Origin of the sequence: Streptomyces sp. NPDC006435 (assembly GCF_040612315.1) — a bacterium.
Classification (GTDB): domain Bacteria; phylum Actinomycetota; class Actinomycetes; order Streptomycetales; family Streptomycetaceae; genus Streptomyces.
In genome coordinates this window covers 57,672-114,104 of record NZ_JBEXPY010000010.1, presented here as the reverse complement: position 1 = coordinate 114,104, position 56,433 = coordinate 57,672, and the positions used below count along the sequence as shown (strand labels likewise).

The 56,433-nt window shown below is 72.5% G+C and carries 49 protein-coding genes (1 of these 49 cut by a window edge); 21 read left to right on the top strand and 28 right to left on the bottom strand.

Annotated features, from left to right (window positions below; all coding sequences use genetic code 11):
• Positions 1-5: 5 nt before the first annotated feature.
• Positions 6-686 (bottom strand): hypothetical protein, encoded by a 681-nt coding sequence (locus ABZZ04_RS13600; protein ID WP_356932365.1) that lies wholly within the window; start codon positions 684-686, stop codon positions 6-8.
• A 344-nt stretch (positions 687-1,030) separates the two neighbouring features.
• Here ABZZ04_RS13600 and ABZZ04_RS13595 point away from each other — a divergent pair, with 344 nt between their 5' ends.
• On the top strand, positions 1,031-4,009 hold the full coding sequence (locus ABZZ04_RS13595) for a BTAD domain-containing putative transcriptional regulator (RefSeq protein ID WP_356932364.1): 2,979 nt from the start codon (positions 1,031-1,033) through the stop codon (positions 4,007-4,009).
• 77 nt (positions 4,010-4,086) lie between these two features.
• Here the strand turns inward: ABZZ04_RS13595 and ABZZ04_RS13590 are convergent, their stop codons facing one another.
• The 4 genes from ABZZ04_RS13590 to ABZZ04_RS13575 form a co-directional block, all read right to left on the bottom strand.
• Positions 4,087-5,142 carry a hypothetical protein gene (locus ABZZ04_RS13590; protein ID WP_356932363.1) on the bottom strand — a complete coding sequence of 352 codons (1,056 nt, stop codon included), beginning with the start codon at positions 5,140-5,142 and terminating at the stop codon, positions 4,087-4,089.
• 11 nt (positions 5,143-5,153) lie between these two features.
• The gene (locus tag ABZZ04_RS13585; RefSeq protein WP_356932362.1) at positions 5,154-6,086 is read right to left on the bottom strand and encodes an N-acetylneuraminate synthase family protein; all 933 of its coding nucleotides are present in this window, start codon (positions 6,084-6,086) and stop codon (positions 5,154-5,156) included.
• A gap of 59 nt (positions 6,087-6,145) precedes the next feature.
• Positions 6,146-7,372, bottom strand: a complete 1,227-nt coding sequence (locus ABZZ04_RS13580; RefSeq protein WP_356932361.1) for an acylneuraminate cytidylyltransferase — start codon at positions 7,370-7,372, stop codon at positions 6,146-6,148.
• Positions 7,373-7,455: 83 nt separating this feature from the next.
• Positions 7,456-8,805 (bottom strand): DUF6716 putative glycosyltransferase, encoded by a 1,350-nt coding sequence (locus tag ABZZ04_RS13575; RefSeq protein WP_356932360.1) that lies wholly within the window; start codon positions 8,803-8,805, stop codon positions 7,456-7,458.
• Between the two features lie 208 nt (positions 8,806-9,013).
• On the opposite strand from ABZZ04_RS13575, the gene ABZZ04_RS13570 reads away from it, so the two are divergent.
• Both ABZZ04_RS13570 and ABZZ04_RS13565 read left to right on the top strand, forming a co-directional pair.
• Positions 9,014-9,994: a glycosyltransferase family 2 protein gene (locus ABZZ04_RS13570; protein ID WP_356932359.1), complete on the top strand. Its 981-nt coding sequence runs from the start codon at positions 9,014-9,016 to the stop codon at positions 9,992-9,994.
• Complete coding sequence (locus ABZZ04_RS13565) at positions 9,991-11,307, top strand: polysialyltransferase family glycosyltransferase (protein WP_356932358.1); 1,317 nt, start codon at positions 9,991-9,993, stop codon at positions 11,305-11,307. Before ABZZ04_RS13570 ends, ABZZ04_RS13565 begins: the two co-directional genes overlap by 4 nt.
• Before the next feature lie 67 nt (positions 11,308-11,374).
• Here ABZZ04_RS13565 and ABZZ04_RS13560 read toward each other — a convergent pair whose 3' ends face one another.
• The 4 genes from ABZZ04_RS13560 to ABZZ04_RS13545 all read right to left on the bottom strand — a co-directional run bounded on the left by ABZZ04_RS13560 (position 11,375) and on the right by ABZZ04_RS13545 (position 15,614).
• On the bottom strand, positions 11,375-12,424 hold the full coding sequence (locus ABZZ04_RS13560; protein ID WP_356932417.1) for an acyltransferase: 1,050 nt from the start codon (positions 12,422-12,424) through the stop codon (positions 11,375-11,377).
• 77 nt (positions 12,425-12,501) lie between these two features.
• Positions 12,502-13,845 carry a polysialyltransferase family glycosyltransferase gene (locus tag ABZZ04_RS13555; protein WP_356932357.1) on the bottom strand — a complete coding sequence of 448 codons (1,344 nt, stop codon included), beginning with the start codon at positions 13,843-13,845 and terminating at the stop codon, positions 12,502-12,504.
• A 2-nt stretch (positions 13,846-13,847) separates the two neighbouring features.
• Complete coding sequence (locus ABZZ04_RS13550; RefSeq protein ID WP_356932356.1) at positions 13,848-14,813, bottom strand: glycosyltransferase family 2 protein; 966 nt, start codon at positions 14,811-14,813, stop codon at positions 13,848-13,850.
• A gap of 156 nt (positions 14,814-14,969) precedes the next feature.
• The gene (locus tag ABZZ04_RS13545) at positions 14,970-15,614 is read right to left on the bottom strand and encodes a TetR/AcrR family transcriptional regulator C-terminal domain-containing protein (RefSeq protein WP_356932355.1); all 645 of its coding nucleotides are present in this window, start codon (positions 15,612-15,614) and stop codon (positions 14,970-14,972) included.
• A gap of 62 nt (positions 15,615-15,676) precedes the next feature.
• Here ABZZ04_RS13545 and ABZZ04_RS13540 point away from each other — a divergent pair, with 62 nt between their 5' ends.
• On the top strand, positions 15,677-17,140 hold the full coding sequence (locus ABZZ04_RS13540; protein WP_356932416.1) for an FAD-dependent monooxygenase: 1,464 nt from the start codon (positions 15,677-15,679) through the stop codon (positions 17,138-17,140).
• 9 nt (positions 17,141-17,149) lie between these two features.
• Here the strand turns inward: ABZZ04_RS13540 and leuE are convergent, their stop codons facing one another.
• Both leuE and ABZZ04_RS13530 read right to left on the bottom strand, forming a co-directional pair.
• The gene (gene leuE, locus ABZZ04_RS13535) at positions 17,150-17,815 is read right to left on the bottom strand and encodes a leucine efflux protein LeuE (RefSeq protein ID WP_356932354.1); all 666 of its coding nucleotides are present in this window, start codon (positions 17,813-17,815) and stop codon (positions 17,150-17,152) included.
• Positions 17,816-18,051: 236 nt separating this feature from the next.
• A complete protein-coding gene (locus ABZZ04_RS13530) occupies positions 18,052-19,632 on the bottom strand; it encodes a methylmalonyl-CoA mutase family protein (protein ID WP_356932353.1) in 1,581 nt (526 codons plus the stop codon).
• A 153-nt stretch (positions 19,633-19,785) separates the two neighbouring features.
• Here ABZZ04_RS13530 and ABZZ04_RS13525 point away from each other — a divergent pair, with 153 nt between their 5' ends.
• Positions 19,786-20,739 (top strand): L,D-transpeptidase family protein, encoded by a 954-nt coding sequence (locus tag ABZZ04_RS13525; protein ID WP_356932352.1) that lies wholly within the window; start codon positions 19,786-19,788, stop codon positions 20,737-20,739.
• Between the two features lie 532 nt (positions 20,740-21,271).
• Here ABZZ04_RS13525 and ABZZ04_RS13520 read toward each other — a convergent pair.
• From ABZZ04_RS13520 to ABZZ04_RS13505, 4 genes are all read right to left on the bottom strand, one after another.
• Complete coding sequence (locus ABZZ04_RS13520; protein ID WP_356932351.1) at positions 21,272-22,432, bottom strand: hypothetical protein; 1,161 nt, start codon at positions 22,430-22,432, stop codon at positions 21,272-21,274.
• The gene (locus tag ABZZ04_RS13515) at positions 22,432-23,211 is read right to left on the bottom strand and encodes an RNA polymerase sigma factor (protein WP_356932350.1); all 780 of its coding nucleotides are present in this window, start codon (positions 23,209-23,211) and stop codon (positions 22,432-22,434) included. Before ABZZ04_RS13515 ends, ABZZ04_RS13520 begins: the two co-directional genes overlap by 1 nt.
• Positions 23,212-23,557: 346 nt before the next feature.
• Positions 23,558-24,382 (bottom strand): hypothetical protein, encoded by an 825-nt coding sequence (locus ABZZ04_RS13510; RefSeq protein ID WP_356932349.1) that lies wholly within the window; start codon positions 24,380-24,382, stop codon positions 23,558-23,560.
• On the bottom strand, positions 24,379-25,032 hold the full coding sequence (locus ABZZ04_RS13505) for an RNA polymerase sigma factor (protein ID WP_356932415.1): 654 nt from the start codon (positions 25,030-25,032) through the stop codon (positions 24,379-24,381). The genes ABZZ04_RS13510 and ABZZ04_RS13505 overlap by 4 nt, the downstream gene beginning before the upstream one ends.
• 309 nt (positions 25,033-25,341) lie before the next feature.
• Between ABZZ04_RS13505 and ABZZ04_RS13500 the strand changes: the two genes are divergently transcribed.
• Complete coding sequence (locus ABZZ04_RS13500; RefSeq protein ID WP_356932348.1) at positions 25,342-28,032, top strand: FG-GAP-like repeat-containing protein; 2,691 nt, start codon at positions 25,342-25,344, stop codon at positions 28,030-28,032.
• Between the two features lie 185 nt (positions 28,033-28,217).
• Here ABZZ04_RS13500 and ABZZ04_RS13495 read toward each other — a convergent pair whose 3' ends face one another.
• From ABZZ04_RS13495 to ABZZ04_RS13485, 3 genes are all read right to left on the bottom strand, one after another.
• Complete coding sequence (locus ABZZ04_RS13495; RefSeq protein WP_356932347.1) at positions 28,218-28,799, bottom strand: hypothetical protein; 582 nt, start codon at positions 28,797-28,799, stop codon at positions 28,218-28,220.
• A gap of 190 nt (positions 28,800-28,989) precedes the next feature.
• Positions 28,990-29,787 carry a DUF4328 domain-containing protein gene (locus tag ABZZ04_RS13490; RefSeq protein ID WP_356932346.1) on the bottom strand — a complete coding sequence of 266 codons (798 nt, stop codon included), beginning with the start codon at positions 29,785-29,787 and terminating at the stop codon, positions 28,990-28,992.
• 216 nt (positions 29,788-30,003) lie between these two features.
• Positions 30,004-31,611 (bottom strand): glycoside hydrolase family 20 protein, encoded by a 1,608-nt coding sequence (locus tag ABZZ04_RS13485; RefSeq protein ID WP_356932345.1) that lies wholly within the window; start codon positions 31,609-31,611, stop codon positions 30,004-30,006.
• Positions 31,612-32,125: 514 nt separating this feature from the next.
• Here ABZZ04_RS13485 and ABZZ04_RS13480 point away from each other — a divergent pair.
• The 8 genes from ABZZ04_RS13480 to ABZZ04_RS13445 all read left to right on the top strand — a co-directional run bounded on the left by ABZZ04_RS13480 (position 32,126) and on the right by ABZZ04_RS13445 (position 38,454).
• Positions 32,126-32,611 carry a 2-oxo-4-hydroxy-4-carboxy-5-ureidoimidazoline decarboxylase gene (locus ABZZ04_RS13480; protein ID WP_356932344.1) on the top strand — a complete coding sequence of 162 codons (486 nt, stop codon included), beginning with the start codon at positions 32,126-32,128 and terminating at the stop codon, positions 32,609-32,611.
• 206 nt (positions 32,612-32,817) lie between these two features.
• The gene (gene sdhC / locus ABZZ04_RS13475) at positions 32,818-33,198 is read left to right on the top strand and encodes a succinate dehydrogenase, cytochrome b556 subunit (RefSeq protein ID WP_356932343.1); all 381 of its coding nucleotides are present in this window, start codon (positions 32,818-32,820) and stop codon (positions 33,196-33,198) included.
• Between the two features lie 5 nt (positions 33,199-33,203).
• Complete coding sequence (locus ABZZ04_RS13470; RefSeq protein WP_356932342.1) at positions 33,204-33,680, top strand: succinate dehydrogenase hydrophobic membrane anchor subunit; 477 nt, start codon at positions 33,204-33,206, stop codon at positions 33,678-33,680.
• A gap of 29 nt (positions 33,681-33,709) precedes the next feature.
• Entirely contained in the window at positions 33,710-35,464 is a 1,755-nt protein-coding gene (sdhA, locus tag ABZZ04_RS13465; protein ID WP_356932341.1) for a succinate dehydrogenase flavoprotein subunit, read from the top strand.
• On the top strand, positions 35,464-36,222 hold the full coding sequence (locus ABZZ04_RS13460) for a succinate dehydrogenase iron-sulfur subunit (protein WP_356932340.1): 759 nt from the start codon (positions 35,464-35,466) through the stop codon (positions 36,220-36,222). Before sdhA ends, ABZZ04_RS13460 begins: the two co-directional genes overlap by 1 nt.
• A 180-nt stretch (positions 36,223-36,402) precedes the next feature.
• Positions 36,403-36,990 (top strand): hypothetical protein, encoded by a 588-nt coding sequence (locus ABZZ04_RS13455; protein WP_356932339.1) that lies wholly within the window; start codon positions 36,403-36,405, stop codon positions 36,988-36,990.
• A gap of 227 nt (positions 36,991-37,217) precedes the next feature.
• The gene (locus tag ABZZ04_RS13450; protein ID WP_356932338.1) at positions 37,218-37,655 is read left to right on the top strand and encodes a hypothetical protein; all 438 of its coding nucleotides are present in this window, start codon (positions 37,218-37,220) and stop codon (positions 37,653-37,655) included.
• Between the two features lie 55 nt (positions 37,656-37,710).
• A complete protein-coding gene (locus tag ABZZ04_RS13445) occupies positions 37,711-38,454 on the top strand; it encodes a TetR family transcriptional regulator (RefSeq protein WP_356932337.1) in 744 nt (247 codons plus the stop codon).
• A 112-nt stretch (positions 38,455-38,566) separates the two neighbouring features.
• Here ABZZ04_RS13445 and ABZZ04_RS13440 read toward each other — a convergent pair whose 3' ends face one another.
• From ABZZ04_RS13440 to ABZZ04_RS13430, 3 genes are all read right to left on the bottom strand, one after another.
• The gene (locus ABZZ04_RS13440) at positions 38,567-40,123 is read right to left on the bottom strand and encodes an ABC transporter substrate-binding protein (protein WP_356932336.1); all 1,557 of its coding nucleotides are present in this window, start codon (positions 40,121-40,123) and stop codon (positions 38,567-38,569) included.
• Positions 40,124-40,331: 208 nt separating this feature from the next.
• Complete coding sequence (locus tag ABZZ04_RS13435) at positions 40,332-41,756, bottom strand: metallophosphoesterase (RefSeq protein WP_356932414.1); 1,425 nt, start codon at positions 41,754-41,756, stop codon at positions 40,332-40,334.
• Between the two features lie 54 nt (positions 41,757-41,810).
• Positions 41,811-42,056: a hypothetical protein gene (locus ABZZ04_RS13430; RefSeq protein WP_356932335.1), complete on the bottom strand. Its 246-nt coding sequence runs from the start codon at positions 42,054-42,056 to the stop codon at positions 41,811-41,813.
• Positions 42,057-42,177: 121 nt separating this feature from the next.
• Here ABZZ04_RS13430 and ABZZ04_RS13425 point away from each other — a divergent pair, with 121 nt between their 5' ends.
• A complete protein-coding gene (locus ABZZ04_RS13425) occupies positions 42,178-43,431 on the top strand; it encodes a D-alanyl-D-alanine carboxypeptidase (RefSeq protein ID WP_356932334.1) in 1,254 nt (417 codons plus the stop codon).
• Here ABZZ04_RS13425 and ABZZ04_RS13420 read toward each other — a convergent pair.
• Positions 43,379-44,320, bottom strand: coding sequence for a YihY/virulence factor BrkB family protein (locus ABZZ04_RS13420; RefSeq protein WP_356932333.1), 942 nt, complete (start codon positions 44,318-44,320; stop codon positions 43,379-43,381). The genes ABZZ04_RS13425 and ABZZ04_RS13420 overlap by 53 nt on opposite strands.
• A 143-nt stretch (positions 44,321-44,463) precedes the next feature.
• Between ABZZ04_RS13420 and ABZZ04_RS13415 the strand changes: the two genes are divergently transcribed.
• A complete protein-coding gene (locus tag ABZZ04_RS13415) occupies positions 44,464-45,828 on the top strand; it encodes an FAD-binding oxidoreductase (RefSeq protein WP_356932332.1) in 1,365 nt (454 codons plus the stop codon).
• Between the two features lie 66 nt (positions 45,829-45,894).
• Positions 45,895-46,920 carry an SDR family NAD(P)-dependent oxidoreductase gene (locus tag ABZZ04_RS13410; protein ID WP_356932331.1) on the top strand — a complete coding sequence of 342 codons (1,026 nt, stop codon included), beginning with the start codon at positions 45,895-45,897 and terminating at the stop codon, positions 46,918-46,920.
• 87 nt (positions 46,921-47,007) lie between these two features.
• Here the strand turns inward: ABZZ04_RS13410 and ABZZ04_RS13405 are convergent, their stop codons facing one another.
• Positions 47,008-47,598: a 2'-5' RNA ligase family protein gene (locus tag ABZZ04_RS13405; RefSeq protein ID WP_356932330.1), complete on the bottom strand. Its 591-nt coding sequence runs from the start codon at positions 47,596-47,598 to the stop codon at positions 47,008-47,010.
• Positions 47,599-47,709: 111 nt separating this feature from the next.
• On the bottom strand, positions 47,710-48,723 hold the full coding sequence (gene trpS / locus ABZZ04_RS13400) for a tryptophan--tRNA ligase (protein WP_356932329.1): 1,014 nt from the start codon (positions 48,721-48,723) through the stop codon (positions 47,710-47,712).
• Positions 48,724-48,970: 247 nt separating this feature from the next.
• Here trpS and rocD point away from each other — a divergent pair, with 247 nt between their 5' ends.
• Positions 48,971-50,176 carry an ornithine--oxo-acid transaminase gene (gene rocD, locus ABZZ04_RS13395; RefSeq protein ID WP_356932328.1) on the top strand — a complete coding sequence of 402 codons (1,206 nt, stop codon included), beginning with the start codon at positions 48,971-48,973 and terminating at the stop codon, positions 50,174-50,176.
• Positions 50,177-50,345: 169 nt separating this feature from the next.
• Positions 50,346-51,110, top strand: a complete 765-nt coding sequence (locus ABZZ04_RS13390) for an SMI1/KNR4 family protein (protein WP_356932327.1) — start codon at positions 50,346-50,348, stop codon at positions 51,108-51,110.
• An 87-nt stretch (positions 51,111-51,197) separates the two neighbouring features.
• Here the strand turns inward: ABZZ04_RS13390 and ABZZ04_RS13385 are convergent, their stop codons facing one another.
• The 3 genes from ABZZ04_RS13385 to ABZZ04_RS13375 form a co-directional block, all read right to left on the bottom strand.
• On the bottom strand, positions 51,198-52,391 hold the full coding sequence (locus ABZZ04_RS13385) for a glutathionylspermidine synthase family protein (RefSeq protein WP_356932326.1): 1,194 nt from the start codon (positions 52,389-52,391) through the stop codon (positions 51,198-51,200).
• Positions 52,392-52,397: 6 nt separating this feature from the next.
• Positions 52,398-52,670 (bottom strand): hypothetical protein, encoded by a 273-nt coding sequence (locus ABZZ04_RS13380; RefSeq protein WP_148838801.1) that lies wholly within the window; start codon positions 52,668-52,670, stop codon positions 52,398-52,400.
• Between the two features lie 129 nt (positions 52,671-52,799).
• On the bottom strand, positions 52,800-54,209 hold the full coding sequence (locus ABZZ04_RS13375) for a PLP-dependent aminotransferase family protein (RefSeq protein WP_356932325.1): 1,410 nt from the start codon (positions 54,207-54,209) through the stop codon (positions 52,800-52,802).
• 47 nt (positions 54,210-54,256) lie between these two features.
• Between ABZZ04_RS13375 and ABZZ04_RS13370 the strand changes: the two genes are divergently transcribed.
• Entirely contained in the window at positions 54,257-54,775 is a 519-nt protein-coding gene (locus ABZZ04_RS13370) for a carboxymuconolactone decarboxylase family protein (protein WP_356932324.1), read from the top strand.
• A gap of 156 nt (positions 54,776-54,931) precedes the next feature.
• Positions 54,932-55,666 (top strand): isocitrate lyase/phosphoenolpyruvate mutase family protein, encoded by a 735-nt coding sequence (locus tag ABZZ04_RS13365; protein ID WP_356932323.1) that lies wholly within the window; start codon positions 54,932-54,934, stop codon positions 55,664-55,666.
• Between the two features lie 44 nt (positions 55,667-55,710).
• On the opposite strand, the gene ABZZ04_RS13360 is transcribed toward ABZZ04_RS13365, so the two are convergent.
• Positions 55,711-56,433, bottom strand: partial view of a radical SAM protein gene (locus tag ABZZ04_RS13360; protein ID WP_356932322.1) — the 3' portion only. The gene runs 654 nt beyond the window's last position; the window shows 723 of its 1,377 coding nt (coding positions 655-1,377); its start codon lies beyond the right edge, outside the window — the gene reads right to left on this strand; the stop codon is at positions 55,711-55,713.

Here is a 56,433-nt window from a genome sequence, read left to right as displayed (position 1 = left end):
ATCCATCATCCGACCTCGTCGATCGCCATGCTGAACTGGTCGGGGCGGTTCACCACGAGTTCCGGAACGCCCGAACCCAGCGCGTGGCCGGAGGCGACAAGGCTCGCGGTGAGCGCGTGGAAGAACTCGGCGACCGCCCGACCGATGTCGGTTCCGGGCTTGGCCACGAACGCGAACTCCGGCCGGGTGGCCACTTCCACCATCGTGGAGGCCCGGGCATCACCGATCCCGCAAGCCACGATGTTGGGGGCGGTCGGCGTTTTCGCCCGGTCGGTGAGCCGGCCGTGCGGCTGCCGCCAGGCCCCCTTGTCCGTCGGCTGCCCGTCGCTGAGGAAGAACACCACCGGCCGGTGCACCTTGTAGCCCTCGCTGCGCAGCCACCGGACGTCTGCCGGGATCCGGGTCAGCAGGTCCTCGAAGGCCGCCTCGTAGCTGGTCAGGCCCCGGATCTCGATCTTGGGCAGGCTGGTCTCGTGGCGCATGTCGGCCACCGCCAGGCGTACCTGCACGTCGTCGGAGAAGCCCAGTACCGCCAGGCGTAGTTTGGCCGCGACCATGGGCTCGGCCCGAAGCCCCTCGCACAGCGAGTTCAGGCCGTCGGAGAGATCGCCCTCGTACGGGGCCATCGAGCCGGATTCGTCGGCCAGCACGTAGGCCGGCAGCAGTACACCCCTGGTTTCCGCCATGTGGACCTGTTCCTCGCTTCCATTCCGCACGCCGCACCGCGATGGCCTGCTTCCGGCCAACCGGCTTCTGACGGCTGGGACTTGACTCGTTTGTGCGCCGACCGCAGGTGCCGCAGCGCTACCCTTCCCATCCCGGGGAAGGGCGATCTTGCGGACACCCGGGGACCGGCCGGGCAGAACGGGGAAGGAAGATCCGCCGGCGGCCTTCCGTCCCCCACCCGTACCGCCGGGAGATGCCATGCCTGACTCCGTTGCACGCAGGTGACTTGGCCCCGGCCCCGCGCGGTCTCGCCAACCATGACCGCAGGCGTTTCAGCACGGATGAAATTTTGATGATGTGCGAGGTGGCAGTGCAGGGAAGCCAGAGGAGCGCGACGGGCGGCGGGGCATCTGAGCGGCTCCGGATCGAGATGCTGGGCCCGGTCCGCGTACGCCGCGGTACGACGCCGGTGGACATCGGCCCCGCACGTCGGCAGGCGGTGCTGGTGGCACTGGTCCTACGCCGGAACGGACCGGTCGGCTACGCGCGGCTGCTCGACGACGTGTGGGGAACGCACCCACCGGAATCCGGCCACCGCGTACTTCCCAGCTACGTCTTCGCGTTGCGCAAAGCACTCGACCCGCAAGGAACCAAGCCGGGAAGTTCGGTGATCCGTGGCGGTGGCGGCGGATACCGCTTCGTCCTCGACGACCTCGACCTGGACACCGTCGAACTCGAGGCGCACGCCCGGGCGGCGCGGCGGGCCAAGGACTCGGGCGACCTGGCCACCGCCACCGACAGGTTCACGGCCGCGCTCGCCCTGTTCCGGGGAGAGCCGCTGGCCGGGCTGCCCGGCCCGCACGCCCGGGTCGAGCGGCAGCGGCTGACGGAACGCCGTGTCGCGCTCCAGGCGGGAAGACTGGAGTGTCTGGTCGGGCTGGGACGCGCCGGTGAAACCCTCGACGAGCTGGCCGTGCTCACGGCGGCCGCCCCCCTCGACGAACCGCTGTTGGGCCTGCGGATGCGAGCCCTGTACGCGGCCGATCGGCAAGGCGATGCGCTGAGGGCCTTCGCCGACATGCGCGTCCGCCTCGCCGACGAACTGGGTGTCGACCCCGGCCCGCAACTCCAGCGCATCCACGAGGCGGTCCTGCGGCGCGACGACACGCTCCTCCTCAACGGTGCGCCGGCCCGCCCGGTCCGTTCCCGACGTCCGGTGAACAACCTGCCCGGCGCCCTCGGGCACATCGACGGACGCGCACGCGAACTGGAACTGCTGACCGCACCGTCACCGAGCGGCACGGTGTCCCTCACGACCGTCGACGGCACCGCGGGCGTCGGCAAGACCACGCTCGCCCTCCACGCCGCCCACCGACTGCGCGATGACTTCCCGGATGGATGCCTCTACGCGGGCCTGCGCGCACACAACGAGGAACAGCGGCCCCTCACACCGCAACGGATCCTGCGCAGACTCCTGCGCTCCCTGGGCGAGCCCAGCCACGAGTCACTGAACGATCTCGACGAACTCACCGCCGCGTGGTGCACCACCACGAGTTCGCTGCGGCTCCTGCTGGTACTGGACGATGCCGCGAACGCACGGCAGGTCGCACCGCTGCTTCCGGCCGGGCCGGGCAGCCGCGTACTGGTCACCAGCCGCCGCCGTCTGGCCGAACTCGACGCCGATCTCAGGATCACCCTGGAACCCCTGGAGGCCGACGGCGCGGCATCACTGCTGAGGCGCCTGGTCGGGGACGCGCGTGCCGACGAAGAGCCGGAGGCCATGGGCGAGCTGGCCCGGCTCTGCGACGGCCTGCCCCTGGCACTGCGGATCGTCGGGGCACGGCTGCAGACCCGGCCCACATGGACACCCGCGTTCCTGGTGGACCGGATGACCGGTGACGAGGACCGGCTCGTCGAACTCAGTGCCGGGGACCGCAGCGTCGAAGCGGCCTTCCACCTCTCCTACGACCAGCTCCCCCCACAGCTGCAGCGCGCCTTCCGGGTCCTGGGACTCGTGCCGACGACCGAGGTCGACAAACTGGCGACGGCCGCGATGCTGGGCTGCCCGCCCTCCGAGGCGGAGAACGTACTGGAGGGGCTCGTCGACGTCAGCCTCCTCCAGCAGCCCGGACCGGGCCGTTACCGTTTCCACGACCTGGTCCGGGCGCACGCCCGCCGCTGCGCCCGAGCCGTGCCCGAGGAGCATGCCCCGGCGCGCGCCGCCCTGTTCCGCCTCTATCTGGAAGCGGGCCGCCTTGCCAGCGACTGGGGTCCCGGCGGATTCCCCACCGGGCCACGAGCCACCGGCACGATGTTCTCGGACTGGCAACATGCGGAGCGGTGGCTGGACGCGGCGGGCACCGAGCTGCCGGATGTCGTCGCGCACGCCGCCGAACTGGGCGAGGCCGATCACGCCTGCTGGATCGCCGAGGCGCTGGTCGACTTCTTCCTGCGCCGAGGCCACTATCACGAGTGCCGGGCCACCCTTGAGACGGCGTTCGGCTGCGCGGACGAAGCGACCGACCGGCGGATGGCTCCCGCCCTGCGAAGCGGGATGGGGATGATCGACCTCTACCAGAACCGGTTCGAGGAGGCGCCCGCATGGTTCGCCACGGCCCTGGAGCTCAGCCGCCGGAACGGTGAAACACGTGAAGAGGCCCGCGCTCTGGCCGGGCTGGGGGCCTCGGCATTCAACCTGGGCAGGGGAGAGGAAGCCATCCCCCAACTGACCGACGCCCTCGCCCTTTCCGAGAGGGTGAACGACCGATGGCTCACCGGCATGGCGCTCAGCCTGCTCGGCTCGATCCACCACCTCCACGGACGCATCGAAGCCGCACTGGACTGCTTCGGACTCGCCTACTCCCACGCCGAGACCAGCGGCAGACCCAATCTGCTGAGCCAGACGCTCTACTGCATCGCGGAGGTCCACCTCGGCCAGGGCCGCAACCGCGAGGCGTACGGACTGTTCCGCCGCGCCCTCGACCAGGTCGCGCAGAGCACGCCCACGTTCCAGCAGGCGCTTCTGCTGACCCGGCTCGGCACCGCCCGGGAAACCACCGACCCGGACGAGGCCCTGACCCTCCACCACGAAGCACTCGCCCTGCACGAACGGCTGGACCCCCTGAAGGAACCGCAGTACGACCGGCTGGAGATGGACATCCGTTGCCGGCTCGGCCAGACGTACGTCACCGCGGGCCGCCTTCACGAGGGACGGGAACAGTTCCTGGCCGCGCTCGCCGTCCCCGGAGCCCCGACGCACCTCTTCGAGTACGCACGGGCGGAAGAGGGCCTGAGCCGTTGTCATGCCGAACCCGAGGACGGCTGTTTTGGCGATCAGGCATAGGCGTGTGGTCCTGGGGCGCTTCACCCGGGCCGTACCACCTGCGCCGCACCCGTGACGGGTGCGGGGCAGGGCGGTTCCTACGCCTCCGTCACCGCCGTGGCGCGCCACGGGGCCAGACGCTGTACGTCGCGGGCCGTTGCCGTGACGCCGCTCAGGAAGCCCTGGGCGCGGGGGGAGGCCGTGTCGCGGAGCCATTCCGGGGCGATGTCGCAGACCGCGACCTTCGCCTCGGTGCCGGCCAGGGCCAGGGGCAGGGTGTGGACGACGGTGGAGGGGAAGCTGAGGACCGTGCGGCCGATCGGGCCGCGGCGGGCGATGAGTTCCAGGGGGAGGTCGGGGCGGACGATCTCCAGGCCGGTGAGGGCCTCCAGGGCGTGGAGTTTGTCGGTGGACTCGCGGCGGTGGGCGAAGTAGCGGGTCGCCCCGTGGGTGCGGGACAGGGCCGCGACGGCCTCCAGGTACTGGTCCCGGTCGACCACGCCCGTCTCGACGAGGGAGGTGCCGACCAGGTCGGCTCCCTTGGTGAGGTTCGGCGGGCCGAAGCGGGCGCGGGTCCAGGCGAAGGTGTTGGGGGTGATGGTGACGCCGGGCGGAGCCTCGACCGGCATCGCCGTGAAGACCTCGACCGTGCGGGTGTCGGACGGGACGAAGCGGCTGCGGGCGCGGGCCGTGACCGGTGCCAGGACCAGTTCGCGCGGGCCCGAGCCGCCCTTGCGGTGCCAGCGCACCAGGCGTTCGCCGCGTGCCAGCTGGGCGACGAACTCCATGGTGGCGGTGCCGTCGTCGACCACCGTGAGGCTGCGGGCCCGGACCATGGTGAGCAGGAGCTGCACGTACCGGGAGAACGGGTCGCCGATGACGATGTGGCGGGCGCCGCGGACGAGTCCGGCCAGGTCGCGGAGGCTCTTGAGGGGAGCGCTCGCGCCGCCGCGCGCCTCCTGCCAGCGGACATGGATGCCCTCGTCGCGGGCCAGCTCCGCCATCCGGCGCAGCTGGCCGCGCGACATCGGGTCGACCGGGGGGAGGACGACGACCGTGATGTCCGTCAGGACCCGGTCGTCGCCTCCCTCTGCGTAGGCCCACTCCAGGACGTTCAGGAGCTGGACCGGGCTCTCGACGAAGGCGAGGTTCACCGGTCGGCCCGTCAGACCGCGACCGGCTCGGCGGCCGTGGCCGCCTCGCTCTCGGCGACGACGCCCGTGACCCGACGGAGCTTCTTCATCGGGCCGAGCTCGGACTCGTACACCTTCTTGACGCCGTCGCCGAGCGAGGCCTCGATGGTGCGGATGTCGCGGACCAGGCGGCTGAGGCCCTGCGGCTCGACGGAGGCGGCCTGGTCGGAGCCCCACATGGCGCGGTCCAGGGTGATGTGGCGCTCGACGAACGTGGCGCCGAGGGCGACGGCGGCCAGGGTGGTCTGGAGGCCGGTCTCGTGGCCGCTGTAGCCGATCGGGACGTTGGGGTACTCCTGCTGGAGGGTGTTGATGACCCGCAGGTTCAGCTCCTCGGCCTTGGCCGGGTACGTCGAGGTGGCGTGGCAGAGCAGGATGTTGTCCGAGCCGAGGACCTCCACCGCGTGGCGGATCTGCTTCGGGGTGGACATGCCGGTGGAGAGGATGATCGTGCGGCCGGTGGCGCGCAGCGCGCGCAGCAGCTCGTCGTCGGTGAGCGAGGCCGAGGCGACCTTGTGGGCGGGGACGTCGAACTTCTCCAGGAAGGCGACGGCCTCGGTGTCCCACGGGGAGGCGAACCAGTCGATGCCGCGCCGGGCGCAGTGCTCGGAGATGGCCCGGTACTCGTCCTCGCCGAACTCGACGCGGTGGCGGTAGTCGATGTACGTCATCCGGCCCCAGGGGGTGTCGCGCTCGATGTCCCACTGGTCGCGCGGGGTGCAGATCTCCGGGGTGCGCTTCTGGAACTTGACCGCGTCGCAGCCCGCCTCGGCGGCGATGTCGATCAGGGCGAGGGCGTTGTCGAGGTCGCCGTTGTGGTTGATGCCGATCTCGCCGGTGATGTAGACGGGGCGGCCGGGGCCGGCGGTGCGGGTGCCGAAGGTGCGCAGGCGGGAGGTGCTCATGAGGTGTGTTTCCTTAGCTCGGGTGGCTCTGATGACGTGGCGGGCTTGGGGACCCGGGATCACTTGGGGGACTTGGCGTTGGTCGTGAGGGTGGGGCCGAGCAGCCAGGCCGCGATCTCGCGGATGGCGCCGAAGCCGCCGGGGACGGTCGTGACGGCGCGTGCGGCCGCCCGTACCGAGTCGTGGGCGCTCGCGACGGCGACGGGCCAGCCGGCGAGTGCGAAGCAGGGCAGGTCGTTGACGTCGTTGCCGACGTAGAGGACGCGTTCGGGGGCGATGGACTGTTCGTCGCACCACTGCTTGAGCGCGAGGTCCTTGCGGTCGATGCCGTGCAGGACCGGGATGCGGAGCTTGTTCGCGCGGGCCGCGACGACCGGGTTCTGCTCGGTGGACAGGATCAGCAGCGGCAGCCCGGCCCTGCGCAGTGCGGCGATGCCGAGGCCGTCGCCGCGGTGGACGGCGACGATCTCGCGTCCGTCGGCGTCGATGAGGACCCGGTCGTCGGTCTGGGTGCCGTCGAAGTCCAGCACGACGGCGTCGACGTCGTCGAGGGTGGGCAGCGGCGACGGGTCGAGCAGCGGGGCGAGGGCGCGGGCGCGGGCCAGGTCGTGCGGGTCGTCGACCTCCAGGACCCGGGCGGCGTCGGTGCGCACCAGTGCGGTGTGGCCGAAGAAGCGGTGGCGGTGGGTGCGGAAGCCCTCGACGTCCATGGCGTACGCGGTGCCGGTCTCGAGGAGGTCCTCGGGGCGGTCCTGGCGCATCTGGCGTACCGACTTGTCATGGTTGACGCCGTAGTTGCCCTCCTCGATCGCGCCGCCGTCGCGCCAGAGGAAGCCGTGGAAGGGGGCGACCGTGACCGCCGTGTCGGCGCCCTCGCGGGCGACCGCGGCGGCGACGCCGTCGATGTCCTCCCGTACGACGAAGGGGCTGGTGCACTGGACGAGCAGCACCACGTCGGCCTTCCGGTCGCGCATCGCCTCGTACGCGTCCAGGGCATGCAGCACCGCGTCCTCGCTGCTGGACCTGTCCCCGGCGATGGCCGCGGGGCGCTGGACGATGTGCAGCCGCTCGGGGGTGCCCGTCGTGTCGCCCGCGGCGCGGGCCGCGTCGGCGATGGCCGCGTCGTCGGTCGTCACGACGACGTCCGTGACCTCGTGGGAGGCCAGGCAGGCGCGTACGGCGCGGGCGACCAGCGGTACGCCGCCGACCTGGGCGAGGTTCTTGGCCGGTACGCCCTTGGATCCGCCGCGGGCGGGGATCACGGCGAGCACGGTGGGCGGCGTCATCGCTGCTCCTGGGGTCGGGGTCGGGTCGGGAGTCGGGGTCGGAATCGGCAAGGCGGTGGCCGGCGGGGTGGTGGGCGGCGGGGTCACAGCTCGCCCATCCGCCGGATGACGGGGGCGACCCGCTGGACGCCCTGCCGGTACGCGCCGCGCGCCGCCTCCCGGACCGCTTCGCGGACCGCGCCGCGCACCCCGCCCGTCTCGCGCGGCCGTTCGGCGCCCGGCAGCGGGTGGCCGTCGGGGGCGAGGTGGTGGCGGGCGAGGATGCCGGGGAGGTAGCCGGGCGCGGTGGCCGGGGTGTAGTAGGGGGCGAGGTCGGGCAGCCGGGGCGCGGCGAGCAGCGCGTCGACGCGGGCGCGGGCGTGGTCGTAGGCGGTGGCGTACGTGCCGTCGGCGGCGACGCCCTGGCCGGCCAGCCACTCCGGGTCGGGCTCGGGGCGCAGGCCGCCGTCTAGGTGGTCCCAGGAGGTGAGCAGGCCGGAGCCGACGAAGTGGTGGTTGCCGAGGGCCTCGCGGACGCCGAGGTCTGTGAGGACCGCGGTCGGGATGCGCCGGTGCAGGGACTCCAGCGCGGCGGTCGAGGAGACCGTGACCAGCAGGTCGGTGCGGTCCAGGACCTCGCCCATGTTCCCGTACGCCAGACGGAAGTTGGGCGGTGTTCCGCCGGGCAGCCTCTCGGCGAGCCGCTGGTACGGGAGTTCCTCGATGTGCGTGGTGTGCTCGCCGGGCTTGGAGCGCAGCTTCAGCACCACCTCGCGGCCGGGGTGCAGCCGGGCGTGCTCGACGAGCCTGCGCAGCAGGTACGTGCGGTCGGCGCGGGAGGCCGGCACGGACGGCTGGGCGGCGAAGACGACGGTGTCGCGGCCCTCCTCCGGGCGGTGCGGCTCACCGCCGAGGAACGGCAGGGCGGCCTCCGTGACGGACGAGGCGTCGGCGCCCACTCCCTCGTACACCGCGCGGAAACGCTCCGCGTCGTGGCGGGAGTTGGCGAGGACGACGTCCGCGCCGTGCCGCAGCAGCAGTCCGTCGGCGAGCTTCTCGTACACGACGCCGACGTAGCCGGTGACGACGACGGGACGGGCCGGCAGCCGCAGCGCGGCGAGGCCGTGCAGCATGGCCTGGACGCCGCCGCCGACGAGGGCGAGGACGACCACGTCGTACCCCTCGTCGCGCACGGTGTGCAGGAACTCGACGGCCGTCACCTCGCGCACCCGGTCGGGGCCGATGCCGACGTCGCCGACCTCGGCGAGCTGGCGCGGGGTCGGGGTCGCCCGGCCGCGCAGCAGCAGTCCGCTGATCTCGACGCGCTGCGCCGACGCGTCGGACGCACCGGCGGTGAGGCGGCGCGCGGTGAGCGCGCCCCATTTCCACCGGGTGTCGGAGTCGGCGAGCACGGCTACCCGGAGGGCGGTCGTCTTTTCGGTACGTGGGGGCACGTCCCAGAACTTAGGAAGGCATTTCGATTCGCGGCCCAACGCGATGGCAACAGCTGGTTAACAGCCCGTCGACGATTGGCTAATCGGCCCGGTTCACGCCCCGGAGAACCCGCGCATTCACGCCGGTTCACCATTTCCGCATGTGCCGTTCACCCGCAGTACTTCTCCGGGACAAGGCAAATGCCGAAACCGCCCTTAGCGTGACCGAGTGGTTAAGCTCTCCGTCATCGTGCCGTTCTACAACGTGCGGACATATGCCTCCGACACCCTTCGAAGTCTGCGCGCCAACGCGCGCGAGGACTTCGAGTTCGTCCTCGTCGACGACGCCTCGACCGACGGGACCGCGGACGTCCTGCTCCGGGCGCAAGGCGAGATCCCCGGGGTGGTGCTGCGGCGGCACGAACAGAACCAGGGGCTGGCGACCGCCCGCAACACCGGCCTCGACGCGGCGGGCGGCCAGTACGTCACGTTCCTCGACGGGGACGACTGGCTGGCCCCCGGGTACTGCGCCGAACTGGTCGCCGCCATGGACCGGCTGGGATGCGACTTCCTGCGGACCGACCACGTGCAGTGCCACGGCAAGTCGCGCACCGTGGCCCGGGTGCCGCACGGCCTGCGCGACGTGCCGATGGACCCGCGCGACGCGATCCTCCCGGTCGGGCGCACCACGTCCGTCGACTACCCGTACGCCTGGGCCGGCGTCTACCACCGCCGCCTGGTCGAGCGCGGGCTGATCCACTTCACGGACGGGCTGCGCACCGCCGAGGACCGGCCGTGGATCTGGCGGCTGCACCGGGAGGCGGAGTCGTTCGCCGCGGTCGGCCTGCTCGGGGTCTTCTACCGGCGCGGGGTGTCCTCCTCGTTGACCCAGATCGGCGACATCCGGCAGCTCGATTTCATTCGCGCGTTCGACCAGGTTCTCGACGAGACCGCGCGGGACCCGGAGGCCGACGCACTGATGCCGAAAGCGGTGCGCACCTATTGCGCACTGATCTCCCACCATTTGGCGACCATTTCGAAATTCGAGCCGGCCGTGGCCCGCGGTCTTCTCGACATGGGCGCGGCGGCGCTGCACCGCATGCCGCAGGACATTCTGAAAGAGACGATCGACGCCATGGACGCCGACAGGTCCGCCCGGCTGCGACGGCTGCGCCGTCGTCCCTTCACCGCTGCGAGGGCCGCCGCATGACCACTCAGATCCTCTGCGCGTCCACCCTCTACGGCGCGGCCACCCTGGCCGCGGCCGTCGACACCGGTCTCATCCGGCCCGCCGACCGGCGCATCCTGCTGATCAGCAACAACGCCGCCGTCCCCGAGGTCGCGCCGTCGCTCGACGCGATGCCGGGCTTCGGGGCGATCCGGGACCGGTTCGACGAGGTGCTCTCCTGGAACGCGGCGATCGAGCCGTTCCACCCGTCGGGCTGGTCGCCGCGGGCCGAGGACGTACCGCTGTGGGAGCGCCATCTGCGCAGGCTGTGGCAACTGGGCGACGACGACGTCGAGTTCGCCGTCGAGTCCATCCAGGTCAACCCGGCCCTCGCGGTCACCGGGATCTTCACGGGCGCGGCCGTGGACGTGTACGCGGACGGGCTGATGAGCTACGGGCCCACCCGGATCAAGCTCGACCCGCTGCTCGGCACGCGGGTGCGCCGGGTCCTCCACCTCGATCTGGTGCCGGGCCTGGAACCCCTGCTGCTCACGGAGTTCGGCGTCGGGGCGGAGACCGTTCCCGACGACGCCTTCCGCGCGGTCCTGGAACAGATCGGGGCGCGCACGCCCGCGCCGGAGATCCCGTACGACGCTCCGGCGCTCCTGCTCGGCCAGTACCTCTCGGCGCTGGGCATCCTCACCGCCGAGGAGGAAGAGGAGCTGCATCTGCGCATGTTGCGCGGGACCGCCGCGCGCGGGCACCGGCAGATCGTCTTCAAGCCCCATCCGACGGCGCCCGCCCGCTGGTCCCGGCTGCTGGAGGCCGAGGCCGCCCGGCTCGGTGTGGAGTTCACCGTGCTCGACGCGCCGGTGCTCGCGGAGACGCTGTACGAGCGGTTGCGGCCGGTGCTGGTCGTGGGCTGCTTCTCCACCGCGCTGTTCACGGCGCGGCAGCTGTACGGTCTGGACACCGCCCGTACCGGCACGGGGATGCTGCTGGAGCGGCTGACGCCGTATCAGAACAGCAACCGGGTACCGGCGGTCCTCGCCCACACCCTGCTGCCCGAGCTGGAGACGGGGCGCACCCGGACGCCCAGCGACACGGGCCGGCTGGTGACCGCGATCGGGTTCACGATGCAGCCGCGGATCCACCCGGGGCTGCGGCCGGCCGCCACCGCGTACCTCTCGGACGGTGTCACGCCGGACGAGCAGCGGCTGTTCCCGCGACGCAGACTCACGGTGCTCGGGCTCCCCGGCGGTCTGCCCGGACAGCTCGCCGCGCTCTCCCGCAGACCGGCGGTGCGGCGGGCGGCCCGGAAGGCGCGCCGGCTGGGGCGGGCCGTACTGCGCTGACCCCGAGCATCGGACGGGCGGGACCACAGGTGGTCCCGCCCGTCCGGCGTTCCGGGTTCGCCCGGTCTCAGCCGAGCACCCTGCTCATTCCCAGCCGCCCCCACAGCAGCGCCGCGCCGAACGACAGCAGCGTGGTCGCCGCCGTCACCGCGACCATCAGCGCGGCGGCCGACGGCAGGGACAGACCGGTGGAGACGAACAGGTCCGTGAGCACGCCGAGGACCAGGACGTGGACCAGGTAGGCGCCGAACGACGCGTCGGCCAGCCGGGTCAGTCGGGGGCGCAGCCCCTCGGGAATCCGCAGCCGGTGCAGGGAGAGCAGCACCCCCGCGCTGAACAGCGCAACCAGCACGCTGGCGTACGGGATCGCGTAGTGGACCCGGTACTGGTAGCCGATCACCGCGGCCAGCGCCACCAGCGCCGGCAGGATCCACAGCAGGCGCTTGCGCCCGGTGGCCCCGGCGGGCAGTGCGAGCAGGAACGCGCCCAGCACCGCGTAGATCAGCTGGTACGGGCCGAAGCCCCAGCCGAAGCGCGGCAGTTCCGCCCCGGTGACCTCGGCGAGGTCGCCGAAGAGGGACGGTGCCGCCGCCAGGACCAGGAGCGCCGCGCCCAGCCCCCACGGCCGCCTGCCCGACCGCACCAGCACCACGAAGGCCAGGAGCATGACCACGGGGATGTAGGCGTACAGGTACCAGAGGTGGTAGGCGGGGCGGACCGAGGCGAGGAGCGAGTCGAGCGCCAGCTCGCCGACCGGGTCGTCGTTGGTGCCGCGCAGTCGCCCCCACGCCAGGTAGAGGGCGGTCCACACGGCGAGCGGCAGCACGATGCGCACGATGCGCCGCCGCAGTTGCGCGCCGTCCTTCGGCGGGGCGCCGACCAGGACGACCCATCCGGCGATGGCGAAGAACAGTGGCACGGCGAACCGGCCGGCCGAGTCCGCCACCAGCCCCGCCCAGTAGGTGCCCGTTCCGCCCGAGGGCTCGCGGCCGACGGCGTTCACGAACGCGGAGCCCGTGTGGCAGAGGATCACGCCGACCGAGCAGAGCAGCCTGATCAGGTCGATGTCGTGACGGTGCTCGCGGGGCGGGCGCCCGCCCCGCGGGTCCGCCGCCACCGGTACGGGTGGTACGGACGATGCGGGCGGTGCGGGCAGTGCGGACGAGGAGGCCGGCGGTACCGGCGGGGAGGCCGTCACACCCGCAGGGTGCTGCGGGTGCGCCGTACCGTGCTGCGCAGCCGGGCCGCGGCGCCCGGGGTGCTGCCGCCGGGCAGGGAGAGCTTGCCGAGCCGCCGGCGCTTGAAGTAGCGCCGGGTGCTGTCGTCCAGCCGCTCCCGCAGCCAGCTCTCCGCCTCGTCGCGCAGCTCCGGGTGGAGTTCGGACTGCATGCAGTAGCCGACCGTGCGGACCAGCGGTCCCAGGGTCGCGGGCGCGGCGGCGGGCAGGGCGGGCACCTCCCCGCCGCCGTGCCGTTCCAGGTCGGGCACGTAGTGGTCGACGATCGTCAGCGGGACGCGGTTGCTGTTCTCGTACGGGGCGATGCGGTCCAGGACCAGGCCGGTGCCGACGCGGGCGACCGGGATGCCGTGGTACACGGCGGCGGTGAGCATGGCGGTCGAGAAGCAGCCGACGACGAGCGTGGGCGCGCACCGCTCGAAGAGGGTCTCCGCCAGCAGGGGCGTGTCCAGCGTGACGAGCCGGACCCCGGCCTCGGTCGCGGCCCGCTCCAGGGCGTCGGAGTAGCGGACGGGGGCGGTGGGGTGGGGCTTGAAGAGGACGGAGGTGTGACCGGCCCGGGCGGCCCCGTGCAGCATGCGGATGTGCAGGGCCTCCTCCTCCTCGACGGTCAGGATGTCGAGGGCGGCCAGGTACTGGCCCAGGAGCACGGCGGTGGGGGCCTGCGCGACCGCCTCGGCGAGCTGCCGGTCGCCGTCCGCCGACGCGGCGATCTCGCCCAGCACCTTGCGGAAGGCGTCCTCCGGCACGAGTTCGGTCTCCACGTCGAACTCGGACAGCAGCATGGGCTTCAGGCCGGGCACCAGGTCGAGGTGGAGGACCCGCCGGACCCGGCAGCCCATCGACTGGGGCAGCCTGGTGCGGGTCGGGCCGTAGCTCATGAGGCCGTCCGCGTAGACGTGCAGGGCGCTCTCGGAGAAGATCGCCGCGAGTGCGCGGGCGGGGTCGACCTGGATGGACTCCAGGACCAGTTCGACGGGTTCCTCGCCCAGGTCCCAGGCGAGCCGCAGCGCGCGCTGCCACAGCACGACGTCGTCGGCGCGCGGCCCCCAGGCGCCGGGGTGGTAGGGGCGGATCGTCTCGTTCCAGCTGATGACGGAGTCGAAACGGGCGGCGATGCGGTCGTAGCCGAGCAGCGCGTCCGGTCCTGCGGCGGTCTCCGGCACCGGGGCGTTGTTGCACACCAGCAGGATGCGGCGGCTGTCCGCCGGCGGTCCGAACTGGCCGGCGTCGAGGGCGGCGGCGAGCGTGGCGGCCCCGTACAGGGTCGAGACCTGGAAGATCTGGGTGCGGGTGGGCATGGTCAGGCGGCCTTCTGCTTGTCACGCAGGCGTCGGAGCAAGGTGCTGCGCTTCGTGTCCATCGTCGTCAGGATGTGGTCCAGCACGTGCGGGGGCATGCGGTGCAGCGCGGCGGCCGATTCCTGCCGCAGCCGGCGGGCCGTGGCGGCCTCGTACTCCCCCGCCTTCTCGGTGTGGAAGGCGATCAGCGCGCAGTAGGTGCGGACCGCCTTGGGCAGCAGGAGTTCCGCGTCCCGGTCCTGCTCCAGCTCCGCCAGGAGGGTGTCGTAGGCGGGGAAGAAGTCCAGTTGGCGGGAGTCCTTGATCTGGGTCAGCGAGGTGGTGACCCCGCGCCGGTAGAAGATCCCGTGGAGTCCCAGGACCGCGCAGGAGCGTGCCCGCAGGTGCAGCCGCCAGGTCCACAGCCGGTCCTCGGCGGTGCGCAGCGCCGGGTCGAAGAGCATGTCCCCGTCCTCGAAGAGCCGCCGGTGGTAGAGGCCGGCCCAGACGAAGGGGTAGTCGACCATCGTCTCCATCCCCGGGTACGCGATGCCCTCCCGGGGGTCGGTCGCCCGGTCCCGGATGCGGGCCGGGGCGCGGCGGACCACCCGGCTCGTGCCCGTCGCCTGGACGTGGTCGTGGCGGACGAAGTCGACGCCCAACTCCTCGGTGGCGTCCAGCAGCCGGTCCAGGTGCCCGGGTGCGTACCAGTCGTCGCCGTCGAGGAAGGTGAGGTACTCCCCGCCCGCCGCCTCGATGCCGCTGTTGCGGGCGGTGGCGATGCCGACGTTGACCTCGTGGCGGATGACCCGGGCCTGCGGGAGCCGCTCGGCCCAGCGGTCGATGACGGCCGGGGTCTCGTCCGTGGAGCAGTCGTCCACCAGCAGGAACTCCACGTCCCCGGCCGCGTTGCGGGCCAGGCTGCCCAGCGTGGTGTCGGCATACGGGGCGACATTGTGGAGCGGTACGACAACGGACAGTTTCGGCACGCCGGCCCTCGCCTTCGGTCTTGTGGCCGCCCAACGTAATGAGGCGCGCCGAGGACGGGGTGGCCGACGGGGCGACGGGTGGTGAACTCTGGACGACGCTCGCGTGACGCGGTGCGTGAACGCCGGCGGTGCGCGGGCACCGGCACCGCGCGGGCGTCAGGACACCCCGTACCGCGCCTCGATGCCCGCGACGATCAGCCGCAGCCCGTCGTCGAAGCGTTCGTCGTAGTTCGCGAAGATCTCGGCACCGGCCGCCGCGGCGAGCGGGTACGCGGCCATGCGGTCGGCCCGTTCGCCGATGTCGAAGCCGTCCCGCCGTTCGTCCGGCATCGGCAGGACGCCCTGCTCCTCGGTGACGAAACCCATCGTGTACGAGTAGGCCGTGGTGCCCGCCCGCACCGCCTGCCACAGCTCGAACCCGGCGTCGACCATGGTCCGCAGGTGGGCCTCCAGGCTGTCGGCGTGGTCGGTGCCGGTGAACCTGGCGCCGCTGTAGACCTTGGCCCCGTCGCGGTAGCGCAGCAGGGCGGCGCGCAACGCACTGTTGTACGCGACGAGTTGGTCCTGCCAGCGCTCCGGGGCCGGGCCCGGCAGCCCCTCGGCGAGCATCCGGCGGTACATCACGGTGGCCATCTCGTCGAGCAGCTCCTGTTTGTCCTTGAAGTGCCAGTAGAGGGCGGGCGCCTTGACGTCCAGCTCCCTGGCGATGGCGCGCAGGGTGAGGCCGTCGAGGCCCACCTCGTTCAGCAGCCGCAGCCCGGTGTCGGCCACCCGGGCCCGGTCGATCTTCGTCGTACCCACCTTGACAATTTAACAGCGTTAAGCCCACACTCCCGACCATGGAACTTAACAGCGTTAAGGAAATGGTCGGCGCGACGGCATCCCCGGGGACGGCAGCGGCGTCCGGGCCCGAGGTCGTGGTCGTCGGCGCCGGTCCCTGCGGGCTGGCCCTCGCCTGCGACCTGGTCCGGCGCGGTGTGCGCGTCCTGGTCGCCGAGCGGGCGCCGGGCCTCTTCCCCGGCTCGCGCGGCAAGGGCATCCAGCCGCGCACCCGGGAGGTCCTGGACGACCTCGGCGTCGGCGACGCGGTCCGCGAGCACGGCGGCCCGGCCCCGGTGGGGATGGTCTGGAAGGACGGGGAGCGGCTGCGGGAGCACGACATGTTCCGCCGCGCGGCCCCGACCGGGACCGAGCCGTACGGGGAGCCGTGGCTGATGCCGCAGTGGCGCACCCAGGAGATCCTGCTGGCCCGGCTGCGCGAGCTGGGCGGCGACGTCGCCTTCTCCACCGCGCTGACCGGCCTCGACCAGGACGCGGACGGCGTCACCGCCCACCTGACCACGGGCCCGGTCCGGGCCGCCTTCCTGGTCGCGGCGGACGGCGGGCGCAGCACGGTGCGGCGCGCGCTGGGCATCGCGATGACCGGCGAGGACGTGGATCCGGCGCCGATGGTGGTCGCCGACGTGCGGGTGGCCGAGGACGCGCTGGACCGGCTCAACTGGCACATGACCACCGGCAAACAGGGCTTCCTCACGCTCTGCCCGCTGCCCGGCACGGCGGACTTCCAGCTGGCCGCCCGGTTCGAGGAGGGCGAGCCCGACACGTCGCCGGAAGGGGTGCGCGCCCTGGTCGCCACCCGTACCCACCTGGCGGCGCGGGACGTCACCGAGGTCCTCTGGGCCTCCGACTTCCGGCCGCGCGCCGCGCTGGCCGACCGGTTCCGCGCGGGCCGGGTCCTCCTGGCGGGCGACGCCGCGCACGTGCACTCCCCCGCGGGCGGCCAGGGGCTGAACACCGGCGTGCAGGACGCGTACAACCTGGGCTGGAAGCTCGGCCAGGTCCTGCGGCACGGGGCGCCGGACGCCCTGCTGGACAGTTACGAACAGGAGCGCCGCCCGGTCGCCGCCGACGTGCTCGGCCTGTCCACCCGCATCCACCGGGGCGAGCAGGAGCGCGGCGCGGAGGTCCAGCAGCTCGGCCTCGGCTACCGCACCGGCCCGCTGTCGGTGGGCCGGGCCGGTGTCCTGCACTCCGGCGACCGCGCCCCGGACGGCCCGACGGGCGGGGGCCGCCGCCTCTTCGACGTCTTCCGCGGACCGCACTTCACCCTGCTGGCGGTCGGCGCGGGCACCGGGCTCCCCGTGCTCCCCCTGCCCGACGGCAGCCCGCTCCGGACGCACCGCACCGGCGCCCACGAGGCTTACGGGGAGGGTCTGTTCCTGGTCCGCCCCGACGGCTACATCGGCTGGGCGGGCGAGGACCCCTCGGAACTGGTGCGGTACCTGGCCCGGTTCGGGATCGCCCCGGTCACGGTCACGGCCTCCTGAGCCGGGGCGTCATACGCTGCTGAACGAGAGCTTCGTGGCGAACCCGAGGAACAGCAGCCCGGCCGCCGACGTGGCCCCCGCCGACAGCCGCTTGCGACGGCGGAACGCGGCGGCCAGCCGGGTGCCGCCGAAGATCAGCATCGACAGGTAGAGGGCGCTGGCGATCTGCAGCAGGGTGCCCAGCACCAGGAAGGACAGCGCGGGATAGGCGTAGTCGGGGTCCACGAACTGGACGAAGAACGACACCAGGAACAGGATCGCCTTCGGATTGAAGAGGCTGACCACCAGCGCCCGTCGGTACGGCCGCTCCATCGTCGCCGGTGCCGGGGCCCCGTCGCTCTCCCCGGCCGGCTCGGCCGCCTTCCGGTGCCGCTCGCGCCACATGGCGACCGCGGCCCGCAGCATGCCGACGGCCATCCAGGTCAGATAGCCCGCACCGGCGAACTTGACGACGGTGAACAGCACCGGGTTCGTCCGCAGCAGCGAGGAGACCCCGAGCGCGGACAGCGTCATCAGCACGGTGTCCCCGGTCCACACCCCGGCCGCCGCCACGTACCCGGTCCGCACCCCGCGCCGGGCGGCGACGGACAGCACGTACAGCGAGTTCGGTCCCGGCAGAAGGACGATCAGCACCAGGCCGGCGAGATAGGTCGGAAGATCGGTGACACCCAGCATGAACCGGAGTGTCGCACGCGAGTACGACTCCCTGTCCAGGGGGTTCCGGAGTTCGGGAAACCCCGGGCGGAAGCGGCCCGGGGTCAGTCCTCGTCGCCGTCGAGAAGACGGTCCACGGAGAGCTTCATCGTGCTGTATCACGGCCACGGCATCCTCCTTTCGGGGACCACTGTTCACGGGCTCATCCACGGCCGCGGGCATTCGGCGAGGGATCACCCGCGCGGGTACCCGCCGGCTCAGAACGCGTCCGACGGCTCGTACCTCCCCCACACCTCGCGCAGGGCGTCGCAGACCTCGCCCACCGTGGCCCGGGCCCCGAGCGCGTCCTTCATCGGGTACAGGACGTTGTCGGTGCCCCGGGCGGCCCCGCGCAGCCGGTCCAGTGCGGCCGCCACGGCGTCCCCGTCGCGCTCGGCGCGCAGCCTCGCCAGGCGGGCGGCCTGTTCGGCCTCGACGGCGGGGTCGACGCGCAGGGGTTCGTAGGGCTCCTCCTCGTCGAGGCGGAAGCGGTTGACGCCGACCACGACCCGCCGGCCCTCCTCGGTCTCCAGCGCGATCCGGTAGGCGGAGCGCTCGATCTCGCTCTTCTGGAAGCCCTGCTCGATCGCGCGCACCGCCCCGCCCATCGCCTCGACCCGCCCCATCAGTTCCAGCACGGCCGTCTCGATGTCGTCGGTCATCCGCTCCACGGCGTACGACCCGGCGAACGGGTCGACGGTCGCGGTCACGTCCGTCTCGTGGGCCAGGACCTGCTGGGTGCGCAGGGCCAGGCGGGCGGACCGGTCGGTGGGCAGGGCGATGGCCTCGTCGTAGGAGTTGGTGTGCAGGGACTGGGTGCCGCCCAGGACCGCGGCCAGGGCCTGGACGGTGACCCGGGCCAGGTTGACCTCGGGCTGCTGCGCGGTGAGCTGGACCCCGGCGGTCTGCGTGTGGAAGCGCAGCATCAGCGACTTGGGGTTCCTCGCCCCGAACTCCTCCCGCATCACCCTCGCCCAGATCCGGCGGGCCGCCCGGAACTTCGCGACCTCCTCCAGGACCGTGGTGCGGGCGACGAAGAAGAACGACAGCCGGGGCGCGAAGTCGTCCACGTCCATGCCCGCCGCCAGGGCCGTGCGCACGTACTCGATGGCGTCGGCCAGGGTGAAGGCGACCTCCTGCACCGGCGTGGCCCCGGCCTCGGCCATGTGGTACCCGGAGACCGAGATCGTGTTCCACCGCGGCAGCTCCTGACGGCAGTACCCGAAGACGTCCGCCGTCAGCCGCAGCGACGGCCCCGGCGGGAAGATGTACGTGCCGCGCGCGACGTACTCCTTGAGCACGTCGTTCTGCACCGTCCCCGTCAGCTCCCGCGCCGCCACCCCCTGCTCCTCGCCCACCAGCTGGTACAGCAGCAACAGCACCGCGGCCGGGGCGTTGATCGTCATCGACGTGGACACCCGGTCCAGCGCGATGGAGTCGAACAGGACCCGCATGTCGTCGATGGAGTCGATCGCCACCCCCACCCGGCCCACCTCCCCCGACGCGACCGGGGCGTCGGAGTCGTACCCCATCTGCGTGGGCAGGTCGAACGCCACCGACAGCCCCGTCGTCCCGTTCGCGATCAGCTGCCGGTAGCGGGCGTTGGACTCCGCCGCCGTCCCGAACCCCGCGTACTGCCGCATCGTCCACGGCCGCCCCGTGTACATCGACCCGTACACCCCGCGCGTGAACGGATAGCCCCCGGGCACCCCCAGCCGCTCACCGGCGTCCCATCCCTCCAGCGCCTCCGGCCCGTACACCGGCTCGACGGGCAGTCCCGACTCCGATTCGTGCGTCATCCTCCGTGCCTCCCGCCGGGGCCGCTCGCCGCGGCCGCTTACCGGTGACCGGTGACCACGGTTTTGGCACCGTTCCCCCATCATGCGCGGGCTTTGGCAACCGGGCAGAGCGGGAATCCGTCTCATGAGTTACCGGACATCCAGGGGGCCGAGATGAGACACCGCAGCACCACCGGAAGCACGGCACGGACAGGGATACCGAACAGGGCTCGGCGGTTCGGTCCGCGGGGCCGGGCGGGGGCGACCGCGGCACTCGCCGTGCTCGCCGTGACCACGGCGGCGGGCTGCCGGGCGGAGGCCACCGGCAGCGCGTCGGCGGCCCGGCCCTCGTCGCCCCGGGCCACCGCGAGCGACGACGGCAGGTCCACCCCGCCGCCCTCTCCCACCGCTCCGGCCCCGCCTTCCCCGTCGGCCACGCCGTCGTCACCGTCCCCGACGGCCACGACGTCGCCCACGCCGAAGCCGGACCCGCAGGGAAAGACGCTGATGTCGAGCGGTTCCCAGGGCGGACAGGTACGGGAACTCCAGGCGCGGCTGCGGCAGATCGGCCACTTCGACCGCAGCCCGACCGGCTACTACGGCACCGTCACGGTCGCCGCCGTCCAGTCGTTCCAGGGCAAGCGCGGCCTCTCCCGCACCGGCAGGACGGACACCCTCACCTGGCAGAAGCTGCTCGGCATGACGCACCGGCCGACGGCCGGCGAGCTGAACCCGCCGACCACCAGGCCGGTCGCCAAGCCGGACAAGCGCTGCCTGACCGGCCGGGTCCTGTGCATCAGCAAGAACAGCCGGACTCTGTCGTGGATGATCGACGGCCGTGTGCTCTCGTCGATGGACGTCCGCTTCGGCTCCCAGTACACGCCCACCCGCGAGGGCACCTTCTCGGTCTACTGGAAATCGCGCCACCACGTGTCGACGATCTACGACACGCCCATGCCGTACGCGATGTTCTTCAGCGGCGGCCAGGCGGTGCACTACTCGGCGGACTTCGCGGCCCGCGGTTACAACGGCGCCTCGCACGGCTGCGTCAACGTCCGGGACGAGGGAAAGATCGCCTCGCTCTTCGACCAGGTGAAGACCGGCGACAAGGTCGTCGTCTACGGATAGGCCACGGGCGGGCCGGCCGGCCCCGGCGCACTGGGCGGGCCGGGCGGGAAGCGAGCCCCGCGAGCCAAAGGAGAAGGGGCGCGGACGGGACCGGGGGAACGTGTCCCGCCCGCGCCATGTGCGCTGAGCCGTAGGTACGGGGGGAACCCCGGCTCTGTGCGCTGCCGATGACCAGTCGGCTCAATCTGTACTGCGTCACAGCCTCGAAAAGTGTCACACCCGGTGCTGCGGGGCCGGGGAGATCCCGTCGCGCACGGGGCGGCCGACCCGGTCCGGCCTGCGGTTCGACCGGCTTTCGGCACGGTCGGGGCAGGTCGTCCCGGATCGGCACGACACAGCCGGTGCAGCCGTCCGCCCGATTCGGTCGGCCTGATTCGGCCAGTCGGATTCGGCCGCCCGGCACGCGGCCCGGTCAAGCACCCGGTCGGCGGTCCGGCCAGAGGCCCGGTCCGCGGCTCGGTCCACCGCTCGATCCACGGCTCGATCCACGGCTCGGTCCGCGGCCCGGTCCACCGCTCGATCCACGGCCCGGTCAGTGCGAGGAGCCCGGCGCGCCGGTGGTGAACAGGGCCACGGAGGGCGTCGGCGTGGGTGTGGGTGCGGGGGATTCGCCGGAACCGCCGTCGGCCGGGGCGCCGCCGCCGGTCGACCCGTCCCCGTCCCCGTCCCCGTCGCTGTCTCCGTCGCCCCGTCCGTCGTCGCCGTCCTGGTCGCCGTCGCCGTTGCCGCCGTCGCTGCCCGGGGCGCCGTTCCCGTCCTTGTCCGACCCCTCGATCACCCGGTCGCAGAACCGGTCCAGGTTGCGGGCCCCCTTGGCCAGGAGCTCCAGCTTCCGCCTGCGGTCGTCGTCCAGGTTGCCGTTGCGGTAGTCGCGGCAGGCCTTGAGCGCCTTGGCGTACCACTCACCGGACGAGCCCCCGCCGGAGTGGTCGGGCAGCCCGCCCCTGCCGGGGTTCCTCGTCGAGCCGCTCGCGGAACCGCCGGGCTCGGGCTTGTCGCTCCCCTCGGCCCGGTTCGACCCGGCGTCGGCCGGTCGGCCGGACGACGGGGCGGAACGGTCCGGCGTCGGCTCGGACACGTCCCGTTCCGGGGCGGACGGCGGGGTCCGCGGGGTCTCGCCCTCGGTGGGGCGTGAGCCGAGCTCCTCGGGGGTCGCCGCGGCCGAGACCGAGGTCGCGGGCACGGGGGCGTGACCGCCGAACGGTCCGGGAAGCATTCCCGTACCCGCCGCCACGGCCACCCCGCCGAGTGCGCAGCCCGCGAAGGAGGCGACCAGGCCGAAGCGGACGGGACGGCTCCAACGCGAGAGGCGGTTGCGGCCCGGTCCCCCCGACGTGACGGACGTGCGCGGGCCGGACCCACCGGACGCGGCCCGGATGTGCACCGTGGGCAGGATCTCGGTCCCGGTCCGCCCGGTGGCGTTCTCCGCGCCGCCCACCTGCGCGTTCGCCTGTTTCCGGGCGGGCGCGGAATCGTGTGCGGAGCGCCTGGCGGTGCGGAAGGCGGCCAGCGCCGCGGCCTCGCCGGGCAGTTCACCGGTGGCCGGGCGGGCGGACCGGGCGGCGGCGTCCAGCGCGGCCACCAGACGCTCCGCCTCCGTACACGCGTGACCGCCGACGGGATCGACCGGTTCGCCGCGGAGCAACCTCTCCGCGGCTTCCTTGTCAAGCCATTCGTACTGCTCGTCGGCCATCACATGTCCTTCTGCGTCCAGGGACGCGAATGCGTCACACCCGCCGGCGCCGCCAGACCGTTGCGGGCGGGGCGTTGGGTGGGTACGGCATCGAGTTCCGCCGTATGGCCCGCCGCACCCCGACGGGTGGCGGTCGGGTCGGCCGGGTCCTCCCCGGCGGCGCGGTCCGCGGCGGTGCCGTCGCCCCCGCCGTCCGCCGCGCGGGGGCCGGTGCCGGAGCCGCCCGCACCGTCCGTGCGCAGCAGTTCGGCCAGCCGTTTCAGACCCCGGTGCGCCGCGGTGCGCACCGCTCCCGGGCGCTTGCCCAACGTCTGCGCGGCGCTCTTCGCGTCCAGGCCCACGACCACCCGCAGCACCACCGCCTCGGCCTGGTCCTGCGGCAGCTGGGCGATGAGCGACATCGTACGGCCGGTGGCCAGTGCCTCCATCGCCTCGTCGGCGGTGTCGGACTCGGCGGGCCGCTCGGACAGTTCCGACTCGTCGCCGCCGACGGCCGGGCGCCTGCCGCGCATCCGCAGATGGTCCAGCGCGCGGTTGCGCGCTATGCGCGCCGCCCACCCCCGGAAGCGGTCCGCGTCGCCGCTGAACCGGTCGAGGTCGCGCGCTATCTGCAACCAGGACTCGGAGGCCACGTCCTCGGCGTCCGGCTCTCCCACCAGTGTCCGTATGTAGCCCAGCAGCCGCGGCTGCACGGCGCGGTACACAGTACGGAAGGCGTCCTCGTCCCCGTCCTGTGCCGCGACCACCGCGGCAGTCAACTCCGCGTCGTCCCCCAGCACTCCCTCAACCTGCCCTGCCGTCGCGAATCGCAGCTGGTCATCACTGCTCGCGCCACCCTGCGCGACACAGCACGCTACGTCCTTCGCGGGGCCCGCGTCCATGACTTGTAGAACCCGCAACATTTCTCGGCCACGATGCGGTGTGACAGAAAACGAGGCGATGGCGCTGAGAGGAGTACGGGGTCGTCCTACGGCCCTGTCGGAAGACGACCGGGGCCTCTCCTGTGGGGGGTGGCGGCCCCGGTCGTCCTCTTTTTCCCCCCGCCCCCGCTGTCGCGATGCCGGTCCGGGAACTCCCGCGCCCGCCGCGCCCCTCTCGACGCGCCCCGTCCCGGTGACCTGCGGTTCAGCCTGATCCGGCACCGGTCGTACCGGGGACTCCGGGGACTCCGGGGACGCCGGGAGTGCCGGGAGTGCCGCCGTTGCTCCCCGGGCCGTTCGTTCCCGACGGCTCCGGTGCGTCCCGGTTCTCCTCGGGGGCGGCCGACCGCTCCTTCGCGTCCCGTTGGTCCCGGCCGTCCCGGCCCCTGTTCGTCTCCCCCGGTGACGGGCGTTCGGGGAGCGCGTCGCAGTAGGCCGTCACCGCCTCCTCCGACTCGCCGCCCGCAGCTGCCTCCAGCCGTTCGAAGGCGGTGGCGTCCATGGCCCTGCCGTTGCCCCGGCCGTCGAGGTATGCCCGGCACAGGGCGGCGACGTTCCGGGCCCGGTCGGAGGACCGGGACCCGTCGGGGACCTTCGTGGGTCCCGCGTCCGGTCCGGTGCTCCGGCCCGTGCCGTCGTCGTCCGCCGGCGGCGGAACCTCGCCGGTGCGGTGGCCGCCGGGGGTCGCGGGGGCGGTGGGCGTCGGGCGTACGGGCCCCGGACCGTCGGGGCCGTCGCCGCCGAACGGGGTCGGGAGCGCCCCCGAACCGGCCGCCACCGCGACCCCGCCGAGCAGCGCCGCGACCAGGACCCCGCCGAGCATCCCCCGGACCGGGCGTGTGCCGCGGCGCCGCTGCGCAGGGCGCCAGTCGTCGCGTCGGCGCCGCCGCCACCAGGGCACCGGCGCGTGCGCGCCCCCGTCCCGGGCGGCCAGGAAGGCGGCCACGGCACGCCGCTCGCCGTCCATGCCCGGCCCGTCCGGGTCCGGCCCGTCCGGCATGCCCGGCCGCCGCTGCGATTCGTCCCTCATGCTCCGTCACCCCGCACGCGGCGCGCCTTCTTCGTTCCGTCGCCGGTCCTGCCGCCCGCCCCGTCCCCCGTCCTGCCGCCCTGGGACAGTTGCTCGGCCAGCCTTCTGAGCCCCCGGTACGCGGAGGTGCGGACGGCCCCCGGACGCTTGCCGAGCACGCGCGCCGTCGCGGCACCGTCCAGGCCGACGACCACCCGGAGCAGCACGGCCTCGGCCTGTTCCTGCGGCAGCGTGCCGATGGTCTCCAGCGCCTCCCGGGTGGAGAGCGTCTCCAGCGCCGCGCCGGCCGTGTCGTGGCCGCCGGGCAGTTGGAGCACGTCCTGTTCGAGCAGGGTGACGCGGGGCCGCCGCTTCAGCCTTCTCAGGTGGTCGAGCGCGCGGTGCCGGGCGATCACCGCCGTCCAGCCCCGGAACCCGGCCCCGTCGCCGCGGAAGCGCCCCAGGTCACGGGCTATCTCCAGCCAGGCTTCGGAGGCCACGTCCTCGGCGTCGTCACCGACCAGCCCGCGCACGTAGCCGAGGAGGCCCGGCTGCACCATCCGGTACACGACGGCGAAGGCGTCCTCGTCACCCTGCCGGGCACGTTCGACCGCGTCGCCGAGCTCGACGTCGTCCACCTGCCTGCGGCGCTGCTCCTCGCCCGTTCCCAACACATCCCCAGCCGACGGCCCGGTCCGGCACCGGCTGTCGTGCCCGTGCTCCGCCGAGGCGGTGGTGCCGATCTTTCCCTGCACCCCTTCTGCGCCCGATCTCACAGAAATGTCACAGATCCCCCGGGGCACCCCGGCGGGAGTGAGGTATGTCACTCCCCCGCGAATCGGCGTGACGTTTGGGTTCCCCGCTGCGCTGGGTACCCCGGGCCGTCTGCGCGACAGCTGCGGCCCATGGACTTCTGAGCACTTGAACTCTCTTGAGGGGTGGGGCATTTGAGCTCGCGCAGTTCGCATGCGTACAGACCGATGAGCCTGAAGCGCCGCGCCTGGCTGACCGTCGGTGCCGTGGTGCTCGGCGGGGCGGGAGTGGTGACGGTCGCCGTCGCCGGCCCGTCCGACGGGCCGGCCGGTCCGTCGGGGCCGAAGCAGCGCCCGGCGAAGCTGCGGTCGCTCGCACTGGACGGGGGCACCGCCACCGAGCGGAAGCTGCCGACGACGGAGACCGAGCCGTTCTCGCTGGTGGGCATCGGCTGGGACGGGGCGACGGACGTGACCGGCGCCGCCCGGGTGCGCACCCGGGACGCCGGGACCGGGAAGTGGTCGCCCTGGCGGGAGCTGGAGATGTCCGCCGACGGGCCGGACGGGGCCGAGCGGGCCGGTGCCCGCCGGGCGACCGAGCCGTTGTGGGTCGGCGCCTCGGACGCCGTGCAGGTGAAGGTGGGCTCGGGCCGGGCACTGCCCAAGGGCCTCCGGCTCCACATGGTGGACCCGGGCGTCAGCCGGGCCGAGTCCCGCAGCCCCGCGGGTGCCGCCCCCTCCCCCGGTTCCCTGGACAACGCCGCGTACGTCGCGGAGGAGACCGCGAGCCCGTCGGCGTCGGGCACGACCGACGCGCCGGCCGGCACGCCCACGCAGTCCGTCTCCCCGACCGACCCCGCGACGGCCACGGACCCCGCGACCCCGACGGACCCCGCCACCGCCACGGACCCCGCGTCACAGAGCGCCACCGCCTCGCCCACGCCCGAGCCGTCGACGACCGTGCCCACCGCACCGCCGTCGACCGTCAACCGGCCGCCGATCATCGGGCGCGCCCAGTGGGGTGCCGACGAGTCGCTGGTCGAGGACCCGCCGGAGTACATCGACAAGGTGCAGGCGGTCTACATCCACCACACGGCCGACGCGAACAGCTACAGCTGCGCGGACTCCGCCGCCATGGTCCGCTCGATCCTGACCTACCACGTGAAGACCGAGGGCTGGAACGACCTCGGCTACAACTTCCTGGTCGACAAGTGCGGCCAGATCTTCGAGGGCCGGGGCGGCGGCGCCGACCTCCCGGTCAAGGGTGCCCACACCTACGGCTTCAACTCGTACTCGACCGGCATCTCGCTGCTCGGCGACTTCGAGACCGGCCGGCCGACCCCGGCCGCCCTGCAGTCCGCCGCCCGGGTCGCCGCCTGGAAGCTCGGGCAGTACGGGGTGAGCCCCACCGCCAAGGTGACGCTGACCCGGCTCGTCACCGACGCGGACGGCAGCACCCGGCCCGCCGGTGACGTCACGTTCAACACCATCGCCGGGCACCGCGACGGGTTCGCCACGAAGTGCCCCGGCGCGAACCTGTACAGCAGGCTCGGCTCGATCCGCACGTACGCGACCAACGGCACCCGCAACGCCGCGGTACCGACCTCCGACTTCAACCGCGACGGCGTCACCGACCTGGTCGTCGGCCTCCCGAAGGCGGGCGGCGACGGCCGCGTCACCGTGCTGCCCGGGACCAGGAGCGGTCCGGGCACGACGGCCAAGCGGACGCTGGACCAGAACAGCCCGGGGGTGCCCGGCGGCTCCGAGGCGGGCGACCTGTTCGGCTCGTCCAACGCCTGGGGCGACGTGAACGGCGACGGGTACGCCGACCTGGTCGTCGGCGGCCCCGGCGAGGACCTCACCCAGGCCGACAACGGCACGGTCGTCCTGATGTACGGTCCCGGCCTCACCACCGGCCGCAGCTACTCGGTCACCTCCTCGGCCCGGACCGGCGGCGAGAAGCTCGGCACGACCGTCGCCTCCGGCGACTTCAACGCCGACGGCAGGGCCGACGTCCTCTCCGTCGCGCCCGGCAAGCCCGGCCGCTGGTGGGCCTGGGACGGCAAATCCGGTGCGGCCAAGTCCGGTTACCTGAACACCTCCGCGTACACCGCCGCCGTGGGTTACGCGGCCGCGGTCACCGGCGACTTCAACAAGGACGGGTACGCGGACGCCGCCATCAACTACCGGGACCCGAGCGGCGTCGGACGCCTGCTGTGGCTGAAGGGGTCCGCCTCCGGGCTCCAGCGGGTCGGCATCCTCGACGCCCGCGGCGGACGCTCGCTGGCCGCCGGTGACGTCAACGGCGACGGCGCCACCGACCTGGTGGTCGGCCAGCCGTCCGCCACCGAGTCCGGGCACACCGCCAAGGGCGGTGCGGTAACGGCAGTGTTCGGCTCGGCCACCGGTCTTACCTCCACCGGCCGCAGGACGATCCACCAGGACACCACCGGCGTGCCGGGCGGCGGCGAGACCGGCGACGACATGGGGGCGTCCGTCTCCGTCGGCGACGTCGACCTCGACGGTTACGGCGACATCCTCACCGGTGCACCGGGCGAGGACCTCACCCGCGACGGCGCGAGCCGGGGCAACGCCGGCCAGGTCTTCCTGATCCGCGGCTCCGCCACCGGGCCCACCGGCACCGGGGCCGTCGGATACAGCCAGGACACCGCGGGCGTGCCGGGCTCCACCGAGACGGGCGACCGGCTCGGCTCGTCCGTCTCCCTGACCGACCTCTCCGGCTACGGCCGGGCGGACATCGCGATCGGCGCGGACGGCGAGGACGCAAACAACGGCACGGTCCTGCAGATCGACAACACCAGCACCTCGGGCATCAAGGCGGACACCGCCCTCTACTACGGCGTGACGGCGCTCGGTTCACCGACCGGCATCCGGATCGGGCTGACCCTGGCCCCGTAAGGACGTACCCGGAAGAACCCCCGCCCGCAGGGGCGGGGCGCACGGACCGGAGCCCCCTCGGACCTGACCCGAGGGGGCTCCTCCCGTACGAGTTCCTCCGTACGGGCACCACCGCGCCGTAAACCCCCGGACCCGAAAACCCCCGGGTCCGAAGGCACCCGGACGCGCCTGGATCCGGCGGGCCGTCAGCCCCGGCCGCGGGCCTGACGCGACATCACCGCGCGCAGCACCCGGCGGCCCTCGGTCGACAGGTCCACCGCGCGGCGCAGGGCGGCGCCGTCGCCCGCCGTGCCCGCGGCCTCCGTGAGGATCTCCAGGATCTGGATCTGGCGGCGCAGTTCGCCGGTGACCAGCGGACCGTTCCCGTCCGGGTCGCCCGCGCGGCAGCGCCGCAGCGGGTCCGCGCCGTCCGCTCCGGGGTCGCCGCCCGGGGTGTCGAACCGCCGGTGGACCTCCAGCGCGAGCAGCGAGCAGGCATCGGCCCACTCCCGGAGCGGGGCGACGGAGAAGTCGCCGGGCGCGGCGGCGAGCGCCTTCCGGACCTGTTCGGCCACGTCGTCCGCGGGTTCCTGTTCCTCCATCGCCGCACGGGCGGCCCCCAGTCGGGCGTCCCATTCCCGGCCGTCCGCGCGGACCGCCCGCAACGAACGCAGCGGATCCTGGTCGGACCCGTCCGCGGGCTGCGGCAGACAGCGGTCGAGGCAGGCGACCGCACTCACGGCGAGGCTCCGCCCGTCGGCGGCGGCGATCAGTTCCAGCAGGCTCATCGGCGTCTCCTGTCGGCCCGTCCGGGTGCGTGCACACACCCGGACGCGGCGCTTCCTGTTATCGCCTTCAGCGCCGGATGGCTCAAAATCGTCACCCGAGGAGGCCGAATCCCACCCTCTGGAACGTTCGACGGGGTGACCGGGGGCACGGCGGAACGGCCGGATCACGCCGTCGGGCGGGCCCGGTGCGTCAGGCCCGGGTGCCGAGCGGATACGTGCCGAGGGCCGCCCGCTCCCCCTGCATGCGGGTGAGCCTGCGCACGAAGAGGATGGCGAGCACCGCGGCCACGACGTCGAACGCGTCGGACGCCATCGTCAGCTCCGTCGCGTCGATGATCTCCTCGACCTCCTCGGCCCTCCGGGACAGCCGGGTCGTGGTCCAGGAGAAGAGCAGGGTGCAGACCCACCCGCCCCACCACAGGTTCATCAGGGTGGCCGGGACCGTGCGCCAGCTGCCGTCGGTGTTGGTCTGGGCGCTCGCGGTCCAGATGCCGCCCGCGATCCGGCGCGGCAGCACCAGGTTGGCCACCGGGACGAACCATGAGCCGACCGCCCAGCCCGGCGCCATCGGCTGCATGCTCGGGTCGAACACCTCGGCGTTCAGCCGCACCCGCCGGAACCAGACGATGAAGACGATTCCGGTGGCCAGCATCATGACGCCCTGGAGCACGCCAGCGGACCCGTACAGGTTGTCCGCCATGGTCGCCGCCGACTCGTCGTACGTCTCGAAGTCGTTCGCCAGGCCGTCCGTGATCAGACCGTGGAGGTTCAGCCCCGCCGCGACGGCGAGCAGGTCCGTCACCGCGACGAGCGACAGCAGCACGACGAGGGCCTTCGCGAGCCCGTCCGGTGAACGCAGGTACTGCTGCGGAGCGACGAAGGCCGGGGCGGGCGGCACCGGGGCCGCCGCCCCGGCCGGGCCGGCGCAGTTCGAGCAGCGTCCGTCGTCGGTGACCGGCGGTCTGAGACGGCAGGTGGAACACAGCACGGAAAGGAACCCCCCAGGATTCGGAAACGGCATTCGGAAACGGACGGAGCCGCGCCCGCCTCTCCCCTGGGCGCACGCGGCAAGCGAACGTAACCCCCGCCCACCGCACTGTCCACCACGATTCGCCCCGCCCGGTCCGGGCCGTCCCGGGCCCGCCCGCCCGACCCCGCGGCCCGCCCGACCCGTCTCCCGGACCCGCGGCCCGCCCCGTCCGGCTCAGCCCGTCCCGTCGATCCGTGCGGCCAGTGCCCGGAACTCGTCCCAGGTCAGTGCGGGCTTGCCCGGCACCCACAGCTTCTGGGCGGTCGCCCGCAGCGGCATCCGGATGCCGCGCGCCACCTGGTCCGGGGTCTGCGCCTGCGGGAAGTCGCCCCAGACGGCGAACCGGCCGCCGAGGATCCGGCCCGACCAGCGCGCCGGGACCGGCTTCGTGCCGCGCAGGACGAGCGGGGTCCACTGCTCGTAGATCCGCTCGCCCGTCGGGTAGACGAAGTTGTTGGGCTGGCCGAGCACGTAATAGAGGAACTCGTCGTTGAGGTTCACCACCCGCCGCCCCTCGCGCAGGTACTCCTCCGGCTGCCGGGCGCCGTACTCCTTGCCCGTCCAGTACTCGACCTCGATGTTCTTGTCGGCGGGGACGGTCCCGTCGCGGAAGAAGCCGTCGTTCCACGCCTTGGGCTGCTTGCCGAGCCGGCGCACCACGGCCGCGCGGTCGTTGAGCCAGCCGGTGGCGAGGTCCTCGATCCCGGCCCCCGCCCCGTACTTCCGCTCGGCGGCGCTCTGGAGCTGCGGGTAGGAGGCGGCCGGGTCACGGGCCATCAGCGCCAGGTACTCGTCGGCGCCGAGGTGCCAGTACGCACCGCCGAACAACTCGGTGTACTCGACGAGGAGTTCGTCGACGAGCTTCGCCGCCCCCGGGTCGGAGATGTCCAGCGAGCCGGGCGAGAGCCGGCCCGAGGCGCTGCGCAGCTGGAGGCCGGGGTGGGCCCGCAGCACCGCGCCGAGGTGGCCCGGGGAGTCGATCTCGGGGACGACCCCGATGTGCAGCCGGCCCGCCAGCCCGAGGATCCGCCGCACCTCCGCCTTGGTGAGGTGCTGCGGCGACACCACCTCCGGGTGGGTGTCGGACTCGATGCGGAAGGCCTGGTCGTCGGAGAAGTGCAGGCCCAGCTGGTTGAGCTTGAGGTCGGCCATCTCGCGCAGCCGGTCCTCGATCCAGGCGGCGGTGTAGTGCTTGCGCGCGATGTCGAGGTTGAGGCCGCGCTGCGGCCGGTCGGGGCGGTCGCGCACCTCGCCCTCCGGCATCGCCCCGTCGGCGCGCACCGACTGCTTCAGCGTGCGGGTCCCGTAGAAGACACCGGCCTGGTCGGGTCCGCTGATCCGCACCCGTCCGTCGCGGACGTCGAGGGTGTACGACTCGGGGGTGCCGCCGCCGGGGACGATCGCCAGTTCCACGTCGCCCGCGCGGGCGGGGACGTCGCCCCGGTAGCGGACCTTCAGCTCCTGGGCCAGCAGCCGCCCCTCGTCCGCGAGCACCCCGCTGCCGTCGGCGACGACGACCCCGCCGTCCGGGCCGGGGCGCCAGCCGGGGCCGCGGGCCGCCCGGTGTTCCCGCACGGCGGGGATGGTGCGGGGGGCCTTGGAGAGCGGGTAGCTCCGGGTCGGCGAGGGGACGGCGGAGGAGGGCACGGGGGCGCGGGACGCCGAGGTCTGCCCCGCGAGCCCGCTGTCGGAGCCCTCCGGCCAGACGACGACGGCGACCGTCACGGCGGCCGCCGCGGTGAGGACCGCGCCGGCCGCGAGGGCTCCGCGTGAGGGCGACATGGTCAGGAACCTCCGTTGTTCGCGGGAAACAGGGCGGGAAACGGGACGGGAGCAGGGACAGGAGCAGGGACAGGAGCAGGGACAGGAGCAGGGACAGGAGCAGGGTCGGGAACGCGCCGGAAGGCGGGACGGGAAGCCGGGCGGGGAGAAAAGGGAGCGGATCGGACAACGGGCGGGAGCGGTCGGGAACGAGGAGGCCGGTGCCGGACGTTCTCCTCGGGGACACGGCCCATCAGACCGGATCGCGGACCCTCAGCCGTTCCGAAACCCTCTCGTCCGGGTGAAATTCGCGCATCCGTCGGACGTCTGTTGCCCCGCCTCGGTAGCTTTGAGGCACATTCGTCTCTCCCTTCACCCTGCATCTGTCCGGCCTCATCCGTCCCTTCCCACTCAGGGTCACAGATGCCGTTGATCCGAGGAGCCCACGCTGTCCAGGTCCAGCGAGTCCCACGCCGGCCTCCCGGAGCGGTTGTGGCAACCGGTCACCCGGACGGCCCTGCCCGTCCAGGGGCCCGTGCCCGCCCGGGGTCCGGCCCGTCACCCGGGTCTCGACCGCTTCAACGCCGTACCGCCCGCCGACGCCGAGGCCGCCCTGCTGGCGTGCTGCGGCAGCCGCCGCTGGGCGCACCGGCTGATGCTCCACCGCCCCTACCCCGATCTCGACGCCCTGCTGGCCGCGGCCGACGAGGCGGGGTACGACCTGGCGCCCGCCGACCTCTCCGAGGCGCTCACCGCCGAGGTCTCCCCCGGCCTGCACCACGCCGCCCCGCCCTCCGCCCATCTCGCGCTGCGGGCCGCGCACGCCGCGTACGAGAGCCGCTTCGGCCACGTCTTCGTGATCTGCCTGGACGGCATGGAACCGGCCGAGCAGCCCGATCAGGTACTCGCCGCGATCCGGACCAGGCTGGGCCACGAACCCGACCACGAGCGGGTGGTCACGGCCGACGAGATGCGGCGGCTCGCCCGGGGCCGCATCATCGACCTGGTATCGGCTTCATAACGGAATGGGCTCGGCCGGAGAGGTCAACAGGGTGTTCTAGGCCGTCCGTGCCCGTTTGATTGCCACTTTGATCACACCGTGGGCCCCCGCGCGAACGAACCGACAATCCGTCGCTACGATGGCCGGGGCCGGTGGACCGTACCCGGCCGGGTCAGACCGACAGTCAAGCCGGCCGACCCCAATCCCCGCTCCCGGAGGGTTCTTCCGTGCCGGCTGGAACGCTGTACCGCGGCCGGGAAGGCATGTGGTCCTGGGTGGCTCATCGAGTCACCGGTGTCCTCATTTTCTTCTTCCTGTTCGTACACGTCCTGGACACCGCTCTCGTCCGCGTCTCCCCCGAGGCGTACGACGACGTCGTGGCCACGTACAAGACGCCGATCGTCGCGCTCCTCGAATACGGCCTGGTGGCCGCCATTCTCTTCCACGCGCTGAACGGTCTGCGCATCATCGCCGTGGACTTCTGGGCCAAGGGTCCGCGCTACCAGAAGCAGATGCTCTGGTCCGTCGTGGGCATCTGGGTCGTGCTGATGGTCGGGGCCCTGTACCCCGTCCTCGGCCACGCCGTACGTGAACTTCTCGGGAGCTGAGGCCAATGTCCACCGAGTCCTCCGCCGCGATCGGCTCCGTCGAGGGCGTGAGCCTGTACGACGTCGACAACCCGGCCCCGGTCATCGAGCCGCCGCGCAAGCGCACCGGCAAGACCCCCAAGGGTTCGCGCACCAACTTCGAGATGTACGCCTGGCTCTTCATGCGCCTGTCGGGCATCGTCCTGGTCGTCCTGGTCCTCGGCCACCTGCTGATCCAGCTGGTGCTGGACGGCGGCGTCTCCAAGATCGGCTTCGCCTTCGTCGCGGGCCGCTGGGCCTCGCCGTTCTGGCAGGTCTGGGACCTGGCGATGCTGTGGCTGGCCATGCTCCACGGCGCCAACGGCCTCCGTACGGTCATCAACGACTACGCCGAGCGTGAGAACACCCGCTTCTGGCTGAAGATGCTCCTGTACACCGCCACGGTGTTCACCGTCCTGCTGGGCACGCTGGTGATCTTCACCTTCGACCCGAACATCCGCTAGGCGCCGGGCCAGAGGGACCAGAGGAAATCATGCAGATCCACAAGTACGACACCGTCATCGTCGGCGCCGGTGGCGCCGGTATGCGCGCGGCCATCGAGTCCACGAAGCGCAGCCGCACCGCCGTGCTCACCAAGCTCTACCCCACCCGCTCCCACACGGGCGCCGCGCAGGGCGGCATGGCCGCCGCGCTGGCCAACGTGGAGGAGGACAACTGGGAGTGGCACACCTTCGACACGATCAAGGGCGGTGACTACCTGGTCGACCAGGACGCCGCCGAGATCCTGGCGAAGGAGGCCATCGACGCCGTTCTCGACCTGGAGAAGATGGGCCTGCCGTTCGGCCGCACGCCCGAGGGCCGGATCGACCAGCGCCGGTTCGGCGGTCACTCCCGCAACCACGGCGAGGCCCCGGTCCGCCGCGCCTGCTACTCGGGCGACCGCACCGGCCACATGATCCTCCAGACGCTGTACCAGAACTGCGTCAAGGAGGGCGTGGAGTTCTTCAACGAGTTCTACGTCCTGGACCAGCTGGTCGTCGAGGAGGACGGCGTCAAGAAGTCCGCCGGCGTCGTCGCCTACGAGCTGGCCACCGGCGAGATCCACGTCTTCCAGGCGAAGTCGGTCATCTACGCCTCGGGCGGCACCGGCAAGTTCTTCAAGGTGACGTCGAACGCGCACACCCTGACCGGTGACGGCCAGGCCGCCTGCTACCGCCGCGGTCTGCCGCTGGAGGACATGGAGTTCTTCCAGTTCCACCCGACGGGCATCTGGCGCATGGGCATCCTGCTGACGGAGGGCGCCCGCGGTGAGGGCGGCATCCTCCGCAACAAGGACGGCGAGCGCTTCATGGAGAAGTACGCGCCCGTCATGAAGGACCTCGCGTCCCGTGACGTCGTGTCCCGCTCCATCTACACGGAGATCCGCGAGGGCCGCGGCTGCGGTCCCGAGGGCGACCACGTCTACCTCGACCTCACGCACCTGCCGCCGGAGCAGCTGGACGCCAAGCTCCCGGACATCACCGAGTTCGCGCGCACGTACCTCGGCATCGAGCCCTACACGGACCCGATCCCGATCCAGCCGACCGCGCACTACGCCATGGGCGGCATCCCGACCAACGTCGAGGGCGAGGTGCTGGCCGACAACACCACCGTCGTGCCCGGCCTGTACGCCGCCGGCGAGGTCGCCTGCGTCTCGGTGCACGGCGCCAACCGCCTGGGCACCAACTCGCTGCTCGACATCAACGTCTTCGGGCGTCGCGCGGGCATCGCCGCCGCCGAGTACTCCGCGAAGAGCGACTTCGTCGAGCTTCCCGAGAACCCGGCGCAGCTGGTCGTCGACCAGGTCGAGCGGCTGCGGAACTCCACGGGCACCGAGCGCGTCGCCGCGCTCCGCCAGGAGCTCCAGGAGTGCATGGACGCCAACGTGATGGTGTTCCGCACCGAGCAGACCATCAAGACCGCGGTCGACAAGATCGCGGAGCTGCGCAGGCGCTACCAGGACGTGTCGATCCAGGACAAGGGCAAGCGGTTCAACACGGACCTCCTGGAGGCCATCGAGCTGGGCAACCTGCTCGACCTGGCCGAGGTCATGGCGACCTCCGCACTGGCCCGCAAGGAGTCCCGCGGCGGTCACTACCGCGAGGACTACCCGAACCGCGACGACGTCAACTTCATGCGCCACACCATGGCGTACCGCGAGGTCGCGGCCGACGGCACCGAGTCCATCCGGCTCGACTACAAGCCCGTCGTCCAGACCCGCTACCAGCCGATGGAGCGTAAGTACTGATGGCAACCCCGACTCTGGACAAGGTCGAGGCGCAGTCCGCCGCCTCGCCGTACATCACGGCGACCTTCCGGATCCGCCGCTTCAACCCCGAGGTCTCCGACGAGGCCCAGTGGGAGGACTTCCAGGTCTCGATCGACCCGAAGGAGCGTGTCCTCGACGCCCTTCACAAGATCAAGTGGGACATGGACGGCACGCTGACGTTCCGCCGTTCCTGCGCCCACGGGATCTGCGGCTCCGACGCGATGCGGATCAACGGCAAGAACAGGCTCGCCTGCAAGACGCTGATCAAGGACATCAACCCGGACAAGCCGATCACGATCGAGGCCATCAAGGGCCTCACGGTCCTCAAGGACCTCGTGGTCGACATGGAGCCGTTCTTCCAGGCGTACCGCGACGTCATGCCCTTCCTCATCACCAAGGGGAACGAGCCGACCCGCGAGCGCCTGCAGTCCCCCGAGGACCGCGAGCGCTTCGACGACACCACCAAGTGCATCCTGTGCGCCGCGTGCACGTCCTCGTGCCCGGTGTTCTGGAACGACGGCCAGTACTTCGGCCCGGCGGCGATCGTCAACGCGCACCGCTTCATCTTCGACTCGCGCGACGAGGGCGGCGAGCAGCGCCTGGAGATCCTCAACGACCGTGACGGCGTGTGGCGTTGCCGCACCACGTTCAACTGCACGGACGCCTGCCCGCGTGGCATCGAGGTCACCAAGGCGATCCAGGAGGTCAAGCGGGCGCTGATCACGCGCCGCTTCTGAGCTCCACCGGTCACCGGCCGCACCAGGGGCCCCGGCTCCCGCAGAGTTCCTGCGGGAGCCGGGGCCCCTTGCTGCGCGGCCCGGGACTTGACGGTACGGTCGTGCGGAACCGGGCACCGGTTCACCGCCCCGGCGCGGCAGGGCCCCGGGACGCGCAGGACCGACCGAGAGCGGGGAACGTTGAGCGATCCGAATCCGTACGCGGACGAATCGTACAAGTGGGGTCCCGACCCCCGGCAGCAGAACAATCCGCCCACCGCCCCGGACGGCCAGGGAGGCGGCGGCCCGGCGTACGGCCATCCGCAGCCGCCGCCCGGGTCCGCGCCCCGGCCCGGCCCCGCCTACGGCTATCCGCAGGGGGCCGCCGCCCAGCCGGCCATGCCCGGTGCCGGTTTCCCGCAGCCGGGGATGCAGCCCGGCGCCGGCATGCCGGTGCTGACGTTCGGCGACATCGCCGTCATGAACGACCAGATCATGACGCCGGCCGGGCCGATGCCGCTCAAGGGCGCGGTGTGGACGGCCACGGACCTGTCGCGCACCGAGGAGAAGATCCCGACGGTGGCGATCGTGCTCGCGATCGTCTTCGCGCTGTTCTGCCTGATCGGCCTGCTGTTCCTCCTGATGAAGGAGAAGCGGACGGTCGGCTTCGTCCAGGTCACGGTCACCAGTGGCGGCCGGCACCATTCGACGATGATCCCGGCGGTCTCCCCGGACACCTTCCCCATGGTGATGGCCCAGCTCAACACGGCCCGCGCCATGAGCGTCTGAGGACACACCGCCCCCTTCGGGCACCCCGCACCCCATGCCCCCGCACCACCGCCCGCCGCCACCGCTCCCGTCCGCGGACCCGTGTCCGCCGTCCGTGACCGCGACCCGTCCCGCCGTGCGCCTCCCGCCGCCGGGACCGGTCGCCGGGGCACCCGCTTGAACATGTTCAAAAGCAGGTCTACAGTCCATGACACAGGCTTTTGAACGCGTTCAAGGGAGGCGGGGGCATGGACCTCACCGTCGTCGCGTACGTCATCTACCTGCTGTTCGGCGTGGCGCTCACCGTCTGGGTCGCGCGCACGCTCAGCCGCAACGGCAAGGTGTTCCTCGAAGAGGTGCTGCAGGGCAAGGAGAAGCTCGCCGATGCCGTCAACCACCTGCTGGTGGTCGGCTTCTACCTGGTCGACCTGGGCTTCATCGCGCTCTTCCTGAGAAGGACCGACGAGGTCGCCGACGCCCGCGGGCTGTTCGAGGCGCTGTCGGTGAAGCTGGGCGTCGTCCTGCTCGTCCTCGGCGTGATGCACCTCGGCAACGTCCTCGTGCTCAGCACGATCCGCCGCCGCCGGCTGATGGAGAGCGGGAAGATCCCTCCGGCGATGCCGCAGGGCCGGCCGATGCCGCCGGGAGCCGGCCCGTGGGCCGCCCCCGTACCGCCCGGACACTGAGACCCGTCACCACCGGCCCGGGGCCGCACGGTCCCGGGCCGATACCCTCGGGACCGTGGTGAAGGAAGTGAAGGACGTGAAGGCAGCCAAGGCGCCCAAGAGCGAGCAGACCCGCACCCTCATCCTCGAAACCGCGCTCCGGCTCTTCCAGGAACGCGGTTACGACAGGACGACGATGCGGGCCATCGCCCAGGAGGCGGGCGTCTCCGTCGGGAACGCCTACTACTACTTCACGAGCAAGGAGCATCTCGTCCAGGGCTTCTACGACCGGCTCGCCGCCGAGCACGCGGCGGCCGTGCAGAAGGTCCTGGACGAGGAGAAGGACCTCGCGGCGCGCATGCGGGGGGTCCTGCTCACCTGGCTGGACGTGGCGGAGCCGTACCACCGCTTCGCGGCCCAGTTCTTCAAGAACGCAGCCGACCCGGAGAGTCCGCTCAGCCCGTTCTCGGCCCAGTCCGTCGCGGCGCGCGAGGCGGCGATCGCCATCCACCGGCGGTGCCTGGAGGGCTCCGCCACCAAGACCGACCCCGAACTGGACGATTACCTGCCGCAGTTGATGTGGCTGGTCCAGATGGGCCTGGTGCTGTACTGGGTGTACGACCGGACCGAGCACGCCGAGCGCAGCCGCCGTTTGGTCGAGCGCTGCACCCCGATCGGCGCCCGCGTCATCGCGCTCTCCCGGTTCCGGGCGCTGCGTCCGGTGGTGCGGCAGGTGCACGACGTGCTGGAGGAGTTCCTGCCCGGCGCGGCGAGGGCCAAGGACCGGCCGTCCGGCGGGCCGGCGCCGAAGAGGCCCTGAGAGCCGGGGGCCGACAAACCGAGGGGCGGTGCGCCCCGGCGTTCTGCCGGGGCGCACCGCCCCTCGTTCGTCCTGTGGGCCCCGCCCCGCGGGGACCGGCCCCGCGGGTCCGTCAGATCCGCCGCAGCTCCCAGAGCCGCCAGATGCCGGTGCCGTCCGAGAGGTACTGCGAGCCGGCGACGTCCGTCGTGCTGACGGAGTACTCCTTCTTCTGCCACAGCGGGATCAGCGGCACGTCCTCGCCGACCTGCGCCTGGAGGGACTTGAAGTCGTCCGTGGTGCGGCCCCGGTCGCTGTACTGCAGCGTGGAGCCGATCAGGCTGTTCACCTTCTTGCTGGAGTAGCCGTTGTGGAGGGCGTTGTTGCGGCCCACCAGCGGCTGGCTGAAGGTGTCGGGGTCCGGGTAGTCGGGGAACCAGCCGATCGTGTACGCGTCGTACTTGCCGGCCGCGTACTCCTTCTGGAACTTCGTCCACTCGACGGCGTGGACCTCCAGCTTGAACAGCCCGTCCTCCTCCAGCTGGCGGCGGAGCTCCTCGGTCTCCTTCGCCTGGATCTCGTCGCCGCCGCGGTAGCCGAAGTTGATGCGCACCGGCGTCTGCACACCGGCCTCGCTCAGCAGCTTCCTGGCCCGCTCGGGGTCGGGCGTCGGGTAGGCGTCGAAGAACGGCGTGCTGTGCCCGATGTACCCCTGCGGGATCAGCGAGTAGAGCGGCTCGACCGTGCTCTTGTAGACCTTGCTCACCAGGGGCCCGCGGTCGACGATCGAGGCGATCGCCTGCCGGACCTTCTTGTCGGCCATCGGGGAACCGGGGCGGACGTTGAAGACGAGGTTGCGGATCTCGGCGCTGTCCGCCTCGGTGACGCGCAGGTCGGGGTCACCGGGGTTCAGCTCGGCGAGCATGGCCGGCGGCAGCTCGCGGTGCGCGATGTCGACCCGCTTGCCCTCCCAGGCGGCCAGGAGCTTGTCCGAGTTGCCGTAGTAGTGCACGGTGACCGGGACGCCGGTCTCCTTCAGCGCACCCTTGTACCGGGGGTTGGGGATCAACTCGGCGACGACGCCCGAGCGGTACTTCTTCAGGGTGAAGGGCCCCGAGCCGTCGACCGTGTTGCCGCTCCTGAGCTTGTCCGCCGGGTACGACTCGCGGTCGACGATCGAACCGGCCCCGGTGGCGAGCTTCTGCGGGAAGGTCGCGTCGCGCGAGGAGAGGTTGAACGTGATGGTGCGGCCCTCGGTCACGACGTTCTTCAGGCTCGGGAACAGCACCCACGGGCCGGCGTCCGTCTTGATCTTGAGCATGCGGTCGATGGAGTACTTGACGTCGGCCGCGGTGATCGCCCGACCGTTGGAGAAGGTCAGGTCGTCACGGAGCTTGCACTGGTACGTCTGGAGCTTCTGGCCGATGAATCCACAGCTCTCGGCGGCGTCCGGCTCGGGGACGGTCGCCCCGGACTTGAACGTCAGGAGGGACTGGTAGAGGTTGCTGTAGATCGCCCAGGAACCCGCGTCGTACGCACCGGCCGGGTCGAGCGAGGTGACCACGTCCGTGGTGCCGACCGCGATCGGGGTCTCGTCCACCTCGTCCGAGGGGAGCAACTGCCAGACTCCGACGCCCACGACAGCCAGGACCCCGATGACCGCAAGAATCCGTAGCCGGATCGACTGCATTGCCGTGCTCTCCCTTACCAGCCCCACCTCGGTGTTGTGCTTCAGATACGCACATCACCGCATGCTCCCGCTCACCCAATCACACGATATTCACATCTGGAAGAGTGAAACTGGCATTCATAGCCTTTTGTTGGACACTTGAAACCTCGGTGCGCCCAAAAGGCCGGAACCTGTCGTTCCCGAGGGCCCGGTCCCACGAATCACGAGGTCAGGCCCGGAGCGAGGCGAGTTCCACGACGGTGATGTCGGAGGGTGCGCCGACCCGTACGGGCGGTCCCCAGGCGCCCGCGCCGCGCGAGACGTAGAGCTGGGTGTCGCCGTACCGGTCGAGCCCGGCACCGGTGGGGTTGGCCAGGTCGGCGATGAAGTTGCCCGGCCAGAGCTGACCGCCGTGGGTGTGGCCGGAGAGCTGGAGGTCCACGCCGTGGGCGACGGCGTCGTGGATGACGACGGGCTGGTGGGCGAGGAGGACGGCGGCGCGGGCACGGTCCCGGTCGCCGAGCGCGCGGGCGAAGTCGGGGCCCTGCCCCTCGCTCTCCCCGGCGACGTCGTTGACGCCCGCGAGGTCGAACCCGTCGATCTCCACCCGGGCGTTCTCCAGCGGGTGGAGGCCCAACTCCCGCACCTGGTCGACCCATTGGGCCGCACCGGAGTAGTACTCGTGGTTTCCGGTGACGAAGAAGCTGCCGTGCCGGGCGCGCAGTCCGGCGAGCGGCTCCGCCGCCGGGCCGAGGTCGGCGACGGTTCCGTCGACGAGGTCGCCGACGACGGCGATCAGGTCCGGCCCGGTCCGGTTGATCGTGTCGACGATCCGCCGGGTGTGGGCACTGCCGAGGATCGGGCCGAGGTGGATGTCGCTGACGACGGCGATCCGGAAGCCGTGCGCGGAGCGGGGCAGTTTGGCGAGCGGGACGGTGACCCGCTCGACGCTCGGCCCGCGCAGCACCCCGTGGGTGCCCAGGCCGACCGTCCCGAGCCCCGCGACGGCGGCGGCACCGCCGACGACCCGGGAGACGAACAAGCGGCGCGAGGGGTCGGCGGGGCGGCGGGGGGCGGAGGCGTCGACGGCACTCGAAGCACCGGGGGCGCTCGATGCGTCGGGGGCCGGGGTGTCGTCGGTGTCCGGGGCATCGGCCGCCGGGGCGTCGTCGGCGGCGGTGGCGACCGCCAGGGAGCCGGGGGCGTCGGCCGCCCCGCCGGCCCCCTCCGCCACGGCCTTCCGGGATCCGGCGGCCGGTTCGGCAGGCTCCGCGGCCGGGGAGCGGTCCGGGTGATTCCCGTCACTCGTACCGGCTTCCCGGGCCCCGTCCTCACTGCTCGTCACCCGGTCCGCCCGCCCCGCGAGCACCCGGCGCAGGAGCGGCCGCACCGCCTCCCCCACCAGCAGAGCCAGCGTCAGGTACAGCACCGCGGCCAGCCAGAGGTAGCCGGGCCAGGCCAGCGCCTGCTGGAGCGGGAAGGGCGCCCCCGCACGGCCGGAGACCAGGGCGCCGAGGCTCAGCAGCGGCAGGACGAACGCGGCCGCGGTGCCCGCCCTGCGCAGGGCGCCGCCCCGGGCGGTCGTGTCACGGACCAGCCGGCACCACAGATAGCGGTGCACGCCGCCGAACAGCGCGAGCACCACGACCACCATCACCACGAAACCGGCCACTGCCACCAGCTTGCTCCCCACCCGGCCTGCTGCTCGTCACGGACGTTCGCGGCGCAGTGCCTTGACGCCACGGAACCCGATCACACCGATGACCGTCCCCAGGAGAAAGGACGTGATGGCGAGCAGCAGATGCACCCAGAAGTACGCAGTCGGGTCACCCGCGTCGTCGAAGGCGAGTCCGCTGCCGTCCTTCCACAGGTTCTTGACGAAAGTGATCCAGATGAACCAGCTCCACACCCCGAAAGCGAGCAGGAACCAGGAGACGGGGCGGCTGAGCTTCATGGACTCAGTATCGCCGCCGCGCTCCCGCGGGGCCGCCCGGGGTGGGCCGTCCCGGCGGCACACGCGGCGGGTCAAGCCATCCGTACCCATTTTCATATCATCTGCCTGTACGTTTCCGACCGTGCCTGCTCTCAAAAAGACCGCCCTGACGGTCGTCTCAGCCGCCTTGCTGTCCAGTTTCGCCATCGCGCCGGCATCGGCGGTCGGCAGGGACACCTCCGACGACGCGCCGAAGCCGCCCGCGGGCATGTCCCGGGTCGGTGGCGAACTGCTGGGGAGAAGCGGTACGCAGGTCCAGCTGAAGTCGGGCGCCCCGGTGCTGCCGAAGGACCTCACGGGCCGGTCCTGGATCGTCGCGGACGCGGAGAACGGCGAGGTCCTCGCCTCGCACAACGCACACTGGCGGCTGCCGCCCGCCTCCACCCTGAAGATGCTCTTCGCGGACACCGTGATGCCCGCGCTCCAGCCGAAGACCCGTGAGTACACCGTCCGGGACGAGGACCTGGCCGACCTCGGCGAGGGCAGCAGCCTGGTCGGCATCAAGGAGGACCTCAGCTACACGGTCCACGACCTGTGGCTCGGGGTGTTCCTGCGCTCGGGCAACGACGCGGTGCACGTGCTGTCCTCGATGTACGGCGGCGTGCCCAAGACCGTCGAGGCCATGCAGACGCACGCCGAGGAGTTGCAGGCGCTCGACACGAAGGTGGTCTCGCCCGACGGGTACGACGCGCCCGACCAGGTCTCCAGCGCGTACGACCTGACGCTGTTCGCCCGCAGCGGGCTGCAGAAGGCGGACTTCCGGGAGTACTGCTCGACGGCCGAGGCGCAGTTCCCCGGCGCGGAGAAGAAGGGCGGGAAGCGGGAGAGCTTCGCCATCCAGAACACCAACCGGCTGCTGACCGGCGCGGACGGCGTCGAGCCGTACAAGGGGATCGCGGGCGTCAAGAACGGCTACACCTCGCACGCCGGCAACACCTTCACCGGTGTCGCCGAGCGCAACGGCAAGGTGCTGCTCGTCACCGTCATGAACCCGTCGTCCGACGAGGCCCACGCCGTCTACAAGGAGGCCGCGAGCCTGCTGGACTGGGGCTTCGAGGCGAGCGGCAAGGTCACCCCGGTCGGCGAGCTGGTGCCCCCGAAGTCCGCCGACACCGGATCGGGCAAGGGCGCCCCGGCCGCGCAGGGCAAGGACAAGGGCGGACACGGCCCCGAGAACGGCAAGAAGGCCGTCGCCGCCGACGAGGGCGGCAGCGGCGGTGTCGGGGTCGCGCTGGGCATCGTCGGCGGCGTCCTGGTGCTGCTGGCCGGCGGGGTGTTCCTGGTCAACCGGCGCTGGCCGCTGCCGGACCTGGTGCGTCGTCTCCCCCGCCGCTGACGGCCCCCTCCTCGGTCCCCCCGGCGTCCTCGGCGCCCCCGCTGTTCTGCGTCGCCGTCCAGGCGGCGCAGAACAGCAGCAGTTTCGCCGTGAAGTTGAGCCAGAGCAGCAGGGCCACGGGCACCCCGAAGGCGCCGTACATGCTCTTGGACGCGACGCCCTTCATGTAGCTGCCGAGCAGCAGCTTGAGCAGTTCGAAGCCGATCGCGCCGATCGCGCCCGCGACCAGCAGACTGCGCCGCGGCGGCTCCACGCCGGGCAGCAGGGTCAACAGGTAGAGCAGCAGCAGGAAGCCACCGAGCGCCCCCACGGCCATGGCGGCCACCTGGAGCACCACACCGCCCGCGCCCCGGTCCGAGATGTTCAGCAGCCCGGCGGTCCGGCCGACCGCGACGGTGCCCACCGAGGAGACCGCGAGGGTCGCGAGCGCCGCGCCGCCGAGCCCGAGCAGCAGCCCCGCGTCCTTGAGCTTGCGGACGACCGGGTTGCCCGTGTCCACGTCGTCCCGGCCCCAGACGGCGCGCAGGCAGTCGCGCATCGAGCCGAGCCAGCCGATCCCGGTGAGGAGCAGCAGCGCACCGGCCACCGCCCCGACCGTGCCCGCGTGGGCCACCAGGCCCTCGATGCCGAGCTGGTCGGAGATGCCCGGCACCTGCTCGGCGAGCTTGTCCTCGATCTTGCGCAACTGCTCGTCGGAGAGCAGCGCGGCACCGATCGCCGCACCGACCGCGATCAGCGGGAAGATCGCCAGGAAACTGGTGAAGGTGATCGCGGCGGCGAGCCTGGTCCAGTGGACCCGTTCCAGCGTCTCGTAGGAACGCCAGGCGTGCGTCACCATCAGCCGGGAGACGATCGGCCCGATGACGGGGAGTTTTTTCAGCCAGTCCATGACCTACGGCTTACCCGTCCGGGCGCCGGGAACCGTGACCCGGCCCTGTCCGTGTGCGGCCCGACACCCCCTCAATCACCCATAACGGTGAGCACTGTAACAAATCCCCCAAAAGGGTTTTCCCTGGCGCTACGGTCACCGTCATGTCTGTCGACACGGTGTCCCTGACCGGCTGGGGCCGTACCGCCCCGACGACCGCTCTGCGGTTCCGTCCGCGCACGTACGAGGAGGCGGCGGCGACGGTACGCGGCTGCGGACCCCGCGGCTCCATCGCCCGGGGGCTGGGCGGATCCCACGGCGACGCGGCGCAGAACGCGGGCGGCTCCGTCCTCGACATGACCGCGCTGGACCGGATCCGCACCGTCGACGCCACCACCGGGCTGGTGGTCTGCGACGCCGGGGTCGGTCTGCACCGGCTGGCGGAGGTCCTGCGGCCGCTCGGCTGGTCCGTGCCCACCCCGTCCCCGAACCGGTACGTCACCGTGGGCGGCGCGATCGGCGCCGACGCGCACGGCCACGACCAGCACCACTCCGGCTCCTTCTCGCGCCACGTCCAGGAGTTGGAGCTGCTGACCGCCGACGGCGAGATCCACACGGTCCGCCCCGGCACCGTGCTCTTCCACGCGACCGCGGGCGGCCTGGGCCTGACGGGTGTGATCCTCTCGGCGACGCTGCGCTGCCACCGGGTCACCGGGTCGTGGCTGTCGGTCGACACCGAACGCACCGTCGACCTGGACGACCTGCTGGACCGGCTCTCCGCCGGGGACCACCGCTACCGCTACTCGGCCGCCCGGATCGACCTCCTCGCCCGCGGCCGGGCGACGGGGCGCGCCGTGCTCACCCGGGGCGAGCCCGTGCCCGGGGACGGGCGGGCGCCCCGGTACGCGCGGCCGGCGCGCGCCCGGCGCACCCCGTTCGCGTTCCGTCCGGGCCGGCTGCCGTCCCTCGCCGCCCTCGTGCCCCGCTCGCTGCCCGGCGGGGCCTGCGCCGCCCTCCTGGGCGAGCTCCGGTACCGCGGCGCACCCGGGTACCGGCCCGGCGAACTCCAGCGGCCCGCCGCGTTCTTCCGCCTCCTGGACGGGCCGGTCCGGGACCGGCCCCGGGGGCGCGCCGGGTCGGTGCGGTACCAGTTCGCCGTCGGCTTCGGGCAGGAGGAGGCGCTGCGGCGGATCGTGCGCCGGATCTCCCGGCGGCGCTGCCCGTCGTCGTACGCGGTGCTGAAGCGGTTCGGCGCGAGCGACCCGGGCTGGCTGTCGTTCCCCCTGCCCGGCTGGACGCTCGCCCTCGACCTGCCCGCCGGACTGCCCGGCCTGGCCCGGTTCCTGGACTCGCTGGACGAGGAGGTGGCGGCGGCCGGCGGCCGGGTCTGCCTGGCGAAGGACTCCCGGCTGCGGCCCGAGCTGCTGGCCGCCATGTATCCGAAGCTGGACGAATTCCGTTCACTGCGCGCCGAGTTGGACCCGTACGGGGCATTCCGCTCGGACCTGTCGCGCCGTCTGTCGCTCTGACCGGCGCCGCGTTCCGCACACTCCGTCACCCCCTGGTCATCACCCCTGTCTGCAAGGAGCGTTTTCGTGAAGGACGCCTTCGGAGCCCCGCAGTCCCTGCTCGTACTCGGCGGCACGTCGGAGATCGCCCTGGCCACCGCGCGGCGGCTGATCGCGCTGCGGACCCGCACGGTCCGGCTGGCCGGGCGCCCCTCCCCCGCCCTCGACGCGGCCGCCGCCGAACTGCGCGCACGCGGCGCCGACGTCCGCACGGTCGACTTCGACGCCCTCGACTCCGGGTCCCACGAGGCCGTGCTCGGCGAGGTCTTCGCCGAGGGCGACGTCGACATGGTGCTGCTCGCCTTCGGGATCGCGGGCGACCAGGAACGCGACGAGGAGGAGCCGCTGTCCGCGGTCCGGGTCGCCCAGACCAACTACACGGGGGCCGTCTCCGCCGGGCTGGTGTGCGCCGGCGCGCTCCAGGCACAGGGGCACGGTTCGCTGGTGGTGCTGTCCTCGGTGGCGGGCGAGCGCGTGCGCCGCGCCGACTTCATCTACGGGTCCAGCAAGGCGGGCCTGGACACGTTCGCGCAGGGGCTGGGCGACGCGCTGCACGACACCGGGGTGCATGTGATGGTCGTGCGCCCCGGCCTCGTGCGGCCGGGGACGGCTCCCGACGACACGACGGGGACGGCCGGGACCGGGGAGACGGCCGGGGAGACGGTGGCAGAACCTGCGGCGGAGCCCGTGGCGGTGGCGGCAGTGACCGGAATCACGGAGCAGGCGGGCGCCGCGGGAAGCGGGAGCGGTGCGCGGGGCGGCGCGCAGGCCGGTGCGTCGCGGACCGGCCTGCCGCGGATCGGCATGCCTCGGGCCGGTGCGCCGTGGATCGGTGCGCCCCGGGTCGAGGCGGCCCGGCTCGCCGCCGCCCGGTTCGCCGCCGCGCCGCTGGAGGCGTCGTCCCTCACCACGACCCCGGACGCGGTCGCGGAGGCCATCGTGGCAGGGCTGCGACGGCGCTCGGAGACGGTCTGGGTGCCCGGGTCGCTCCGCGCGGTGATGTCGGCGCTGCGGCACGTGCCGCGCCCGCTGTTCCGGCGCCTGCCGCTCTGAACCGGAGGAACGGGGGGAAGGGGCGGAGGAGGCGAAGGAGTCACCCGGGGCACGCCGGGGTCGAAGGGGGCGTGCGGAGGGTGGTGATCAGGTCTGCAGGGAGGGTTCGTCCACGGCCGAGCCGCCCTGCGCGGGCACGGCGGGCATGCCGTCCCCGGCCCCGAACGGGAACTCGTTGATCTTGCGCCAGACGCTGTCCGCGCCCTGCTCGTACAGCGCGAAGGAACCGCAGGTCCAGGACGCCTCGTAGTCGGAGAGCTCCTCGTACGCCCGGTCCATCGCCGCCTCGGGGATGTCGTGCGCCACGGTCACGTGCGGGTGGTACGGGAACTGGAGCTCGCGGACCAGCGGCCCCGAGCCGTCCCGGACCCGCTTCTGGAGCCAGGAACAGGCCGAGCCGCCCTCGACGACCTGCACGAAGACCACCGGCGAGAGCGGCCGGAAGGTCCCCGTGCCGGACAGCCGCATCGGGAAGGGACGGCCGCCCGTCGCGATCTGGGCGAGGTGCGCCTCGATCGCGGGCAGGGCGGCCGCGTCGGCCGCGGTCGGCGGAAGCAGGGTGACGTGGGTGGGAATGCCGTACGCGGCGGGATCCCCGAAGCTCGCGCGCCGCTCCTGGAGCAGGCTGCCGTAGGGCTCCGGGACCGCGATCGAAACGCCGAGCGTTACGGTCCCCACGTCGTTCTCCTCAATCCTCGGTGGTCGATGACCTGTTTTCGGCCATCCACCTGATCGGCTTCCGTCGCCAGTGTGCAGCCTGGGGCCCCGAAACCGCCAGGGTCCTTGGACTCAGTGCTTCGCAGGCAGGAAGCCCATCCGGTCGTACGTACGAGCCAGGGTCTCGGCCGCGACGGACCGTGCCTTCTCCGCTCCCTTGGCCAGGATCGAGTCCAGCGTCTCCGGGTCGTCCAGATATTCCTGGGTGCGGGTCCGGAACGGTGTGACGAACTCGACCATGACCTCGGCGAGGTCGGTCTTGAGCGCACCGTAGCCCTTGCCCTCGTACTTCTGCTCCAGATCCGCGATACCGGTGCCCGTGAGTGTCGAGTAGATGCTCAGCAGATTGCTGACGCCGGGCTTCTCCACACGGTCGAAGCGGATGACCGTGTCGGTGTCGGTGACCGCGCTCTTCACCTTCTTGGCGGTGGCCTTCGGCTCGTCGAGGAGGTTGATCAGACCCTTCGGGGTGGCCGCCGACTTGCTCATCTTGGACGACGGGTCCTGGAGGTCGTAGATCTTCGCCGTCTCCTTGAGGATGTACGGGTCCGGCACGGTGAAGGTGTCGCCGTAGGTGCCGTTGAACCGCTCGGCGAGATTGCGGGTCAGCTCCAGGTGCTGGCGCTGGTCCTCGCCGACCGGGACCTGGTCGGCCTGGTACAGCAGGATGTCGGCGACCATCAGCATCGGGTACGTGAAGAGACCGACGGTGGTGCGGTCGGCGCCCTGCTTGGCGGACTTGTCCTTGAACTGCGTCATGCGCGACGCCTCGCCGAAGCCGGTGAGGCAGTTCATGATCCAGCCGAGCTGGGCGTGCTCGGGGACGTGGCTCTGGACGAAGAGCGTGCACCGCTCGGGGTCGAGACCGGCGGCCAGGAGCTGGGCGACGGCGAGCCGGGTGTTCGCGCGCAGCTCCGCGGGGTCCTGCGGAACGGTGATCGCGTGCAGGTCGACGACCATGTAGAAGGCGTCGTGGGATTCCTGCAGCGCCACCCACTGGCGGACCGCACCGAGGTAGTTGCCGAGGTGGAACGAGCCTGCGGTGGGCTGGATTCCGGAGAGCACGCGGGGGCGTTCAGAGGCCATGGGACTCATTGTCTCAGGTACGGGAGCGATCTCCGGCAGCCGGTGCGGAAGGCGCCCGGACCGGTGGCGCGCGCCACCGTCGATGAGACGGGGATCACGGAGGGGCCCGGGAGGAGCGGGCGGGGGCGCCGGTGCCCGGCCGGTCGGGCACGCCGGGAATCGGAGGTTTCCTCGGACCGGATCCGACCGACGATACAAAGTGGGCACCACCCCGCCCACGCCCATGCCCACGACGAACGGAGATCCCGTGTCGATCACGGAAAACGCCATCGCCTCCGCCGAGGCGCACAGCGCGCACAACTACCATCCGCTTCCCGTCGTGGTCGCCACGGCGGAGGGGGCCTGGATGACCGATGTCGAGGGCCGCCGCTACCTCGACATGCTCGCCGGGTACTCGGCGCTCAATTTCGGCCATGGCAACCGGCGTCTGCTCGACGCGGCCAGGGCGCAGCTGGACCGGGTGACCCTCACCTCGCGCGCCTTCCACCACGACCGGTTCGCCGACTTCTGCACGCAGCTCGCCGAGTTGTGCGGAATGGAGTCGGTGCTCCCGATGAACACCGGGGCGGAGGCCGTGGAGACCGCGGTGAAGACGGCCCGCAAGTGGGGCTACCGGGTGAAGGGCGTCCCGGACGGCATGGCGAAAATCATCGTCGCCGCGAACAACTTCCACGGCCGGACGACGACGATCGTCAGCTTCTCCACGGACCCGGAGGCCCGGGAGGACTTCGGCCCGTACACGCCGGGGTTCGAGATCGTGCCGTACGGGGACCTCACCGCGCTCCGGGAGGCGATGACGGAGAACACCGTCGCGGTGCTCATGGAGCCGATCCAGGGCGAGGCCGGGGTGCTGGTGCCGCCGCCGGGCTACCTCCCGGGGGTGCGCGAGCTCACGCGCGAGCGCGACGTGCTGTTCATCGCGGACGAGATCCAGTCGGGTCTCGGCCGGACCGGGAAGACCTTCGCGTGCGAGCACGAGGGCGTCGTGCCGGACATGTACGTGCTCGGCAAGGCGCTGGGCGGCGGGGTGGTCCCGGTGTCGGCGGTGGTCTCCTCGCGGGAGGTGCTCGGGGTGTTCCGGCCCGGCGAGCACGGTTCGACGTTCGGCGGCAACCCGCTGGCCTGCGCCGTCGCACTGGAGGTCGTCGCGATGCTGCGCACCGGTGAGTACCAGGAGCGGGCGGCCGAGCTGGGCGAGCACCTGCACCGGGAGCTGGGGCTGCTGGTGGGCGGCGGCGCGGTGGACGAGGTGCGGGGCCGCGGGCTGTGGGCGGGCGTGGACATCGCCCCGGCACTCGGCACGGGCCGGGAGATCTCCGAGAAGCTGATGGAGCGCGGGGTGCTGGTCAAGGACACCCACGGCTCGACGATCCGGATCGCGCCGCCGCTGGTGATCAGCAAGGAGGACCTGGACTGGGGGCTGGAGCAGCTCCGCGGCGTCCTGCGCCACTGACCCGGGAGCCGGTGCGCCGGGTCGGGGGCATCATGCCCCCGACCCGGCGGCACGGTGACACGGGCGGCGCGTCGCGCCGGCTGGCGCGCCGGACCGGTCGGTGCGCCGGGCCGCGGCGGGTGTTCTCCCGCGGCCCGGCCCGGTGGTACGGCCTGGCAGACTCTGCGCCGTGAGACCTGACCTGACGCAACTGCGTGATCTCGTCGAGGAGTCGCCGGGGTTCGGCCGCGGGTCGGCCGCCGCCGTGCCGGAGGAGGCGATCCGGGAGGCCGAGACGCGCGTCGGCCCGCTGCCGCCCTCGTACCGGTGGTGGCTGGCCGAGTTCGGCCACGGGCAGGCCGGCGGCGCGCAGATCGCGACGGCCGGGCCCGCCGGGGCGGCCGACGACGACATGTACGAGGCCATCACCGCCGCATGGCGGCTGAGCGGCGCCCGGCTCTGCTTCGCCGTCGAGCCGGACTGCGGGGACGGCTACTCCTTCGCCCTCGACCGGGACGGGGAGGCCGGGGCCGGGGAGCACCCGGTGGTGTGCCGGGACGGCATCGACGGCGACGAGTACCCGGTGGCGGAGTCCTTCGCCGGGTTCCTGGCCGTCCGGGCCGCACGGCTGCGCGGGCTGCGGGACGGTCCCAACCCCACGATCGCCCGGCTGTGGCGCTCGACGCCGGGCGTGCTGCTCGACAACGGCGTCCACGTCTACGGCCCGCACACCGTCGCGGAGCGCAACGAGACCTTCGAAGTGGCCCGGTACGCGCCCCACTGGGTGCTGGTCGGGGACGACGGCGGGGGCGACGGGTTCTTCATGCGCCGTCACGGCCGCGACCGCGTCTCGGTCCACCGGCTCGGGCTGGGCGCGATCTGCCCGGACGTCGCGGCGGCGGGCGAACCCGTGACGGACGACCTGATCGGCTGGCTGCACGCGGCCGGGGCCTGACGGGGCGACGGTTTCCCGCCACCCCGCCACCCCGCCGGCCCGCTGTCCCGCCGGGCCTGACCGGGACCGGCCCGGCCCGACCGGCCCTCAGAGGATGACGTGCGGCAGGAAGCGGGCGTACTCGTCCGTGACCGGTCCGGCGGACTCGCGGATGCCCAGGCCGGCCGCCTCGTCCTCGACGACCCAGGCCCCCAGCACCACGCGGTTGCCGTCGAAGTCCGGCAGCAGCGCGAGTTCCTGGTAGCAGCACGGCTCGTCGCGCAGCACCGCGGGACTGCCCGGTCCGTGGACCGTGACCCCGGCCCCCTCGCGGCCGAGCAGCGGCTTGGCGACATAGCCGGGGCCGTCGCCCGTGCCCGCCGCCAGCTCGCGGGGGCCGTCGAGGTAGGACGCGAGCAGGTTCGGGTGGCCCGGGTAGAGCTCCCAGAGGATCGCCAGCAGCGCCTTGTTGGACAGCAGCATCTTCCAGGCGGGCTCGATCCAGCAGGTGGTGCCGCTGCCGCCGCCGTTGTCGAGGGTGTCCAGCACGTGCGGACCGAACCGGTCGGTCGCCAGCCACTCCCACGGGTACAGCTTGAAGCAACTGCGGATGAACCGGAGCCGCTCGTCGACGAACCGCCCGCTCAGCCGGTCCCAGCCGATCCGTTCGACGGAGAGTGCCTCGGTCTCGATGCCGGCCTGCTCCGCGGTCTCCCGCAGGTAGGCGACCGTCATCAGGTCCTCGCCCAGTTCGTCCCCGTCGGAGTGCGCGAAGTGCAGCGGCCCCGGCGGCAGCAGGGCGGCCTGCCGCCGCCACGCGTCGACGAGCCGTTCGTGCAGCGAGTTCCACTGGTCGGCGCCCGGGAAGCGGTCCTCCATCCAGAACCACTGGGCGCTCGCGGCCTCCACCAGGGAGGTGGGGGTGTCCGCGTTGTACTCCAGCATCTTCGCCGGGCCGGTCCCGTCGTAGCGCAGGTCGAACCTGCCGTACAGGGACGGGAGTTCGGCCCTGCGGTGCCAGGACTGCGCGATCAGGTCGGCCAGCCGGCGGTCGGTGATGCCGAGTTCGGCGAACCGGTTCTTCTCCACGATGTGCGCGGCCGCGGCCAGGCACATGGCGTGCAGCTCCTCGACCACCTCCTCCAGGGCCTCGACCTCGGGCAGGGAGAAGACGTAGTAGGCGCTCTCGTCCCAGTACGGGCGCAGCGACCCGTCCGGGTAACGGGTGAGCGGGAAGACGATCCCCTGCTCCTCCACCGTCTGCTGCCAGCCGGGACGCGGCTGCGTGGTGCGGCGCTCCATGCCGGCTCAGCCGCCGCCGGTGCCCGAGCAGCCGAAACCGCCCCGGTCGACCGCCGACTTGTTGAAACTGCCGCCCTCGACCTTGCCGTTCTTGCTGCTGCCGCCGTAGTAGTACGAGCCCTTGCCGCCGCCCTTGCACTCGTAGCTCGGCAGCTTGTCCCGGCTGACCGGGTCGACGCACCGCTTGTCCGGTTCCGAACCGCAGGAGGTGATCATCGCGGCGAGCACCCCCATGCCGCCGAGCACCACCGTGCTCGACCGCAGCCTTCGTACAGCCATGTCTCCGTCTCCCCCGTAGTAAAGATCAAGCCAGTGTGACCATCGAACGCGACCGTTCATCAGACTAGCGCGGAGGGTTCGGGCCCCGGCAGGACAGGGCTCGGCCCCGGTGGGGCACGGGCCGGGAGGTCACCGGGTGGGCAGTACCCGGCACAGGGCGTCCAGGGCGCCGGCCCAGGCGCTGTCGGTGGGTGTTCCGTATCCGATGACCAGGGCGTCCCGTCCCGGTGCCGCGTCGGGGTGACGGAAGCGCGAGATCCCCTCCAGTGCCAGCCCCTGCCACGCGGCCGCCCGCAGCACGGACGGCTCGCTGCCCTCGGGGAGTTCGAGCACGGCGTGCAGTCCGGCGGCGATGCCGCTGATCCGGACCTCCGGGGCCCGTTCCGCCAGGGCCTCGACGAGCTGGTCGCGGCGGCGCCGGTAGCGCAGCCGCATCGAGCGCACGTGCCGGTCGTACGCGCCCGACCCGATGAACTCCGCGAGCGTCAGCTGGTCCAGCGCGCTCGACGACCAGTCGCTCACCCCCTTGGCCTCGGACACCTCCCCCACCAGGTTCTCCGGCAGCACCATCCACCCCAGCCGCAGGCCGGGGGCCAGCGACTTGCTCGTCGTCCCCAGGTGCACCACGCGGTCGGGGTCGAGGCCCTGGAGCGCGCCGACCGGCTGGCGGTCGTAGCGGAACTCGCCGTCGTAGTCGTCCTCCAGGATCAGCCCGCCCGTGGCCCGTGCCCAGTCCACCGCCGCGGCCCGGCGGTCGGGGTGCAGCGGCACCCCGGTGGGGAACTGGTGCGCGGGCGTCATCAGGACCGCGCCCACGCCCCGCAGCCCGGCCAGTTCGTCGGTCCGCGCCCCGAGGTCGTCGACCGGCAGGCAGGGCAGCCGCAGCCCGGCCTCCCGGAGCAGGTCGTAGTGGATGTCCAGCCCGTACGACTCGACGGCCACCTCCCGCACCCGTCGCCCGCGCAGCACCGTTCCCATCAGTTTCAGCGCGTGCGCGAAGCCGGCGCAGATCATGATGCGTTCCGGGTCGGCGTGGACGCCCCGGGCGCGGGCCAGGTAGTCGGCGAGCACGGTGCGCAGTTCGACGCGTCCCCGCGGGTCGCCGTACCCGAAGGCGTCGTGGGGCGCGGCCGTCAGGGCGCGGCGGGCCGCCCTGAGCCATTCGGCGCGCGGGAACGTCGAGAGGTCGGGCGACCCGCCCAGCAGGTTGTGCGCGGGCCGGGAGCCCGGAGTCCGGGTCCGGGTGACCCGGACGGCCGAGGGGCGCGGCTCGGCCCGCCGGGCGACCCGGGTACCCGAGCCCTGCCGGGCGGTGAGCCAGCCCTCGGCGACCAGTTCCGCGTAGGCGTCGGCGACGGTGTTCCGGGCCATGCCGAGGTCGGCGGCGAGCCCGCGGGAGGACGGCAGCCGGGTGCCGGGGGCCAGCCTGCCCGTCCGTACGGCCTCCCGCAGGGCGTCCATGAGCCCGGCCCGCAGCCCGGTCGACCCGGTGGTGTCGAGATGCAGGTCGGCGCCGAAAGTGGCCCATGAATCCGTCATGGAAATGGACCATACATGTGCGCCACCTGGCTCGTAGTGTCGTACTCATGACGACGAACGAGAACAGCGCACCGACCTCCGGCCTCAACCCCGAGCACGCCCCCCGCATGAAGCAGCCGTGGGCCGAGCTCGCCCCCGACGTCTACCGGGCGATGGTCCGGCTGGACAGGGCGGCCCGGAAGGGTGTCGACCCGGTCCTGGGCGAGCTGGTGAAGATCCGCGCCTCGCAGCTGAACCACTGCGCCTTCTGCCTCGACATGCACACCAAGGACGCGCTCGCGGCGGGCGAGTCGGTCGAGCGGATCGTCCAGCTCAGCGCGTGGGAGGAGTCGCGGCACTTCTACACGCCCAAGGAGACCGCGGCCCTCGAACTGACCGAGGCGGTGACCGTGCTGACCGACGGTTTCGTGCCGGACGAGGTGTGGGAGAAGGCTTCCGAGCACTTCGACGAGACCGAGCTCTCCCACCTGATCGCGGCGATCGTCTCGATCAACGCGTGGAACCGCTTCGCGGTGACCACCCGCATGGTTCCCGGCCACTACAAGCCGGGCGACATCAAGCACTGACCCGGCACGGTCCCGGCCCGACCGCGGCTCCCGGCCCGCGCGCCGGGTGCCGGGAGCCGGGTGCCAAGAGCCGGGTCGTGCGCCGGGTGCCACCCGGCGCATCCGCGTCACCGCCCGCCCCGTCCGTCTTCCGGCCCGCACCCACAGGAGTCACGCATGACCGCGTCCGTCCTCCGCGCCCTGCACCACGACCGCGCCCCCGGCGACCCGCTCGTCCTCCCCGGCCCGTGGGACGCGGCGAGCGCCCGCGCCTTCGCCGACGCGGGCTTCCCGGCGCTCGCGACGCCCAGCGCCGGCATCGCGGCCTCGCTCGGTTACGAGGACGGGGAGACGCCCGCCGCCGAGATGTTCGCGGCCGTGGCCAGGATCGTGCGGGCCGTCCCGGCCTCCGTGCCCGTGTCGGCGGACGTCGAGGCGGGTTACGGGCTGCCCCCGAAGGAGCTCGTGGAACGGCTCCTGGAGAGCGGGGCCGTCGGCTGCAACCTGGAGGACTCGGTCGACGGCACGCTCGTCGGGGCCGAGCGGCAGGCGGAGCGGATCGCCGCGGTCCGGGAGGCCGCGGGCGACCTCCTCTTCCTCAACGCCCGCGTCGACACGTACGTCCACGGCTCACCCGGCACCGCGGACCCGGAGGCGGAGACGGTCCGCCGGGCCCTGCTGTACGTGGCGGCGGGCGCGGACTGCGTCTATCCGATCCTGGCCCCGTCCGAGGCGCTGCCCCGGCTGGCCGCCGCCGTCCCCGGCCCGCTCAACGCCCTCGCCCTGCCGGACGGCCCGGCCCCGCGCCGGCTCGGCGAGCTGGGCGCGACCCGGATCACCTTCGGCCCCGGGCTGCAGCGCCGCGCCCTGGCGGCCGTGCGGGAGATCGCGGACGAACTGCGGAAGGCGTAGGCGGGCGGCAGGGGGTCGTGCCCGGTCCGCCGGGGGCGGTCCGGTCACGCCCCTCTGCCACCGAAGGCCGCCAGGGTCCGTTCCAGCATCGGCATGGCCCGCACCACGTTGCGGGAGCGGATCAGGGCGTCCCAGGCGGGCTCGAACTTCTTCCAGCCGCCCGCGTACGCCAGGTGCCTGAACCGTTCGTGCGTACCCGGCTGGGCCGCGGCGCCGCGCCATATGTTGGACCACCGGTAGAAGTCGCGGTACGCGCGCCAGTAGCCGTCCTCCAGCTGGTCCGGGGTCATGCCCTTCGGGCGGTACACGACGTGGCGGGTGTCGTAGAGGTCCCAGTCCCGGTGGACGATCCGGTCCTCCGCCTCCAGCTGCTTCCACAGCCCGGTGGACGGGTACGGCGTCATGATGTGGAAGGTGGCCGTCTCGATGCCCTGCCCGACCGCCCACCCCACCGTGCGGTCGAAGACGTCCGGGCCGTCGTGGTCGAGCCCGAAGACGAAGCTGGCGTTGACCATGACCCCGGCGTCGTGGAGCCGGCGCACGGCGGCCTCGTAGTCCTCGCCGATGTTCTGGTTCTTGCGCCGCTCGGCGAGGTTCGCGCTGTTCACCGTCTCGAAGCCGACGAACAGGCTGCGCAGCCCCGCGTCCACGGCGCGTTCCAGCAGGTCCGGCTGGAGCACGGACCTCACGGTGCCGGCCGCCTGCCAGAGCCGCCCCATGCCGGCCATCCCGTCGAACAGCGCCTCGGCGAAGCGGCGGTTGCCGAA

What these genes read in the sequence shown, in the direction of transcription:
- ABZZ04_RS13600 (WP_356932365.1), bottom strand. Translation starts at nt 686, where the DNA reads ATGGCGGAAACCAGGGGTGTACTGCTGCCGGCCTACGTGCTGGCCGAC.
- ABZZ04_RS13585 (WP_356932362.1), bottom strand. Translation starts at nt 6,086, where the DNA reads ATGAGCACCTCCCGCCTGCGCACCTTCGGCACCCGCACCGCCGGCCCC.
- ABZZ04_RS13580 (WP_356932361.1), bottom strand. Translation starts at nt 7,372, where the DNA reads ATGACGCCGCCCACCGTGCTCGCCGTGATCCCCGCCCGCGGCGGATCC.
- ABZZ04_RS13565 (WP_356932358.1), top strand. Translation starts at nt 9,991, where the DNA reads ATGACCACTCAGATCCTCTGCGCGTCCACCCTCTACGGCGCGGCCACC.
- ABZZ04_RS13555 (WP_356932357.1), bottom strand. Translation starts at nt 13,845, where the DNA reads ATGCCCACCCGCACCCAGATCTTCCAGGTCTCGACCCTGTACGGGGCC.
- ABZZ04_RS13540 (WP_356932416.1), top strand. Translation starts at nt 15,677, where the DNA reads ATGGTCGGCGCGACGGCATCCCCGGGGACGGCAGCGGCGTCCGGGCCC.
- leuE (WP_356932354.1), bottom strand. Translation starts at nt 17,815, where the DNA reads ATGCTGGGTGTCACCGATCTTCCGACCTATCTCGCCGGCCTGGTGCTG.
- ABZZ04_RS13530 (WP_356932353.1), bottom strand. Translation starts at nt 19,632, where the DNA reads ATGACGCACGAATCGGAGTCGGGACTGCCCGTCGAGCCGGTGTACGGG.
- ABZZ04_RS13525 (WP_356932352.1), top strand. Translation starts at nt 19,786, where the DNA reads ATGAGACACCGCAGCACCACCGGAAGCACGGCACGGACAGGGATACCG.
- ABZZ04_RS13520 (WP_356932351.1), bottom strand. Translation starts at nt 22,432, where the DNA reads ATGGCCGACGAGCAGTACGAATGGCTTGACAAGGAAGCCGCGGAGAGG.
- ABZZ04_RS13510 (WP_356932349.1), bottom strand. Translation starts at nt 24,382, where the DNA reads ATGAGGGACGAATCGCAGCGGCGGCCGGGCATGCCGGACGGGCCGGAC.
- ABZZ04_RS13500 (WP_356932348.1), top strand. Translation starts at nt 25,342, where the DNA reads ATGAGCCTGAAGCGCCGCGCCTGGCTGACCGTCGGTGCCGTGGTGCTC.
- ABZZ04_RS13495 (WP_356932347.1), bottom strand. Translation starts at nt 28,799, where the DNA reads ATGAGCCTGCTGGAACTGATCGCCGCCGCCGACGGGCGGAGCCTCGCC.
- ABZZ04_RS13485 (WP_356932345.1), bottom strand. Translation starts at nt 31,611, where the DNA reads ATGTCGCCCTCACGCGGAGCCCTCGCGGCCGGCGCGGTCCTCACCGCG.
- ABZZ04_RS13470 (WP_356932342.1), top strand. Translation starts at nt 33,204, where the DNA reads ATGTCCACCGAGTCCTCCGCCGCGATCGGCTCCGTCGAGGGCGTGAGC.
- sdhA (WP_356932341.1), top strand. Translation starts at nt 33,710, where the DNA reads ATGCAGATCCACAAGTACGACACCGTCATCGTCGGCGCCGGTGGCGCC.
- ABZZ04_RS13460 (WP_356932340.1), top strand. Translation starts at nt 35,464, where the DNA reads ATGGCAACCCCGACTCTGGACAAGGTCGAGGCGCAGTCCGCCGCCTCG.
- ABZZ04_RS13450 (WP_356932338.1), top strand. Translation starts at nt 37,218, where the DNA reads ATGGACCTCACCGTCGTCGCGTACGTCATCTACCTGCTGTTCGGCGTG.
- ABZZ04_RS13440 (WP_356932336.1), bottom strand. Translation starts at nt 40,123, where the DNA reads ATGCAGTCGATCCGGCTACGGATTCTTGCGGTCATCGGGGTCCTGGCT.
- ABZZ04_RS13435 (WP_356932414.1), bottom strand. Translation starts at nt 41,756, where the DNA reads ATGGTGGTCGTGGTGCTCGCGCTGTTCGGCGGCGTGCACCGCTATCTG.
- ABZZ04_RS13430 (WP_356932335.1), bottom strand. Translation starts at nt 42,056, where the DNA reads ATGAAGCTCAGCCGCCCCGTCTCCTGGTTCCTGCTCGCTTTCGGGGTG.
- ABZZ04_RS13420 (WP_356932333.1), bottom strand. Translation starts at nt 44,320, where the DNA reads ATGGACTGGCTGAAAAAACTCCCCGTCATCGGGCCGATCGTCTCCCGG.
- ABZZ04_RS13415 (WP_356932332.1), top strand. Translation starts at nt 44,464, where the DNA reads ATGTCTGTCGACACGGTGTCCCTGACCGGCTGGGGCCGTACCGCCCCG.
- trpS (WP_356932329.1), bottom strand. Translation starts at nt 48,723, where the DNA reads ATGGCCTCTGAACGCCCCCGCGTGCTCTCCGGAATCCAGCCCACCGCA.
- ABZZ04_RS13385 (WP_356932326.1), bottom strand. Translation starts at nt 52,391, where the DNA reads ATGGAGCGCCGCACCACGCAGCCGCGTCCCGGCTGGCAGCAGACGGTG.
- ABZZ04_RS13380 (WP_148838801.1), bottom strand. Translation starts at nt 52,670, where the DNA reads ATGGCTGTACGAAGGCTGCGGTCGAGCACGGTGGTGCTCGGCGGCATG.
- ABZZ04_RS13375 (WP_356932325.1), bottom strand. Translation starts at nt 54,209, where the DNA reads ATGACGGATTCATGGGCCACTTTCGGCGCCGACCTGCATCTCGACACC.
- ABZZ04_RS13370 (WP_356932324.1), top strand. Translation starts at nt 54,257, where the DNA reads ATGACGACGAACGAGAACAGCGCACCGACCTCCGGCCTCAACCCCGAG.
- ABZZ04_RS13365 (WP_356932323.1), top strand. Translation starts at nt 54,932, where the DNA reads ATGACCGCGTCCGTCCTCCGCGCCCTGCACCACGACCGCGCCCCCGGC.